Here is a 56,448-nt window from a genome sequence, read left to right as displayed (position 1 = left end):
TCCGCGCCCGCTTCTGCCTCGCCGGATGGCGCGCAGTGGCCACGGCCGGCACACGGGATGCGGAACACGTCCCCGACGTCGTGACGGCGGCATCCGCAGCCCTCGAGATCTTCCACGCCGCGGCCCTGGTGCACGACGACGTCATCGACCGCTCCGATACGCGGCGGGGCCGCCCAGCGGCCCATCGCGCGTGGGAGGCGACCCATCGCGGCGGCCGCTGGGCGGGCGACGCCGCGGACTTCGGCACGTCGGCCGCGATCCTCCTGGGCGACCTGCTCGTGGCGTGGAGCGACGACCTGCTCGAAGAGGGCCTCTTCGCCGCGGACCCGACGGCCGCCGCCCGCGCGCGCGCCGAGTTCGGTCGCATGCGCCGAGAAGTCACCGTCGGCCAGTTCCTCGACATCGCGGAGGAATCCGTCTACGTGATCGCGCCGGTGGACACGCACCCCGACCGTGCGCTGCGCGTGGCCTCCCTCAAGTCAGCGCGCTACAGCGTGCAGCATCCGTTGCAACTGGGCGCGGTGCTCGCTGGCGCCGACGACGACCAGTACGCCGCCCTCGCCGCGTTCGGTCATCCGGTCGGTCTCGCCTTCCAGCTGCGTGACGACGTTCTCGGTGTGTTCGGCGACACGGCCGTGACCGGCAAGCCCGTCGGCGACGACCTGCGCGAGGGAAAGCGGACGCTCCTCATCGCCTACGCGCGCGCCGCCTTGCCCCCGGGAGCCCTCACCGTCTTCGACGAACTCATCGGGGACAGGGAGCTCACGTCGGATCAGGTCGCGCACCTGCAGCAGACGATCGTCGAGACGGGCGCGCTCGCACGCGTCGAGGAGCGGATCACCGCGTGGGCGACCGAAGCGGACCGCGCCCTCCGCGGCGCGCGCCTGGGTCACGCGGCGGTCAGCGAGCTCCGCGACCTCGCGCGGGCCGCGACGGTGCGCGCCGCCTGAGAGCCCGACGCAGCGGCGCTCAGGCCAGCGACTGGGCGACGCGGCGCACTTCGCTCTTCCGGCCCTGCCGGAGAGCTTCGATCGGCGCGAGACCGATGGACTCCTCAGGGGCGAGCAGCCAGTCGATCGCTTCGTCGTCGGAGAAGCCGGCATCCTGCAGGACGATGATCGTCCCCCGCAGGGAGGAGATCGGCGCGCCGTCGACGAGGAAGACGGAGGGGACCCGGGGCGCGCCGAAGCGGCGCGACGCCACGAGCTGGTGCTCGTCGAGCATCCGGCGCACGCGCCCGAGGGGCTCACCGGTCAGGTCGACCAGCTCAGGGAGGCTCAGCCAGTCAGTGGACACGGACGCATCTGTAGTCACCTCTCCACTATCGCATCCGGGGTCCGGGCGACGTGAATCACAACAGTCACATGCGCCACATGCATTGACACCAGCAACATCGGCGTGACACGGTTCTGCGGGGGAATCGACGAGCTGGGACCGAACGAAGGAACACCTGTGCGCCGCTACGACGTCCTCACCGCTGCCCTGCGCGACAACCGCACTCCCGCCGTGATCGGCTCGATCGCCCTGTCCATGTCCCTGGTGCCCCTCGATGCCGCGCAGGCCGAGGACCGCCACCGGACCGCGCCGGAACCGGTGGCCGTGCGGGCTCACGCGGAGTCGGCGTCGTCGACGCGAGTCGTCGGCACCCCGGCTGCACAGACGGCGGTGAGGACCCATGTCGTCACGCGCGGCGACACCGTCAGCGCGATCGCCGCAGCCAACGGTGTCCGTACCGCCGACGTCCTGGCGTGGAACGGGCTGGGCTGGACGTCGATCATCCGGCCCGGTGATGTCCTGCAGCTGGGACCGAAGAAGGCGGATGCCCGCGCACCGCGCACCGCGACGCCGACCACGCCGGCATCCACCTACACGGTTCGATCCGGCGACACGCTGTGGGCGATCGCCGCGCGGCACGGCATGAGCGTCGCCGCCCTCTCCCGCGCGAATGACCTCGGGTCGTCCACCATGATCCACCCGGGTCAGAAGCTGCGCGTGGGAGCTCTCACGGCCGCACCCGCCGCCGCGTCCCGCACGTCCGCGCCGCAGCCGGAAGCGACCGGTCCCGTGCACGAGGTCGCGACGGGCGAGACACTCTGGGCGATCGCGAAGCGCAGCGGGGTCAGTCTGTCTCGACTGCTGACGGTGAACGGGCTCGACGAGCGCTCGATCATCTATCCCGGTCAGAAGCTCCGGATTCCGGTCGCCGCTGCGGCCGTGGCCGCGCCCACTTCTGCGGCCGACGTCAGGCTGGATGCGGAGCAGATCGAGAACGTGAAGACGATCATCGCGGTGGGTCGCGAGCGCGGGGTCTCACGCGACGGCATCGCGATCGCGTTGGCGACCGCCATGGTCGAGTCCTGGATCCGCAACCTCGACGGCGGCGACCGCGACTCGGTGGGACTGTTCCAGCAGCGCCCGAGCGCGGGCTGGGGGTCGATCGCGCAGATCCGCGACCCGCGCCGGTCCGCCGCCGCGTTCTTCGGTGGGCCGGGCGACCCCAACGGTGATCGCACGCGCGGACTCCTCGACATCGACGGCTGGGAGGGCATGGCCTTCGGCGATGCCGCGCAGGCCGTGCAGATCTCCGCATATCCCGAGCGCTACGGCCCGTGGGAGGAACAGGCGTACCGCTGGCTCGACACATACGGGTGAAACCCCGCGTCGCAGCCGCCTTGGGGGTGAGCCGTTACGCGGGCTCGCAGGGTCGGCTCCGTAGACTTCTGACGTGAACGCCACCCCGCAGACCGACCCGCTGATCGGCCGCCTGGTCGACAGTCGGTACCGGGTTCGCGGGCGCATCGCGCGCGGCGGCATGGCCACCGTCTATGTCGCGACGGACCTGCGCCTCGAGCGTCGTGTCGCGCTCAAGGTGATGCACGGACACCTGTCGGACGACACCGTCTTCCAGAACCGCTTCATCCAGGAGGCGAGGTCGGCCGCGCGCCTGGCCGACCCCCACGTGGTCAACGTGTTCGACCAGGGCCAGGACGGCGAGATGGCCTATCTCGTCATGGAGTACCTGCCGGGCATCACCCTGCGCGAACTGCTCCGGGAACAGAAGCGTCTGACGCTGCCACAGACGATCACGATCATGGACGCGATCCTGTCGGGCCTCTCCGCCGCACACCGGGCGGGCATCGTCCACCGTGACGTCAAACCCGAGAACGTGCTGCTGGCCGAGGACGGTCGCATCAAGATCGGGGACTTCGGGCTCGCCCGCGCGACCAGCGCGAACACGGCCACCGGCCAGATGCTGCTCGGGACGATCGCCTACCTGGCGCCCGAGCTCGTCACTCGCGGGACCGCGGACGCGCGCAGCGACATCTACGCCCTCGGCATCATGCTGTACGAGATGCTCGCCGGCGAACAGCCCTACAAGGGCGAGCAGCCGATGCAGATCGCGTACCAGCACGCGACCCATTCGGTCCCCCGCCCGAGCGTCAAGAACCCCGGCGTTCCGGAGCAGCTCGACGAGCTCGTCCTGTGGGCCACGGAGCGATCCCCCGAGGATCGACCCAGCGACGCCCGGGAGATGCTGGAGCGCCTGCGCGAGATCGAGAAGCAGTTGGGGGTGTTCCCTCAGGTCGTGCGCTCCACGCCCACCGGAACGAAGGTCGTCGTCGACGATTCGCTCGATTCGGACGAGATGACGCGCGTGATGCCGGGGACCTTCACGGCCCCGAGCGTCACCACGGAAGTCGACAACGCGACGCGCCTGCGCCGTCGGACGCATCGCAACGCGGTGAAAGGGGGCTGGCTGCTCGCCGTCGTCCTCGTGCTCACGGCCGGGGCGGCAGCGGCGGGATGGTGGTTCGGCAGCGGACCGGGGTCGCTCGTCAGCGTGCCGGCCGTCTCGGGGATGAGCTTCGAGGAGGCCGAGGATCTCCTCGTCGACAATGCGCTGGTGGCGCGCCGCAGCGAGGTCCACAGTCTCGACGTCCCGACCGGTGACGCTATCGGGACGGATCCCGGCACCGGCGTCTGGGTGGACCGCGACTCGACGGTCACCGTGAACATCTCCGCAGGACCGGCCACCGCCGAACTCCCGACGCTGCAGGATCGGGCGACGTCGGAGGTCGAGGCACTCCTGCAGGACAACGAGATCACGGTCGCCACGACCAAGAAATACTTCACGAGCTTCGCTCCGGACCGGGTCGTACGCGTCTACGTCACGCAAGCGGGCTCGGCCGACCCGATCGAATGCACCGACGGGTGCTCGGTCCTCGAGGGCTCGACTGCCGAACTGCGGGTCTCCCTCGGCCCGCTCCCCGATGTCGTCGGGGAACCGGCCGCCGAGGCGGCGCAGACGCTCGAGGATGCGGGCATGAAGGTCGAGGAGACACGCGAGTACAGCAGCGACGTCGCCGATGACCTCGTCATCCGTGTCGCCGACCGTCCCGGCGGCGGATCCTGGCAGCAGGGCGAGACGCTGACGCTCGTCGTCTCCGACGGCCCCCGACCGGTGGAGGTTCCCAACGTCGTCGGCGAGACCGTGCGAACGGCAGTCGAACGCCTCCAGTCCGCCGGGTTCACGGTCAACCCCAACATCGAGGACGCGGAGATCCCCCTCGGCGGCCGCTACTGGGATGTCTACCGCGTACGTTCCATGACACCCGAGGGCGGGACCATGCAGCGCCCGGGCACCACCGTCAGCCTCACGCCGCAGTTCCAGCCGTTCGGCTGACCTGTCACAACGCGACGTACGACGAAGGCCCGGCGTCGCCGCCGGGCCTTCGTCGTACGTGCGTCAGCGGTTGCCGAGCTCCTCGGCGACGAGGAAGGCGAGCTCGAGCGACTGCATGTGGTTCAGCCGCGGGTCGCACAGCGATTCGTACCGCGTCGCGAGCGTGGCTTCATCGATCATCTCGGAACCGCCGAGGCACTCCGTCACGTCGTCGCCGGTGAGTTCGACGTGGATGCCGCCGGGGAAGGTGCCGACGGCGCGGTGCGCCTCGAAGAAGCCGCGGACCTCGTCGACGACGTCGTCGAAGCGACGCGTCTTGTACCCCGTGGGCGTCGTGATCCCGTTGCCGTGCATCGGGTCCGTGACCCAGAGCGGGGTGGCCCCGGCATCCTTCACCGCCTCCAACAGCGGCGGGAGCGCGTCGCGGATCTTGCCCGCGCCCATCCGGGTGATGAAGGTGAGGCGTCCGGGCTCGCGCTCGGGGTCGAGCTTGTCGATGAGCGCCAGCGCCGTCTCGGGGCTCGTGGTGGGGCCGAGCTTCACGCCGATGGGGTTTCGGATCTTCGAGAAGTAGTCGACATGGGCACCGTCGAGCTCGCGGGTGCGCTCCCCGATCCACAGGAAGTGGGCCGAGGTGTTGTACGGCGTGTCCGTGCGGGAGTCGATACGCGTCATGGGGTGCTCGTAGTCCATGAGCAGCCCCTCATGGCCGGTGTAGAACTCGACGCCGCGCAGCTCGTCGAAGTTCGCGCCGGCGGCCTCCATGAACTTGATGGCGCGGTCGATCTCACCCGCGAGGCGCTCGTACCGCTGGTTGGCAGGGTTCTTGGCGAAGCCCCGATTCCAGCTGTGCACCTCGCGCAGGTCGGCGAAGCCACCCTGCGTGAAGGCCCGGATGAGGTTCAGGGTGGACGCCGCCGTGTGGTACCCCTTCAGGAGCCGCTGCGGGTCGGCGGTGCGCGAGGCCTCGGTGAAGTCGTAGCCGTTGACGATGTCGCCGCGGTAGGCCGGCAGCGTGACGTCGCCGCGCGTCTCGGTGTCGCTCGACCGGGGCTTGGCGAACTGGCCGGCCATGCGTCCCATCTTCACGACCGGCATCGATGCGCCATAGGTCAGCACGACAGCCATCTGCAGGACCGTCTTGATGCGGTCGCGGATCTGCTGCGCCGTGGCACCCGCGAAAGTCTCGGCGCAGTCGCCTCCCTGCAGCAGGAAGGCCTGGCCGGCCGCGGCGTTCGCCAGCCGGGCGCGGAGGTTGTCGACCTCGCCGGCGAAGACGAGGGGCGGAAGGGTCGCGATCTCGGCGGATACGGCCGCGACCGCATCCGCGTCGGGCCACAACGGCTGCTGCTTGATCGGGAGCGAGCGCCAGTGGTCGAGAGGAGTGGGCATCCGCCAATTCTAGCCGCGGCAGACACCGGCTCCGGTCGTGTGACGGGCGCCCGGGATGCGCTGAGGCGCGGTCAGGAGGCGGATGCCGGGCGCCGGTGCTTCACGGTGGATGCGTACACGTCCTCGTACTCCTGCTCCCCCATGCGCTGCAGCGCGACCATGATCTCGTCGGTCACCGAACGCAGGACGAACCGGTCGGACTCCATGCCGTGGAAGCGGCTGAAGTCGAGCGGCTCCCCGATGACCATCCCGACTCGACCGACCCGCGGGATGGACCGCCCGATGGGCATCACGTCATCCGTCCCGATCATCACCACCGGGATGACGGGGACCCGAGCCGTCAGGGCCATGCGAGCGAGTCCGGTGCGACCGCGGTAGAGCTTGCCGTCGGGGCTGCGCGTGCCTTCGGGATAGATGCCCAGGAGATCGCCGCGCCCGAGAACCTGCAGTCCGGTGTTGAGCGACGCCTCGGAGGCCTTGCCTCCGGTTCGGTCGATCGGGATCTGGCCGGTTCCCTGCATGAAGACGCGCGTGGCCCAGCCCTTCAGCCCCCTGCCGGTGAAGTAGTCGCTCTTGGCGAGGAAGGACATGGGCCGATCGATCATGAGCGGCAGGAAGATCGAGTCGCTGACCGACAGGTGGTTGCTGGCGATGATGGCGGCCCCGCTGGTCGGGATGTTGCTCCGACCCACGATCCACGGACGGAAGATCGCCTTCACGATCGGCCCGATGATCAGGTACTTGAGGACCCAGTAGACCATCTCAGACCCGGCCCCCGGCGAGGTCGGCCACGCCGATGAGGCCGGCATCGTTGCCGAGGGTGGCGATCGCGAACGAGGCGATCGGTCGCTCGCCGTATCCGGGGAGCGCCGTCGCGTAGGCCTCGCGCACCGGGTGCAGCAGCCGCTCGCCCAGGTCGGCGACACCGCCGCCGATGACGAAGAGCGCCGGGTCGAGAACCGCCTGGAACCCACCGCATGCCTCGCCGAGGGCGGTGGCGACCCGGTGGACCGCCTCGAGGGCGCCGGCGTCGCCGTCTGCGATGAGTCGCTCCATGGCCGCGGCCGGCACGATCCCGTCGGCGGTCCGCGCCGCGGCGAGGCCCGCACCGAGGGCGCCGGATGCCGCGATGTCCGCCGCCTCGCGCTGCAGGGCGCGGCCCGAGGCGTACTGCTCGAGGCACCCGTTCTGGCCGCAGCCGCACGTCCGGCCGCCGCGTTCGAAGCGGATGTGGCCGAGCTCGCCGCCGATGCCGTTCCCGCCCACGAGCAGTTCGCCGTCGATGATCGCGGCTCCGCCCACTCCCGTGCCGAGCGTGATCATGACCATGTCGCGGACGTCGCGACCGGCGCCGAAGCGGAACTCGCCCCATCCGGCCGCGTTGGCGTCGTTCTCCAGAGTCACGGGGCGTCCGATGCGACGTTCCAGTTCGTCACGAAGCGGCTCGTCGGTCCAGTCGATGTTGGGGGCGTGCAGGATGACAGACCGGGTCGCATCGATGAAGCCCGCCGCCGCCACACCGACGGCGTGCACCACACGGTCGGTGACGAGGTCATCCACCATGGCGGCGACGGCGTCCGCCAGCGCGTGGGGGTCAGCCGGGGTGGGGACTCGGCGGCGGTCGACGATCGTGCCGTCGGGGTCGACGACGCCTCCGGCGATCTTGGTCCCACCGATGTCGATGCCGACGTTGAGCACACCACTCCCCTCCGCGCGTGCGGGCGCACGGCATCCGTGAGTCTAATGCGGCCGCGCGGGCGGCCGCGGCCGTGGGATCGAGGATCACGATGGCCTAGACTCGGTCGCACCTGACGCCACCCGGTACCGAAGGAGTTGCCGCCCATGAGCGCCGTACAATTCGACGTCCCCGCCGTCGTGCCCGCCGACCCGACCGCGAACACCTCGGACATCCTCGTCGAGCGGGTGAAGGCCACGCCGTCGCTCGCCCTGTTCGCCGTCCCGGACGGGGACGGATGGCGAGACGTCACCGCAGCGGAGTTCCATCGCGAGGTGATCGCACTCGCGAAGGGATTCGCGGCCAGCGGCATCCAGCCGGGCGACAAGGTCGCCTTCCTCGCGCGGACGACCTACGACTGGACCCTCGTCGACTTCGCGCTCTTCTTCGCGGGCGCCGTCATGGTGCCGGTCTACGAGACCAGCTCCGCGTCGCAGATCAACTGGATCCTCACCGACTCGGGTGCCGTGGCGATGGTGGTCGAAAGCGCGACCCACGCGGAGCGCGTCGCCGAGATCCGCTCGGAGGTCCCGCTCGTCCGCGAGGTGTGGACGATGGGCACAGGTGATCTCGACAGCCTCCGCGCACGGGGCTCCGAGATCACCGACGAGGAGATCGAGCGTCGCCGCTCGCTCGCGAACGCGGACGACATCGCGACTCTCATCTACACGTCGGGGTCGACCGGGCGACCGAAGGGCTGCGTGCTCACGCACAAGAACTTCGTCGAACTCTCGCGCAACTCCGCCAAGGCGCTCCACGAGGTGGTCGAGCAGCCCGGCGCAGCGACCCTGCTCTTCCTCCCCCTGGCGCACGTCTTCGCGCGTTTCATCTCGATCCTCAACATCCACGCGGGCGTGAAGACGGGCCACGAACCCGACACCACGAAGCTGCTGGCGGGCCTCGGCTCGTTCAAGCCGACGTACCTGCTGGCGGTGCCGCGCGTGTTCGAGAAGGTCTACAACTCGGCCGAGCAGAAGGCGGAGGCCGGCGGCAAAGGCAAGATCTTCCGCGCTGCCGCCGCCGTCGCCGTCGAGCACTCGCGCCGGCTGCAGGACGGCGAGTCGATCCCCCTGGGGATGAAGATCAAGTTCGCTCTGTTCGACCGCCTCGTCTACAGCAAGCTGCGCACGGCCATGGGCGGGCGGGTGACGCACGCCGTCTCGGGATCCGCGCCGCTCGGCCCGCGCCTCGGTCACTTCTTCCACAGCCTCGGCGTGCAGATCCTCGAGGGCTACGGGCTCACTGAGACCACCGCGCCGGCGACCGTGAACCTCGCCACGAAGTCCAAGATCGGGACGGTGGGCCCCGCTCTCCCCGGGGTCGGCGTCCGGCTGAGCGAGGACGGCGAGATCGAGGTCCGGGGCATCAACGTGTTCAAGGAGTACTGGCGCAACCCCGAGGCGACTGCGGAGGCCTTCCACGACGGCTGGTTCCGCACCGGGGATCTGGGTTCGTTCGACGGAGAGGGCTACCTCACGATCACGGGCCGAAAGAAGGAGATCATCGTCACCGCGGGCGGAAAGAACGTCGCGCCCGCCGTCCTCGAGGACCCCATCCGCGCCAACCCGATCGTCGGTCAGGTGGTCGTCGTGGGTGACCAGAAGCCGTTCATCGGCGCTCTCATCACGCTCGACCGCGAGATGCTGCCGACGTGGATGTCGAACAACGGACTCGCCGCCGACATGCCCATGTCTCAGGTGATCACCCACCCCAAGGTGACCGCCGAGGTGCAGTCCGCCGTCGACCGGGCCAACAAGGCGGTCTCGCGCGCGGAGTCGATCAGGAAGTTCGTGATCCTCGACACGGAGTGGACGGAGGCATCCGGTCACCTCACCCCGAAGATGAGCATCAAGCGGAACGTGATCCTGTCGGACTTCGCGGCCGACATCGACGAGCTCTACCAGGCCAACGTCTCGACGACGAACATCTCGCTCGGACACTGAACCCACGCACACCGAACAAGAGGAAGGGCCCCGGGAAACCGGGGCCCTTCCTCTTGCGATCAGAACCAGTCGGACTCGCGCACCTCGCGCATCGCCTGCCGTCGGACATCCTTCGGCAGACGGTCGAGGTAGAGCATCCCGTCCAGGTGGTCGCACTCGTGCTGCAACGCCTGGGCGAGGAGTCCCTCGCCCTCGATGACGAGCTCCTCCCCCGTCAGATCGATACCCGTGACCCGCGCCCACGGGTGGCGGATCGCCTCATGCCAGAGTCCGGGCACGGAGAGGCATCCCTCCCCCGTCGGAACGGGGTCCCCGGCGACCTCGAGCGTCGGGTTCAGGATGTATCCGATGACGCCGTCGACGTTGTAGCTGAACGCACGAAGGCCGACACCGATCTGCGGAGCGGCGACGCCGGCCCGACCCGGTTCGGCGACGGAGTCGACGAGGTCGGTGACGAGGGCGATGACACCCTCGTCGATGTCGTCGATGGGTGCGCTCACGCTCCGGAGGACCGGGTCGCCGAAGAGGCGGATCGGACGGACGGCCATCAGCGCCCCGACCCGGGGGTGCGCAGGCCCTCCACCACGACTGCGGCGAGCTCGCGCGCGGCGAGACGCGTGGCGCCCGCGAGGTCACGGAACGAGATCGGGCCGCCGGTGGCGATGTGCGCGTCGTAAGGGATCGTCACCACGGCACGCACGCGTGTGCGGAAGTGGGACTCGAGCTCACTCGGCTTGATGAGGCTCGCGCCGGGCCGGGACGTGTTGAGGACGACGACGGCGTTGCGGGCGAGCTCGCTGTAGCCGTTCGTCTCGAGCCAGGAGAGGGTCTCGGAGGCGAGCTTCGCCTCGTCGACACTCCGTCCGGCGACGATGAGCAGCTGATCGGCCAGCTCGAGGGTCGCGTCCATGACGGAGTGCACGATGCCGGTGCCGCTGTCGGTGAGGACGATCGAGTAGTAGTGAGCAGCGATCGCGGCGACATCGTGGTAGTCGCGATCGCTGAAGGCCTCCGACAGGTGAGGATCGGCATCCGATGCCAGGATGTCGAGGCGTGTCTCGTCGCGTGCGACGATCGCGGAGAGGTCGTTGAACCCGGTCACCTCCGCGCGCGCCCGGACGAGGTCGCGGACGGTCTTTCCGCTGCGGCGCTCGATGCGCTCCGCGAGCGTGCCGCGGTCGGGATTGGCGTCGACGGCGATGATGCGGTCCTCGCGCGCGTCGGCGAGAGCCATCCCGAGCAACGTGGTGACACTCGTCTTGCCGACGCCGCCCTTGCGGGAGAGAACCGGCACGAACTTCGCTCCCCCCGTGAGCGGTGCGGAGATGCGCCGGTCGAGCTCTTTGCGCGCGCGGACCCGCGGACTGTCCTCGAGGATGACGCGACGGAGGGTCGCGCCATAGACGAAGCGCTGCCACACCCCCTCGGGTTCAGGAGCGGCGACGCGGGACCGGTCGATGAGACGATCGGCGGTGAGCAGCTCCGGTGTCTCGCGGTCCGCTGCCAGTTGGTCCAGACGGCGCGACTGCAGCGGTTCCTCCTCGACCCGGACACCGCGCACGCGCTCGAGGGCGTGCTTGTCGGGGCCCGCGGGGTGGTGGATCGCGCGCCGCGTCACACCGGTCGGCGTCGCACCCGTCGGGGTGGACACCACCTCAGCGTCGACGATGTCGTCCGGCGCCTCCGCCTCGGACTCCGGCGCCGTGTGCTCCTCGGCCGCGTCGGCCGACGCCGGCTCGCCGTCGTGCACCACGGGCGGCAGGTCGTCCTCGTCGACATAGTCGTCGTCATCGTCTGCGAGAACGGGGAGGTTCAGGTCGATCTGGGCCGTCGTCCCGTCGACGATGCCGATGCCGGTCGTCTCGAGGTTGTCGGTGCGCTCGAGCACACCGTTGTCGACATCCTGGGACGTCTCGTTGTCGCGCTCACGCATCACGGGGGTCACTCCTGGTGGTTCCGGGGCCTCGAAAAGCCCGACGCACCAGGTTAGTCCGCGGGACGGACCACGAGCAAAAGGTCGCCCGCCTCCACCTGCGCCGTGGACGCGATCGCGATGCGCTCCACGACGCCGTCCACCGGCGCGGTGATCGCCGCCTCCATCTTCATCGCCTCGATCGAAGCCACGGGCTCGCCCGCGCGGACCTTCGCGCCCTCGTCGGCCTTGACGGTGACGACGCCGGAGAACGGCGCGGCCACCTGGCCCGGCTTGGAGGTGTCCGCCTTCTCGGCCTGACGGGCTTCCACGGCCACGGAGCGGTCGCGGACCGTGACCGGTCGGAGCTGGCCGTTGAGGGTCGCCATGACCGTCCGCATCCCCTTGTCGTCGACCTCACCGATCGCTTCGAGGCCGACGTACAGCTGCACACCACGCTCGATCTCGACGACGTGCTCCTGTCCGGGCTTCATTCCGTAGAGGTAGTCGATGGTGTCGAGGACGCTGAGGTCGCCGAACGTGTCGCGGACCTCGTGGAACGCCTTCGTCGGTGCCGGGAAGAGCAGTCTGTTGAGCTTCTCGCGACGCGTCGCGGAGTCCGCGTCGAGGGCCTCCGAGTCCTCCGGTGAGATCTCGGTGACGGCGATCTTCACGGAGCGGCCCGCAAGGACCTTCGACCGGAAGGGCTCCGGCCACCCGCCGGGAAGGTCGCCGAGTTCGCCGGCCATGAAGCCGACGACCGAGTCGGGCACGTCGTACTTCTCAGGGTTCGCTTCGAAATCCGCCGGGTCGGCCTTCACCGCCGCCAGATGCAGGGCGAGGTCGCCGACGACCTTCGACGACGGCGTCACCTTCGGCACACGGCCGAGGATGCGGTTGGCGGCCGCGTACGTGTCCTCGATCAGCTCGAAGTCCTCCGCGAGACCGAGCGCGATCGCCTGCTGGCGGAGGTTCGAGAGCTGCCCGCCGGGGATCTCGTGGTGGTAGACGCGACCGGTGGGACCGGGCAGGCCGGATTCGAACGGTGCGTAGAGGTTGCGGACCGCCTCCCAGTACGGCTCGAGGTCCGAAACCGCCTGCAGATCGAGACCTGTGTCCCGCTCAGTGTCCGCGAGTGCCGCGACCAGCGCCGAGAGGGACGGCTGGCTCGTCGTACCCGACATCGGCGCGGCGGCGGCGTCGACGGCATCCGCCCCGGCTGCGCTGGCCGCGAGGAGCGTCGCCAGCTGACCGCCCGCGGTGTCGTGCGTGTGCACGTGGACGGGAAGGTCGAACCGCTCCCGGAGGGCCGACACGAGACGTCCCGCCGCGGCAGGACGCAGGAGTCCTGCCATGTCCTTGATGGCGAGGACGTGAGCGCCGGCGTCGACGACCTGCTCGGCGAGGCGCAGGTAGTAGTCGAGCGTGTACAGGTCCTCAGCGGGGTCGAGGAGATTGCCCGTGTAGCAGATCGCCGCCTCTGCGACGGCCGTGTCGGTGGCCAGAACGGCTTCGATGGCGGGCCGCATCTGGGTGACGTCGTTGAGGGCGTCGAAGATGCGGAAGATGTCGACACCGGATGCCGCGGCCTCTGCGACGAACGCATCGGTGACCTTCGTGGGGTACGGGGTGTAGCCCACGGTGTTGCGCCCGCGCAGGAGCATCTGAATCGCGACGTTCGGGAGCGCCGCGCGGAGCGCGTCGAGACGCTCCCACGGGTCCTCGCCCAGGAACCGGAGGGCGACGTCGTACGTCGCACCGCCCCATGCCTCGACCGACAGCAGCTGCGGAGTCAGACGGGCGACGTGCGGCGCGACACGCACGAGGTCCTTCGTCCGCACCCGTGTCGCGAGGAGCGACTGGTGCGCGTCGCGGAACGTCGTCTCTGTGACGGCGAGCCCGCTCTGAGCGCGGAGTGCTTCGGCGAAACGCTTCGGGCCCAGCTCGAGCAGGCGCTGCCTCGACCCGGGAGCCGGCTCCGCGCGCAGGTCGACGTCGGGGAGCTTCGCCGCCGGGTCGGTGTGGACCGGGCTGTCTCCGTTCGGTCGGTTCACGGTGACGTCCGCGAGCCAGGACACGATCTTCGACCCGCGGTCCTTGGACTCCCGCCCCTGGACCAGTCCGGGACGCTCGTCGATGAAGGCCGTGCTCAGGTCGCCGGAGGCGAAAGCGGGGTCGTCGAGCACCCGCTGCAGGAACGGGATGTTCGTGGACACCCCGCGGATGCGGAACTCCGCCAGCGCGCGGCGGGAGCGGACGACCGCCGCCTCGAAATCGCGACCGCGGCAGGTGAGCTTGGCGAGCATGGAATCGAAGTGCGGGCTGATCTGCGAACCCGCCGCCGTGGTGCCGCCGTCGAGGCGGATGCCGGCCCCGCCGGGCGAGCGGTACGTCGTGATCTTGCCGGTGTCGGGGCGGAAGCCGTGCGCCGGGTCCTCCGTCGTGATGCGGCACTGCAGGGCGGCACCGCGCAGATGGATCTGCTCTTGGCGCAGACCCAGGTCGTCGAGTGTCGCACCGGCGGCGATACGCATCTGCGACTGGACGAGGTCGACATCGGTCACTTCCTCGGTGACGGTGTGCTCCACCTGGATACGAGGGTTCATCTCGATGAAGACGACCTCGCCCGTGCGCGGGCCGGCGGTCTCGAGCAGGAACTCGACCGTCCCGGCGTTCTCGTACGAGATGGACTCGGCGAAGGCGACGGCGTAGGCGTGCAGGTCGCGGCGGATCTCGTCGGCCAGGTTGGGCGCCGGGGCGATCTCGACCACCTTCTGGTGCCGGCGCTGCACCGAGCAGTCGCGCTCGAAGAGGTGGACCGTGTTCCCGGCTTTGTCGGCGAGGATCTGCACTTCGACGTGGCGAGGACGCTGAACGGCCTGCTCGAGGAAGACGCGAGGGTCGCCGAAGGCGCTCCCGGCTTCGCGCATGGCCTCCGACAGCGCCGGCGGCAGTGCATCCGGGTGCTCGACACGACGCATCCCGCGCCCGCCGCCTCCGGCGACGGCCTTGACGAAGATCGGGAAGCCGATCTCCGGCGCCTGCGCCACGAGGGCGTCGATGTCGTCCGACGCCTCGGTCGATCGCAGGACGGGCACCCCGGCCGCGATCGCGTGCTGCTTCGCGGTGACCTTGTTGCCCGCCATCTCGAGCACGGTCGAGGACGGACCGATGAACGCGATGCCGTGAGCCGCCGCCTTCGCCGACAGCTCCGGATTCTCGGAGAGGAATCCATAGCCCGGGTAGATCGCGTCAGCGCCGCTCTCGAGGGCGACGCGGATGATCTCGTCCACATCGAGGTACGCGCGCACCGGGTGACCGACCTCGCCGATCTGGTAGGCCTCGTCGGCCTTCAGGCGGTGGAGCGAGTAGCGGTCCTCGTACGGGAAGACGGCGACCGTACGGGCTCCGAGCTCATACGCGGCACGGAATGCGCGGATGGCGATCTCTCCGCGATTGGCGACCAGAATCTTGCGAAACATGCTCTTCACCTCTACTGGGTGCGGGGCCACTCCGTCGGGGCCGCCGAGGTACGGGCTGAGTACCCTCACAGCCTAGGGGACGGTAACGTGGTCGCTTGTGCACGTACTCTCCGTCAGCTCCCTCAAAGGTGGCGTCGGCAAGACGACCGTGACCCTGGGCCTCGCCTCCGCGGCGTTCGCGCGCGGGGTGCGGACCCTTGTCGTCGACCTGGACCCGCAGTCCGACGTGTCGACGGGGATGGACATCCAGGTGGCCGGTCGGCTGAACGTCGCCGATGTCCTCGCCAACCCCAAGGAGAAGGTGGTCCGTCAGGCCATCACCTCGAGCGGCTGGGCGAAGGTGCACCCGGGCACGATCGACGTCATGATCGGCAGCCCGTCCGCCATCAACTTCGACGGCCCGCATCCGAGCGTGCGCGACGTCTGGAAGCTCGAAGAGGCGCTGGCGACGATCGAGGCGGACTACGACCTCGTCCTCATCGACTGCGCCCCCTCCTTGAACGCCCTCACGCGCACCGCATGGGCGGCATCCGACCGCGTCGTCGTCGTGACCGAGCCCGGCCTGTTCTCCGTGGCCGCCGCCGACCGCGCGCTGCGCGCCATCGAAGAGATCCGCCGCGGTCTGTCGCCCCGACTGCAGCCGCTCGGCATCGTCGTTAACCGAGTGCGCCCGCAATCCATCGAGCACCAGTTCCGCATCAAGGAGCTTCGTGACATGTTCGGGCCCCTGGTCCTGACCCCCCAGCTCCCCGAGCGGACCTCGCTCCAGCAGGCACAGGGCGCCGCCAAACCCCTGCACATCTGGCCCGGCGACTCCGCCCAGGAGCTGGCCGGCGACTTCGATTCGCTGCTGGACCGGATCGTCCGCACGGGTCGGATCCCCGTCGCAGGAACCGCCTCGCCCGCCTGAACAGCGCGTCGGGGAACGCGATCCGCGCGGGTGGAGTGGAACTCAGGCGGAGCGTGCAGCGCGCCGAGCGGCGAGCTCGTCGACCTGCTCGGGCTGCTGAGCCTCGAAGTCGACCAGCGTGGTCTCGACCTCGCGCAGGACCTTGCCGACGGCGATGCCGAAGACACCCTGACCGCGGCTGACGAGGTCGATGACCTCGTCGTTCGACGTGCAGAGATAGACGGACGCCCCGTCGCTCATGAGCGTCGTTCCCGCGAGATCGCGGATGCCGGCCGCGCGCAGCTGATCGACGGCGATCCGGATCTGCTGCAGTGAGATGCCGGTGTCGAGCAGCCGCTTCACGAGCTTCAGGACGAGGATGTCGCGGAATCCGTACAGTCGCTGCGATCCGGAGCCGCTCGCGCCCCGGACGGTCGGTTCGACCAGCTCGGTCCGCGCCCAGTAGTCGAGCTGCCGGTACGTGATGCCAGCAGCACGCGCCGCCTGGGCTCCGCGGTAGCCGACTTCGTCATCCATCTCGGGGAGGCCGTCGGTGAACAGGAGTTCGGTCGAGAACTTCTGCTCGCCCAGCGCATCGTGCGCGGTCATCGGGGCCTCCTGCGGGTAATAGGTAGTTCCACGCTAGAGGAGGGAATGGCCTCCGGCAACGACATCCGACTCGTCGGGCCCGGCGTGTCGCGGGTCGTCACGGCGTGAGACGGTCGAGAGCCGCCGCGACGAAGACCTGGCGGATCTCCTCGAGGCGGCGAGCCAGTTCCGGCGCGATCTCATTCGCTTTCGCACGCGACCCGGCGTCCGCCCGACGCAGCAGCGGGGCGATCGCGCTCTCGATGAGCGACACCTCGCGCTCCGCGCTCTGCCGGATGCTGCGGATGTGGCGAGGCTGGATCCCGTGCGCGTCGAGCGCGACGAGGGAGCGCAGCACGCCCAGGGCCCGTTCGTCGAACGAGTCGGCGGGAGTGATGAGGCCGGCCGAGACCGCCTCGTTCAGCAGCGTGGCCGAGGCACCCGCAGTGCTGAGCAGCTCGTCGCGGCGGTAGCGCCGCGACGTCTGCACGATGGACGCCGGGGGTACCGGCGCGATCTCGTCGCCGTGCTCCTCGAGATACTCACGGATCCGCGCCAACGGGATGCCGAAGTCGCGCTGCATGCTCAAGGCCGTCCGCAGTCGCTCCACATCCGCCGCGGAGAACTTCCGATAGCCGGACTCCGTGCGAACGGGCGTGACGATGCCCTGTACCTCGAGGAAGCGGAGCTTGCTCGCCGTGAGGGCGGGGAACTCCGGGCTCAACCGGGCGAGGACCTGACCGATGCTCAAAGACCCCGAGGACGCCGCTCGTCCCCGGGTGGCGGCGGCCGAGCTCACGCGCCGATCGCCCGCTCTGCCGGAGCGATGAAGAAGTTCAGACGGAATTTGCCGACACGCACCTCGGCGCCGTCGGTGAGCGTCGCACGGTCGACACGCTCGCCGTTGACATACGTCCCGTTGAGCGAGCGCTGGTCGATGAGCTCGAACGTCGCTCCAGTGCGGGTGATCTCGGCATGACGGCGCGAGACGGTGACGTCATCGAAGAAGATGTCGGCCTCGGGATGACGGCCCACGGTCGTCACGTCGGTGTCCAAGAGGTATCGTGCGCCCGCGGTCGGGCCGGACCGAACGATCAGGAGCGCGGCGCGGGCAGGAAGAGCGTTGATCGCCTCGACCTCGGCCGCCGTCAGCTCTGCGCCGAAGGGGACGAAGGACAGGTCCGAGTCGTGCCCGAACGTCTGCGTCGAATCCACGAGACGCGGGTGCGCCGACGTCTCGGCACCCCGATGGATGTCGCCGCCCGGTCGCTGATTCTGCTCCACGATGTCCTCCTTCTCCCACAGTAACCGATCGGTCCCGCTCACGGTGGCCGGGTCCGCCGCGAGGCGACATGGTAGCGGCCGACTCCTTCGCACGACAGGGCCGGAGGGCGGCGACTTCCGCACACTAACGTCGCCCTCATGTCCCTCACCAGTCGCCCCCGCGCGCGGCGTCGGAGTGCCGCGATCGCGGCCACGGTCCTCACCGCGCTTGTGTTCCTCGCCCCCGCCTCGCCCGCCGCGGCCCACGACGAGCTGCTCGGTTCGGACCCCGCCGCCGACGAGATCCTCGGCACCACCCCCGACGAGATCACCCTGACCTTCAGCGCTCCACCTTCGACCGAAGCGGGCGCCGCGGTGCTCGCCGTCTACGACGAAGCGTGCCGATCGATCGCGGAGGGTGACCCCGAGGTGACCGACAACACCGTCACCCAGGCCATCAGCGGGCCGGTCGAGGGTGCGGTGCTCGTCCAGTGGCGGGTCGTCTCAAGCGACGGTCACCCCATCTCCGACCAGTTCACCTTCTCCGTGGGTGAGGACGGCAAGACGGCGGCGGTCGAGGAATGCGGGGAGTCGGCGTCCGAGCAGTCGGAAGGATCCTCCGAGGGCTTCAACGCGGTGCCGTACGCCGTGGGCGGCGGCATCATCTTCCTCGCCGTCGGCGTGGTGATCGCCGTCGCGATCGTGCGCGGTCGACAGGGCGAGACGAAGGAGTGACGCCACCGGCGGCGGACTAGGCTGGAGGCATGCCTCACTACGACGTCGTCATCCTCGGTGCCGGCCCCGGCGGCTATGTCGCGGCCGTCCGCTCGGCACAGCTCGGACTGTCCACCGCCATCATCGAAGAGAAGTACTGGGGCGGTGTCTGCCTCAACGTCGGCTGCATCCCCTCCAAGGCGCTCCTGAAGAACGCGGACCTCGCGCACACCTTCACCCATAAGGCCGACCTCTTCGGCATCAGCGGTGACGTCTCCTTCGACTTCGGCACCGCGTGGGACCGCAGCCGGAAGGTCGCGGAGACCCACGTCAAGGGCATCCACTTCCTCATGAAGAAGAACAAGGTGACCGAGTACCAGGGTCGCGGGTCCTTCATCGACGCGAAGTCCATCGAGGTCACGAAGGAGGACGGCTCGAAGGAGACCGTCACGGCTGACAACGTCATCATCTCGACGGGTTCCACGGTCCGCCTTCTGCCGGGCGTCACCCTGAGCGAGAACGTCGTCACCTACGAGGAGCAGATCCTCACCCGTGAGCTCCCGAACTCGATCGTCATCGTCGGCGCCGGCGCCATCGGCATGGAGTTCGCGTTCGTGCTGAGCAACTACGGCGTCAAGGTCACCATCATCGAGTTCCTCGACCGCGCCCTCCCGAACGAGGACGTCGAGGTCTCGAAGGAGATCCAGCGTCAGTACAAGAAGTACGGCATCGACATCCTCACCTCGACCAAGGTCGAGTCGGTCGTCGACTCCGGCGACAAGGTCACCGTGTCGTACTCGGCGAACGCCGACGGTGCGAAGGGCCAGGTCGAGGCGGACAAGGTCCTCATGTCGATCGGCTTCGCACCGCGCGTCGAGGGCTTCGGACTCGAGAACACCGGCGTCAAGCTCACCGACCGCGGCGCCATCGAGATCGACGACTACATGCGCACGAACGTCGACGGTGTCTACGCGATCGGCGACGTCACCGCGAAGCTGCAGCTCGCGCACGTTGCGGAGGCACAGGGTGTCGTGGCGGCCGAGACGATCGGCAAGGCCGAGACCCAGACGCTCGGCGACTACCGCAACATGCCGCGCGCAACGTTCTGCTCGCCGCAGGTCGCCTCATTCGGCCTCACCGAGCAGCAGGCCCGCGACGCCGGCTACGACGTCAAGGTCGCGAAGTTCCCGTTCTCCGCCAACGGCAAGGCCAACGGCCTCGGAGAGCCCGTCGGCTTCGTGAAGCTGATCGCCGATGCCGAGCACCTCGAGCTGCTCGGTGGCCACCTCATCGGCCCCGACGTGTCGGAGCTCCTGCCCGAGCTGACCCTCGCGCAGAAGTGGGACCTCACCGCCCTCGAGGCGGCTCGCAACGTCCACACGCACCCCACGCTGTCCGAGGGCCTGCAGGAGGCGTTCCACGGCCTCGCGGGACACATGATCAACCTGTGACGCCTGCGCAAGACCTATCGGAACGCATGGGTCTTCAGTAACCTGTCGAAACGACTGACGCCGCCCCAACCGAAGCCGGGGGCGGCGTCAGTGCGTTAACGGGCGCCGGAGATCACAGCCCGAGGGCCCGCTCGAGCTTCGAGCCCGATCCGGAGACCTTTCCCCCGACGCCCCGGACGAGCTCGTCGGCCGCGGCGAACAGCGCGTCGCGGGCCGCGGCATCCGTCGGCGCTGCGGGGCCGAGCTCGAGCTCCCACTCGCGCCACGACGTCTCGACGCCCCGACGGACGTCGGTGGCGGTGACCCGGTCGTCGACGAACTCGGCGAGCAGATCGCCCGCCGCGTCGAGGAGTGCGTAGGCCGTGCGCGCGTTGCGGATCCGCGCGAGCGGCGCGAACGGCGGCGCGGCGAGAGGGGCCAGGGCCGCCTCGATCGCCTCGGGCACCACGATCTGCTCAGGGCCGCTGTCGTCGAGCGGCCAGCGGGACTCCGCTTTGCCCTCGGCCGTCACGCGCTTGATGTGCCAGCCCTCGTCGGGCCCGCCGCTGCGGCGACGCAGCGCGACCCGAGCGCGTCCGAGCGCCCCGTCCGCGGTGTCGAGGTAGTGCGCGTCGAGGTCGCGCGGCTCCGGGCTGCCGACGGCGGCGACGCCGGGAAGCCTGGCCCAATCGGGCAGTGGCGTCCCGGCGTCGACGTCGTACGTGCGCTCGATCTCGAGCGAGTGTTCCGGCTCAGTCGTCAAGAGTCGAACGGTCGTCGCGCTCGTCGGCGGACGGGTCGATGTCGTCCTGCGAGGCGACGAAGCGGAAGTCGGCGGACGTGGGTCCGTCGCCCTCCCCCGTGCTCTCATCGGCGCCTGCGCGCTCATAGGTGATCTGCGTCTCGCTGTAGGGCAGGATCAGTCGATCCGTGTCCTCCTCGAGCGGGATGACCTGGCCGTCGAGCGGGCCGCCGTGAAGTCGTGCGATTGCCATGATGTACCTCCGACACCGACTCTAACCCGGCACCCCACCGGCTCCGTCGCGCCTTGTCAGCCCGCCGGCGCGGTGATATCCGCGCCCGTCAGACGAGCGGCGGCGTGTGCCAGATGCGGTCGATGTAATCACGCATGGACCGGTCGGACGAGAAGAACCCGCATCGCGCGACGTTGAGGATCGCGGCCCGCGTCCAGGCATCCTGGTCTGCGTAGAGGGCGTCGACCCGCTTCTGCGCCGCGACGTAGTCGGTGTAGTCCGCCAGGGCCATGAACGGGTCATGGTGGATCAGGTTGGACACGACCGGTTCGAACACCGATGCGTCTCCCCCCGAGAACGCCCCCGACGAGATGAGGTCGAGCGCCCGCGACAGGTTCTCGTCGGCGCGGACGAAGTCGATCGGATGGTAGCCGCGCGCCTGCAGGTCGGCGACCTCGGGCTCGGACATGCCGAACAGGAAGAAGTTCTCGTCACCGACGAGCTCGCGGATCTCGACGTTCGCGCCGTCGTCCGTCCCGATCGTGAGTGCGCCGTTGAGGGCGAACTTCATGTTCCCCGTGCCGGACGCCTCCTTGCCCGCGAGGGAGATCTGCTCCGAGAGGTCGGCCGCCGGGACGACCCGCTCCGCGAGCGTCACGTTGTAGTTCGGCGGGAAGAGGACGGCGAGACGGCCCTCCACACGCGGGTCGGAGTTGACGACCGAGCCCACGGCGTTGATGAGGTGGATGATTCGCTTGGCCATCGCGTAGCCGGGGGCCGCCTTCGCCCCGAACACGAAGGTGCGCGGCGTCACCTGGTCGGGGGTGACCCGACCCGAGGCGATCGCGTCGTACTCGGTGATGATGTGGAGGAGCTTGAGCGTCTGGCGCTTGTACTCGTGGAGCCGCTTGACCATGACGTCGAGCAGGTGGTCGTCGGCCACGGTGAACCCATCACGCTCGGCCAGGGTCTTGGCGAGCACCCGCTTGTTGGACGCCTTCACGGCGCGGAAGGCGGAACGGAAACCCGTGTCGTCGGCGTAGTCCTCGAGTTCGCGGAGGCGGTCGAGGTCGGTGAGCCAGCCGGGACCGATCGTGTCGGTGATGAGACGCGAGAGGCCGGGGTTCGCGAGTCGGATGAAGCGGCGCGGGGTGACCCCGTTCGTGACGTTCGTGAACTTGCCCGGGTAGAACTCGTCGAAGTCGGGCAGCACCTTCTCGCGCAGCAGCTGCGAGTGCAGCTCCGCGACGCCGTTGACCTTGGACCCGGCGACCGTGGCCAGGAAGGCCATCCGCACGGAGCCGTCGGGCGCGATGATGGACATCCGCCGGATCCGGTCGTCGTCGTCGCCGAAGCGCTCGCGAACCTCTTCGAGGAACTCGTCGTTGATGCGGTAGATGATCTCGAGGTGCCGAGGCAGCAGGCGGCCCAGCAGGTCGGCCGGCCAGACCTCGAGCGCTTCGGGCAACAGCGTGTGGCAGGTGTAGGCGAAGCACTGCTGCGTGATCTGCCAGGCGACATCCCAGTCGAGCTTGCGCTCGTCGACGAGCACCCGCATCAGCTCGGGGACGCCGATGACGGGATGGGTGTCGTTGAGCTGGAAGATGACCCGCTCGGGGAGCTTCTCGAGGTCGAAGTCCTTCGGCAGGATGAGGTTCACGAAGTCGCTGATGGATGCCGCGACGAAGAAGTACTGCTGCTGCAGCCGCAGCTCCTTGCCCTGCGGCGTGGAGTCCTCGGGGTAGAGCACCTTCGAGATGTTCTCGGCGTAGGTCTGGGCGCGCACGGCCTCCTGGTAGTCGCCCGCATTGAAGACGCGGAGGTCGAAGCCCTGCGTCGCCTGCGCGCTCCACAGACGCAGCGTGTTGACGCGCCCGTTGTGGTACCCCGGGACCATGTAGTTGTACGGGACCGCCAGGACGTTCCAGGCCGGCACCCATCGCGTGCGCGCGACGCCCTCGTCGTCGTACGTCTCGGTGTGGCCGGCGAACGAGATGGTCTGCGCCGCCTCGGGGTGCGGGAACTCCCACGGCGAGCCGAGGGCGAGCCACGAGTCGGCCTGCTCGACCTGCTGACCGTCGACGAAGGTCTGCCGGAAGATGCCGTACTCGTAGCGGATGCCGTACCCGATGCTCGGCACGCCGAGCGTCGCGAGCGAATCGATGAAGCAGGCCGCGAGCCGGCCGAGACCGCCGTTGCCGAGACCGGGCTCGACCTCGAGCGCGCGGACGTCCTCCAGGTCGAGGCCGCACGCGACGAGGGCCTCTGCTGCGATGTCGTTGAGCCCGGTGGCGAGCAGGTTGTTGTCGAGCTGCCGGCCGAGGAGGTACTCCGCGGAGAGGTAGGCGACACCCTTGGCCTGGGTCGAGCGTTGCCGACGGACGTCCTCCAGCCAGCGGGCCATCAGGTAGTCACGGACGGTCGCGGCGAGGGCGAAGTACCGGTCGTTGGCCGTCGAGGTCGACAGCGCCACGCCGCGTCCGTTGTTGAGGTTGCGGAGGTACTGCGTCACGAAGCCGTCGACGGTCGGCTCCGGTGACTGCACCGGCGCGAGGGCGATCGGGTGGCTCGGCTGAAGTCGCGGGTTCTTCACGGTACGACGGTACACACCAGGGCCGTGCCGCATCGAGTCGATGCGGCAGAGTTCACACAGCGGTGACGAGGCGGTGACGAAGGAGCGGGCGTGTCAGTCCTTCGCCCGTTCGGCGGTGAGGGCGTCCCGGGCCGCCTGCAGCTCGTCAGCGGCCGCCTGCATCTGGTCTTCGGCGGTCTGCACGCGGCGCTCGACGAGCGTCGTCGCCCCGTGCACGCGGCGCAAGCGGTCCTCGCTCTCGAGCGTCGCCGCGACGATGTAGGCCGACGCGATGAGGATCACCTGGCACGAGAGGTTGATCCACAGCAGAAGGGCGATGAGGGCGGCGAAGGTCGCGAGCAGCGGGTTGGAGCCCGCGCCGCCGACGAACAGGCTCGAGAGCTGCTGCAGGACGGTCAAGCCGAAACCGCCGATCAGCGCTCCGGTCCACAGCGCCCGCGCGGGAGGACGGATGCCGGAGAGCGCGCGGAACAGGAGCGCGACCATGGCCGTGTCGAGCAGGAACGTCACGAGGATGCCGACCGCGGCGCTCACGGCGACGGTCACGGGGCTGTCTGCGGACACGCCCACGACATCGGCGACCAGGCCGACGCCGGCGGTGCCGACGATCGTCGCGACCGCCGCGGCGGCCAGCCCCGCGCCGATGACGATGGCGAGGAGGAGGTTGCGGGCGAGGACGATGAAGAAGAGCGTGTCGTCGTGGACCTTGTCGGCGATGATCCGCAGCGAGGTGCGCAGCGACCCGATGGCACCGATCGCCGCCATCACGAGGCCGATGAGGGAGAACACGCCGGTCAGCGAGAACGCGATCGGCTGACCGAGATCCTTGGTGTCGATGACGCCGCCCTCGCCCACGAGTCCGGGGATGACCCCGTCCACCGCGTCGATGAGGCCCTGCCACGCCTGCGGGTTGCCGGCGAGCCAGAGGGCGGCGACCGAGAAGCCGAGCAGGACGCCCGCGAACACGCTGAACAGCGTGCGGTAGGTCACGCTGTCGGCCAGGAGCGGCCCCCGGTGCTCGCTGTACCGGAGGTAGGCCCGGACGATCCGCCACGACAGCGCACGGGCGATCAGGCGCGGGACGAGCGGGGTCTTGGTGCTGTCGGCCATTCCCCTACGCTAGCGACGGGGTGACCTCGACCCTGGTCCCCTTGCGCCGGGCCCGCGGATCTGGCATCGACCGCGTCAGAGCCCGAGCCCGGTTGCCGTCTCCGCACCGAAGACGATGCCGGTCCACGCGCCCAGCAGCATCCACGGTCCGAACGCGACCGCGGTACGACGATGAGCACGTCGCGTCGCGAGGAGGATGGTGCCGTAGAGGCCGCCGAATACGAAACCCGCGAGCGCCCCCACGGCGAGCGCGGGCCACCCCGTCCATCCGAGCGCCATTCCGAGGACGCCGGCGAGCTTGACGTCTCCTCCGCCCATCCCGCCACCGGCCGCGCGGAGGACGGCATAGAACACGAAGAGCACGACCCCTCCGATCGCCGCGCGCACGAGCGATGTCCAGGGTGCGCCGGCCAGGCACGCGACGAGAAGCAGTCCGCTGAGGACCGGATAACCGGGAAGGACCCAGGCGTTCGGCAGACGGTGCGTGCGAGCGTCGATGACGGCGAGCGTCGTCGAGGCGACGGCGAGCCACGCGAAGGCGAGCGCGACGGCCGTGATCGCGACCGGGCCCGTCACCCCGGCGAAGGGCGCCAGCACGGACTCAGCCGTCCAGCACGTCGAGCCGCGCCTTCACGGTGTCCCCCTCGGAGATCCCCTCGCGCTCCCGCACCGACCTTTTGAGGGGCAGCACGTACACGCCCCGGGCCGCGTCGGGGAAGATCGACGTCCGCCACGAGGACGAGCCGACCGTCACCTGCACGGGGACCGATCCGAAACCTCGACCGGGTCTCGGCACGTCGCGGATGTCCTCGCTCGCCTCCGAGGAGAGTGGCACGAAGTACCAGTCGTCTCTCCGTGCTTCCCAGCGGAAGAGCACCCCGGCGGTCTCGACGATCATGCCCTCACGGTAGCGATGTCGCCCGCACGGCGGCGCGCGGCATCCCCACCCCGGTCACCACTGGGGGTGGATGTCCTCCCGCAGCCGACGGTCGTACACGTCGACGACGGCGGCTGCGAAGGTCTCGAGCACGGCGGGGTCGATCGATCCGGCCTCGGCGTTGCTTCGAGCCTGCGCCGTCGTGCGGGCGCCGGGGATGACGGAGGTGACACCGGGGCACGACGCGATCCAGGCGAGGGATGCCGCGGGCAGCGACACGCCGTCGGGCAGAGCCGCGCTCAGCTCCTCCGCCGCGACGAGCCCGGTCGCGAAGTCGACACCCGAGAAGGTCTCCCCTCGATCGAACGCCTCGCCGTGACGGTTGAACGTGCGGTGGTCGTTCGCGGCGAAGGACGTGGAGGCCGTGTACCGCCCGCTGAGCAGTCCCGACGCGAGGGGCACGCGGGCGAAGATCGCGACACCGGCTGCCTCCGCGGCCGGAAGGACCTCGTCGAGGGGCTTCAGACGGAAGGGGTTGAAGATGATCTGCACGTTGCTCACCCCGGGCCGCGCGATCGCCGAGAGCGCCTGTGCGCAGGTCTCGACGGAGACGCCGTACGCCGCGATCGCGCCGCTGTCGACGAGGGCGTCGAGCGCGTCGTACGTCTCATCTGCGTCGATGACAGCGGACGGCGGACAGTGCAGCTGCACCAGGTCGAGCGTGTCGACTCCGAGATTCTCCCGCGAGCGATCCGTCCACGCGCGGAAGTGGTCGGGCGTGTAGTTCTCGGGCTCCTGCGGAACACGCCGACCCATCTTCGTGGCGACGGTCACACCGTGTCCCGGGTGCGCCGCCAGGAAGCGGCCGATGAGGCTCTCGCTCCGACCGTCGCCGTAGACGTCGGCGGTGTCGAAGAGCGTCACGCCCGCCTCGACGGAGGCGGCGAGGACATCGAGCGCCTGGGATTCGGAGACGTCCCCCCAGTCGGCGCCGAGCTGCCAAGTCCCGAGGCCGATGCTGGAGACGGAACGGCCGGTGGCGGCGAGGGGGCGCTGGTGCATGGGGCTCACACTACTTCGCCCGCGCGGCCGCGGGGTCCGCATCCGTCATCTCTCTGACGGTGTCCGCGAGGTGCCGGAGGACGGTGGCGACGGCGGGCACCCGGGCGGCCCCTCGCGCGGACACGGCGTGGAGCTCGCGCCGGTCCCCCGACGACAGCGGACGGGTGATCACCCCCGCCACGAGGGGGAAGGAGGCGACCGCGAGACGCGGCAGCGTCGCGACCCCCACTCCCTGCGCGACGAGCTGTTCGACGGCGGCGACGTTGTCGGTCTCGAAGCGGATGCGGGGGACGAATCCCGCCCGCGAGCACGAATCCAGCAGGTGACTGCGGCACCGCGGGCAGCCGGCGATCCACTCGTCGTCGGCGAGAGCGCTGAGGTCGACGACGTCTTCGGCGCTGCGCGTGTGTCCGTCCGGCAGCACGAGGAGCAGGTCCTCCGCACCGATGCGTCGGGCCTCCAGCCCGCGGATGCTGTCGCCGTGCGCGTCGGTGCCGTCGCCGGGGTGGCTGAAGGTGAGGGCGATGTCGGCACGGTCGGCGCGGACGGCCGAGACCGCCTCGGGCGGCTCCGCCTCGACGTACGTGAGCGAGAGGCCCGGATCGGTGTCGGCGAGGCGACGCATGAGGCGCGGCAGGACGGTCGGCGAGGCGGAGGGGAAGCCGACCAGGCGGACGGTGCCGATCCTTCCTCCGCCGAGGTCGGCGAGCTCGCCGGCCACCGCGCCGAGCGCCGTCGTGATCGACGTGGCATGACGGGCGAGGATGCGGCCCGCCTCGGTGAGCCGCATCCGTCGCCCCACCCGCTCGACGACCGCCATCCCCAACCGGCTCTCGAGCCGGCGGATCTGCTGGCTGACGGCGGGTTGACTGTAGCCGAGTGCGGTCGCTGCGGCGGTCACGGATCCCGTGTCACCGACGGCCTTGACGATGCGCAACTCGGCGACGGAGAGGTCCGGAACGGGCTGTGGCATGTCGATATATAACGCGATGTCATGCGTTCGATGCAATACCTGCCGTGGTGCACTCAATCATCCGCCAGGACCATGGAGTCATGGCCCTCTCCCCCGCGACCGTCCGCTCGGCGTTCCCCGACTCCCGCGGATACGTCGCGGCCTGCACCGCCGGCATCCCTCCCTTCGCGACGCGGGACGCCGTTCGGGCGGATCTCGAGGCATGGCCGGATCCGATCCGCTACGCGACGAGCGCCGAGCGCTGCCGCTCATCGTTCGCGCGACTGGTCGGGGTCGACCCCGCCGCCGTCGCCCTCGGCGCGCAGACCTCGGCGATGGTGAGCCTCATCGCGGCGTCGCTCCCCGACGGCGCGGTCGTGCTGTGCCCGGACGGCGAGTTCTCCTCCCTCGTCCTCCCCTTCGTCCACGCCGGTCGCGGCATCACGGTGCGCACCGCACCCCTCGATGGGCTCGCCGACGCGGTGGACGACGAGACGACGCTCGTGGCGTTCTCGATCGTGCAGTCCGCGACGGGTGCGGTCGCGGATGCGGACGCGATCGTCGCTGCGGCCCGCCGCCGGAATGCGCGCACCCTCTGCGACGCGACGCAGGCGATCGGATGGATGCCGGTGTCCGCCGGCGCCTTCGATGCGCTGGTGTGCCACGCCTACAAATGGCTGTGCGCGCCTCGCGGGGTCGCTTTCCTCGCGATCCGCGAGGACTTCGCCGGCTCGATCGGCCCGCGTCAGGCGGGGTGGTACGCGGGCGCAGATCCGTGGGCGTCGTGCTACGGCACGGACGCGACGCTGGCGGCATCCGCCCGACGGTTCGACGTCTCGCCGGCCTGGCAGGCGTTCGTCGGCGCGGAGCCCGCGCTCGCTCTGTTCGCGGACGCCGATCCGCGGGCACTGCACGACGAGGTGACCGGGCTCGCCGAAGCCCTCCGACGCCGTCTCGATCTACCCGCTCCGTCGCGGGCGACACCCATCGTCACCTGGCGCGACGAAGGCGGCGACGATATCGCCCGACTGCGCGCCGAGGGGATCGTCGCGTCGAGCAGGGCAGGCAATGCCCGCGTCGCCCTGCACGTGTTCAACGACGAACGGGACGTGGAGGACATCGCGCGGACCCTCGGGCGCTGACGGCGTCAGATGCGACCGGTGCGCAGTTCGATCGCGATCTGCGCGGCGTCGACCACGGCGAGTTCGTGCGCGAGCACGTCGGCGTCGAAGGTCCCCGTGTCGCGCGCATCGAGGAGAGCGCGTCGCTGCGCGTCGATGACCGCGAGGCGATGCGCGCTCTCGATCTCGAAGATGCGCGCCCGATCGGCATCCGCGGGACGCTCGGGCGCGGGGACGGAGGCCGCGCTCTCACGCAGAAGCTCGAGGATGTGCCGACGCTCCTCCCCTTCGCGCTCGCGCGTCTCGTCCGCGGACGCGGCCGGCGTGAGCGCAGCCACGAGCGGTGCGACCGACGCGCCCTGTCCGACGAGGGAGACGACGGCGACGGCGAAGGCGATGAGGATGAGGACGGACCGCAGCGGGGTGTCCTCGGGAAGCGTCTGCGCCGCAGCCAGGGTGATCGCTCCGCGCATACCCGCCCAGACCACGAGCGCGCCCTCCCGCCAGCCGAGCGGCGCCTCCTGGAAGTAGCGGATGTCGGCGAGGCCCCGGGTCACGCGCGGTCCGAATCTGCGGACGGTGCCCCGCGAGACCCGACGCCCACGGCGGGCGAACGCGTCGACGAGCTGCGCCTCGCCCTCCTCACTCTCGAGGCGTTGCGCGATCGTCTCGAGCCGCGGTTGCAGACGGCGCATGCGGCGGGCGCTCATCGAGAGCAGCGCGAGCAGCGGCGCGACGTACGCCGCGCGCGCGACCACCGTCAGGAGCCAGGCTCCGGCGGCGATCAACAGGGCGGGGGCGATGCCCTCATGCGCCCTCTCGACGTCCGAGAGGATCGAGGTCAGCTGCAGCCCCATGAACAGGAAGACGAACCCCTCGAGGATCAGCTCGACCGTCCGCCAGTTCTGCGCGTCCGAGAGCCGATTGCGCGCCGAGAACACGCGAGGACCGCCGACCCCCGTGATGATGCCCGCGACGACGGCGGCGACGAGACCCGAGGCACCGAGCAGCTCCGCAGGGATCGCCGCGAGGAACGGCACCGTGAACGAGAGCACGGTGTTGACCGTCGGATCGGTGGCCCGCCGACGGACCGTCAGGTTCAGCCACCCGAGTGCGGCGCCGATGAGGACGGCGACGATGACCGAGTAGGCGAAGGTCCCCACCGCGCCCCAGAAGGAGAAGGATGCCGCCGCGGCGGCGACGGCGGTGCGCAGCAGCACGAGCGCGGTGGCGTCGTTGAGCAGACTCTCGCCCTCCAGGATCGCGATCACCCGCTTGGACACGGGCGTGCGTTTGATGATCGCCGTCGCGACGGCGTCTGTCGGGCTCACGATCGCGCCGAGCGCGACGCCCCAGGCAAACCCCAGATCCGGGATCACGAGCATGAAGAACAGGCCGAGCACGAGCGCGGTGCCGATGACGAGGAAGACCGAGAGTCCGGCGATCGCGCCGAACTCGCGCCGGAAGTGCATCGCCGGCATCGAGACCGCTGCGGAGTAGAGCAGCGGCGGGAGGATGCCGAGAAGGATCCACTCCGGGTCGAGGACGAAGTCGTCGAACATGGGGAGGAAGCTGCCGCCGACACCGACGGCGACCATCAGGATCGGCGCGGCGATGCCCGCCCAGCGGCCGACGACAGTGGTCAGCGCGACCACGAGGAGAGCGACCACCAGGCCGACAAGCGTCTCGATCACACCGAAAGCCTCTCAGAGGCAGCCCGGTGGCGGCGATCAGCGGGCGGAGCGTCCGCTGCGCGACGCGAAGGATCGCATCGCCTCGGCCGTCGGAAGATCGACCCGCAGCCTGGTCGTGCCCGGGCGAGGCCCGGCACCGTTGACGATTGCCGCGCCGCCGAGGCGGGCGAGCGGTTCGGCGAGCATCGCTGCCGAGCCCTTCGAGAGGAAGCCGATGACGCGGCCATGGGAATGGACGGCGACGTCGTGGGCGCGGCTGCCGTGTCCGCGTCCGACGCGGAGGACGTAGAGCCGGTCGTCGCGGGACCGGCGTTCCGGGTCGTCGACGACATAGTAGGTGCGAGCGACATCCTCGCGGGATGTGGAGAGCACTCGGAGGTCGGGAAGATCGTCGTGCGATCGCGTCCGGCCGATGAGCGAATGGCAGAGGTGTTCGAGCCAGGTGGGCACGAGGCCCCCTTTCCTGCACGCGGCACGAAGCTCATACCGCTCCCCCGACTCTGTCACATCCCGCCTGGCAATCCCCCGGTCCGGAATGCTCAGCCGGAGGAGGCGGTTGGGCTCGGTATGAAGGCGATCGTCTACAGCTCCCCGGGCGCATCCGACGTCCTGTCCCTCGTCGACCGTGAGGTCGCGACCCCCGGCCCCGGCGAGGTGCGTGTGCGCATCGCCGTCTCGGGCGTGAACCCGACCGACTGGAAGTCCCGGTCCGGCGGTACGACGCGCGGATCCTTCGCCGAGACGGTCCCGAACCAGGACGGAGCCGGCATCGTCGACGCCCTCGGCGACGGGGTCGACGACCTGGCCGTCGGCGACAGGGTATGGGTGCATCTCGCGCAGCACCAGCGCCCGACGGGGACCGCTCAGGAGTACACGGTGGTGCCGGCATCCCGCGCCATCCGCCTACCCGACGGCGTCGACTTCGCGACCGCGGCCAGCCTCGGCGTTCCCGCCGTCACCGCACACCGCGCGCTCACCGTGCACCAGGACGGGCCTGCGCGTCTGGCGCCGGGCGCTCTCGTCGGGCGCACCGTGCTCGTCGCGGGTGGTGCCGGCGCCGTCGGCCACGCCGCGATCCAACTCGCCCGATGGGCCGGCGCCACGGTGATCACGACCGTGAGCTCGGACGCCAAGGCGGAGCTCGCCCGCGCCGCCGGCGCGCACCACACCATCGACTACACGCAGGGCGACGTCGCGGCCAAGGTGCGGGAGGTCGCCCCCGACGGCGTGGATCAGATCGTCGAGGTGTCGCTGGCCACCAACGCCGCCCTCGACGCAGAGGTCGCGGCCGGCCACGCCGTCATCGCGTTCTACGCCGATGACAACGGCGACACCTTCAGCATGCCCATCCGCCCGACGTTCGCGAAGAACATCCGGGTGCAGGGCGTCCTCCTCTACACCGTCGTGGAGCCCGCTCTGGACGCTGCGGTCGCCGACATCACGCGTGCACTCGAGGACGGTGCGCTGCCGGTGGGCGAGGAGCACGGCCTGCCGTTGACATGGTTCCCGCTCGAGCAGACCGCGGCCGCCCACGACGCCGTCGAGGCGGCGACCGTCGGCAAGGTCCTCATCCGCGTCGCCGACCTCTGATCGCCCGGATGCCGCGGGCCACGCGATCGCTTAGCCCGCGGCATCCGTCTCGTCGTCGATCCGCGCTGCCGCGATGTGACTGATCGGTCGCCACACGAGCGCCAGGGTGACCGCGGCCCCCACGAACGCGAACCACCATGGGGCGGTCAGTCCCCCGATCTGGGCGATGACGCCGCCGAGCGCTTGGCCGATCACGAGCCCGCCGAAGACGCCCACCATGTTCACTGATGCGATCCGACCCTGGAGTTCGTGCGGGACGAGACGCTGTCGGACGGTGGTGGAGATCGTGCCCCACACGAAGGCATAAGCGCCGAAGGCGATCATGATGACGAAGGCGACCGCACCCGACGTCGTCAGCGCGAAGGCGAGATGCATCGCCACCTCGGCGCTGAGGCAGACGCGCATGAGGGTCGCGAAGGAGAACCGTCTCTCGAGCCACCCGAACGAGAACGTGGCGAGCAGTCCGCCCACGGCGGACGCCGTCGTGAGCGCACCGTACCCGACGGGACCCATGCCGAGGTGATCCGTGGCGTAGAGGACGAGGACGCCCCACGGCGCCGCCCAGGTGACGTTGAAAGTGAGGATGATGAGGACGAGGGTCCGCACGGGCGGGTTGCGCCACAGCCAGCGGATGCCGACGGCGATGTCGGTGTGGACGGGTGTCCGCGGAGAATCGGTCGCCGTCTTCGGCGCCGGTGTCGCGGTGATCCGCGAGATGAGGACGACGGCGAGCGCGACGCACACCGCCTGGACGGCGAACGGCCAGAAGGACCCCACCGCGAAGAGGAACGCACCGAGCGGTGGGCCGCCGAACTGGTTCGCCACCAGGAAGCCCGCCTGCAGGCGGGCGTTCCCGACGCCGAGGTCCGACTTCCGGACCATCATCGGCAGGAGGGTGCTGCTGGTGGTGTCGACGAACACCTCCGCGCACCCGTAGAGGAACGCGACGGTCAATACGAGCCAGATGCTCGCGACACCCGTCAGGAGGAAGCCGCACAGCGCCACGAGGACGAGCGCCCGCACGCCGTTGGCGATCATGATCAGCAGCCGCCGGTCGAGCCGGTCGGCGATCGCGCCCGCATGCAACCCGAAGAGCAGCCACGGGAGGAACTGCAGGACCGCCCCGGCCGCGACCAGGATGGGCGAGTCCGTCATCGACGCGATCAGAAGGGGTGCTGCAGCGAGCGCGATGCCGTCGCCGACGTTGCTCGTCCACGACGACGCGAGCAGCCAGCGGAAGTCCCGCCCCAGCCGCCGCGGCGCGACCCACTCACCGATGCCCACCGGAAGAGCCTAGAGGTCGTCGTCCCCGCGGGGTGGCGTGAGGGAGGGCATTGCATCCGCGCCGGCGACAGCGCGAGGATGTGGCCATGACGGAGAGCTCTCCCACCCCCGGAGCGGTCGGCCCCCTCGGCCAGATCTCGCGTCGGGTGACTGACATCGAGACGGCGGTCAGATGGTACCGCGACGTCCTCGGCCTGCCGCACCTCTACACCTACGGTGATCTGGCGTTCTTCGACGCCGGCGGCATCCGTCTCTTCCTGACGGCGACGGATGAGGGGGCGGGACCGTCGGGCGAATCGGTCCTCTACTTCCGCGTCGACGACATCCGCGACACACATCGTGCGCTGACGACGCGCGGGGTCGCCTTCACGGACGAGCCGCACCTGATCCACCGGCACGAAGACGGGCTCGAGGAGTGGATGGTGTTCTTCGCGGATCCGGAGGGCCGGCCACTGGCACTCATGTCGCAGGTCCGGCCGGTGGGCTGAGGCGGGACGCAAGGCGAGACGACTCACGATCCCGCGGTGAGGAGTCCCGATTCGTAGGCGAGGATGACGAGCTGCGCCCGGTCGTGCGCGTGAACCTTGGCCATGATGCGGTTCACATGAGTCTTGGCCGTGTGCGGCGAGATGAAGAGGTCGGCGGCGATCTCCTGGTTCGACCGGCCGCGCGCCACCATCAACAGCACCTCGCGCTCGCGTTCGGTGAGCTGCTCGAGGCTCACCGAGGGCGTCAGCTTCAGCTGCGGGGTCGCGACGAACCGGTCGATCAACGCCCGCGTCGCGACCGGCGACAGGAGCGCGTCGCCGGCATGGACGGCGCGGACGGCGCGGACGATCTCCTGCGGCTCCGCGCCCTTCCCGACGAAACCGCTGGCCCCGGCGCGAAGCGCGGCGACGAGGTACTCGTCCTCTTCGAAGGTCGTGAGGATGAGCACTCGGGTGGCCGACAGCTCCGCAACGGCGCAGATCGCCGCGGTCGCCGCGATCCCGTCGAGCACCGGCATCCGGATGTCCATGACGACGACGTCGGGACGATCCCGGGTCGCGGCGCGGAGCGCTTCCCGCCCGTCGGCGGCGGAGCCGATCACCTCGATGTCGTCCGCTGCCGCCAGGATGTCCGTGACCGCTTGACGGACGAGGGGCTGGTCGTCGACGACGAGCACGGTCGTCATGCGTCCTCCTTCAGGAGCGGCAATCGCGCGCTGAGCCGCCAGCCGCCCGGTACCGGCCCCGCCGACACCGATCCGCGAACCGCGGCGACCCGTTCCCGCAACCCGACCAGTCCGAGTCCGGATCCGCCGATCCCGTCCTGCGCCGACGACTCGTGCCTCGGGTTGGTGACGGTGACGACGAGGGCGTCCTCCCCGACCTCGACGAGAACGTGCGCGCGGTTTCCCGCACCGTGCTTGTGCGCGTTGGTGAGCCCCTCCTGCGCGAGGCGATAGGCGACGAGGTCGACCGCGCCGGTCACCCGGGCGGGGTCTCCGTCGATCCGGGTGGTGACATCGAGACCGGATGCCGCGAACTGCGCCGCGAGCTCGTCGAGCCGATCGAGCCCTGCCGGGGGCGCCGGTGTCGCGTCATCAGCGTCCTCGGATCGCAGCATCGACAGCAGGTCGCCGATCTCGCTGAGCACTGTCCGCGACGCCTCGCGGATGGTGACCAGGGACTGCTTGGCCTTCTCGGGATGCGCGTCGATCGCGGACGACGCGACGCCCGCGTGCAGGCTGATGACCGCGATCTGGTGCGCCACGGTGTCGTGGAGGTCGCGGGCTATGCGGAGGCGCTCCTCGCTCACCCGGCGCCGCGCCTCGGCTTCGCGGGTGCGCTCCGCTCGCTCTGCTCGATCGGTGATCGCAGTGATGTACGCGTGTCGTGCGCGAGCGCCGCTGCCGGCCGCCGTCGCGAAGGCGACGATGAGCCCGAACTGGAATATCCGGGGGTCGATCACGCCCGCCACGGCCGCCGGCAATGCCAGGACCATGATCAGCACCGCGACGCACGCACCGATGAGGAACACCTTCGAGCGCTGATAGCGATAGGACACCTGGAACATCGCGACGCCGACCGCGACCGCGACGCCGATCGACAGCGTCCCCGCGACGGAGACCGCGCCGAACAGGACGAGGACGACGACCAGGGCCGGGATGGGACGCCGGTGCCGCCACGGCAGGACGACGATCGGCGCGATCATCAGCGCCGTCGCGGCGGGTCCGGACGACTGGAACTCGGGAATCGGCGGCTGCGCGAACGCGAGCCCTGCGATGACGACCGCGATGAGAGTCTCCCGCACCCACCGCGGCACGCGAGGGCGCGGATCCGCAGGGGCGCCGGGGAGATCCAGAAGGGTCACGTGACAAGTGTGCCCGCGCTCGGCGCGCGCGGCATCCGTTCGGCGCGTTAGCGGCGGGTACCGCGGATGCGGTACGCGATCGACCCGGCGGCGGGATGCGTCCGCCGCTGGGGCCGCAGAGGGTGGAGGAGACCGCACACGAACGGAGATTCCGCATGAACACCCCCATCCTCGAGGCCCGGGACGTCCGCAAGTCCTACGGCCGCGGGCCGAACAGATTCGATGCGCTGAAGGGCGTGTCCTTCCGTATCCATGAGGGCGATTCGGTGGCGATCGTCGGAAAGAGCGGCTCGGGCAAGTCGACTCTCATGCACCTACTGGCGCTGCTGGACGCCGCGGATTCGGGCACGATCCTCCTCGCCGGGGACGACACCGCCCATCTCCGCGGATCCCGCCTGAACAAGACGCGGAACCAGACCTTCGGCTTCGTCTTCCAGCAGTTCTTCCTGACCGGCACCACGACCGTCCTCGACAACGTCATGCTGCCCCTGAAGATCGCCGGCGTCCGACGCGGCGAGCGCCGGCGTCGCGCCATGGCGGCGCTCGAGCAGCTCGATCTCGCCGACAAGGCCCACAACAAGGCTGCGAACCTGTCCGGTGGCCAGAAGCAGCGGGTCGTCATCGCCAGGGCCCTCGTCAACGACCCGCGCCTGATCTTCGCGGACGAGCCCACCGGCAACCTCGACACGCAGACCGGAGCTGTGGTCGAGGACATCCTCTTCACCCTCAACCGCGAGCACGGCATCACGCTCATCGTGGTGACCCACGACGAGGATCTCGCGGCCCGCTGCGACCGCCGGATCGTCATCCGCGATGGGCTCATCATCGAGGACTCGGCGCAGGAGGCGGCGGCATGAGGACCACGGACATCGTCACCTCTGCGGTCGCCAACACGTTCCGTTCCAAGACCCGGACGATCCTCACCATCCTGGCGATCTTCGTCGGCGCGTTCACCCTGACGCTGACGAGCGGCCTCGGGACAGGGATAAACGCCTACATCGACGACACCGTGTCGGGCGTCGGCGCATCCGACGCCATGACGGTGACGAAGAACGCCGAGTCGGAAGGAGGCCTCCCCGGCCAGGCCTCGGACGGCCCGCAGGAGTACGACCCGAACACGGTGTCCGGCGGCATCCCCGGGACGACCGTCTCCGCCCTCACGCCCGACGACATCGACACGATCGGAGACGTCGACGGCGTGCTGCGCGTCGATCCGGTGCGGACGATCTCGCCCGACTACATCGTGGTCGGCGACGGGACGAAGTACGAGGCATCTGTCGGCAGCCTGATCCCCGGCCAGACCGTCGTGCTCGCCAGCGGCGCGGAACCGGACCCGGACGCGACCGAGTACGAGGTGACGATCCCCGTGACCTACGTGGAGCCGCTCGGTTTCGCCGACGCCGAGGCCGCCATCGGCGAGACGGTCACCGTGTCGGTGACGGACGCCGAGCGCACGCCGCACACGATCGACGCGACGGTCACAGGCGTCGCCGAGGAGGCGATCGCGAGCCCGACAGGCAGCGGTCTGCTCGTGAACACCGCGTTCGAGGACGCGCTGTTCGCGGCGCAGAGCACGGGGCTCACTGCCGAGCAGGCCAACCGCTACGCGTCGGCGACGGTCTGGTTCGACCCCGAGGCGACGGATGCCGAGATCACGGCGCTCAAGGACCGCCTGGCGGACGAGGGCTACACAGGCACGACGATCGCCGACCAGCTCGGAACGGTGAAGACGATCATCGACGGCATCGTGCTCGTGCTCAACGCGTTCGCCGTCATCGCCCTGCTCGCGGCGGCGTTCGGCATCGTGAACACCCTGTACATGTCGGTGCAGGAGCGCACCCGGGAGATCGGCCTGATGAAAGCGATGGGCATGGGCTCGGGCCGCGTGTTCTCGCTCTTCAGCCTCGAGGCGGCCTTCCTGGGCTTTCTCGGCAGTGCGGTCGGAGCGATCATCGCGATGGCGGCCGGCAGCGCCATCAGCACGGCGCTCGCCGGAGGACTGCTCGCCGACCTGCCCGGCCTGACGCTCATCGCCTTCGATCCGGTGTCGATCGCCACGGTGATCGTACTGGTCATGGCGATCGCGTTCCTCGCGGGAACACTCCCCGCCGCCCGTGCCGCGCGGGCCGATCCGGTGGAGTCGCTGCGGTACGAGTGAGGTGGACGCCGCACTCTCGCGCAGCGACGACGAAGGGCCCGCCAGATGGCGGGCCCTTCGTGGTACCGGTCGGGATGACAGGATTTGAACCTGCGACCCCTTGACCCCCAGTCAAGTGCGCTACCAAGCTGCGCCACATCCCGGTCCGTCGCCCTTGCGGACAACTCCCCTATCCTAGCCGGTCCCGGCGCCTCCCGCGAACCGCCACGGGGTTCCGCGTGTCCGTGCGCGGGACTACTCTGCCCGGATGACCGAGATGAACCGCGTCACCGTCGTCAGGGGCGACATCACTCAGCAGCAGGTCGACGCCGTCGTCAACGCGGCCAACCGCGCGATGCGCGGTGGCGGGGGCGTCGACGGCGCCATCCACCGCGCGGGCGGCCCGCAGATCCTCGCCGACTGCATCGAGCGGTTCCCTCACGGCCTGGCCACGGGGGATGCCGGGTGGACGACCGCCGGCGACCTGCCCGCCCGCTGGGTGATCCACGTCGTCGGACCGAACCACACCGCCGGCGAACGCGACCGCGCCCTCCTGACCTCCTGCTACCGCAGAGCCCTCGAGGTCGCCGACGAGCTCGGCGCGACCTCCGTCGCGTTCCCGCTCGTGAGCGCCGGGATCTACGGATGGCCGCTCGACGACGCGGTGGACGCCGCCGTCACGACGCTGCAGGACACGCCGTCGCAGGTCGCCGAAGCGCGCATCATCGCCTTCGACCAGGCCATGTTCGACCGGGTGGAGCGGCGGCTCGCGGCATCCTGACCTGCCTACGATGGGTTCACCGTACGGGAGGAGGGTGACATGGCGGATGCCGTGCGCGTCGACTCCTGGCTCTGGGCCGTCCGCGTCTACAAGACCCGCTCCGCGGCGACCACGGCATGTCGAGCCGGGCACGTCCGCGTCAACGGCGAGAAGGCGAAGGCCGCCCAGCAGGTGCGACCCGGCGACGAGTTGCGCGTGCGGATCGCCGGATTCGACCGCATCCTCGTCGTCCGTCAGACGATCACCAAGCGTGTCGGCGCACCGCTGGCCGCCGTCGCCGCGGAGGACCGGACGCCCGAACGGGAACCCGTCGCGCAGATCGCGGTGCGCGACCGCGGCGCGGGCCGACCGACCAAACGCGAGCGGCGCGACATCGAGAAGCTACGCGGCCGCTGACACCCCTCGGCGGTCGATCGCGCGGCGCGTGCCGGCATCCACCCCTCCCACGGCGGCCGCGGTGACGGCGTAGACGACCAGGTCCCTCGGGTCGAAGACCGTGCCGAAAACGAGCACGATCGGAGGCCACTCCCCCGCCCATCGCAGCGGCAAGCCGGTCAGCTGGAACAGCTCCACCGCGACACTCCAGCCGAGGACGACCGCGGCGGTCATCCACGACCGCCATCCCGGGAAGAGGAGGACGAGCCCACCCCAGACGGCGATCACGTAGAGCGCATCTGCGGCGATGTCGGATGCCGCCCCGTCCGGCGCCGACAGGTGCACCGCGAGCCCGACGGCCACGGCCAGGACAGCGGCGCAGAGTCCGGCGAGTCGTCTCACGAGGTGAGCAGCCCGCGGAGCCACGACACCGGCTGCGTGGTCGCTCCCGCCTCACGGACGCGCTCGGTGAGGCCTCGATCGCTCGTCACCACGAGGGTGCGATCTCCCCGGTGCACCGACTCGACGGCGGACGCCACGATCTGGTCGTCGCCTTCGCCCGCGGCGCGCACCACCTCGATCTCGCCCGCATCGGAAGCGGCGCGGGCAGCTCCCTCGAGGACCGCGACCACGCGGGGGAACCAGCGGTCCCCGCCGAGTCCCAGCGCCTCGGCGGGCACGCCGCCACGCGAGAGGTCGGACAAGCCCGAGAGCAACCGCTCGGTGGCGCCTGCGCGGTCCTTCCACCACCCGTCCGGCGTCGAGCCCACGACGTTGGCCGCGTCGACGATGACCGTCACCCGCGTCGATAGGGCCTCGCGCAGCGCGGGCCACGAGCCCGCGAAACCGGGATGCAGCGGCATGCCGTCGACGCGGTCGACCGGCACCCACTCCAGCGCGTAGCTCTCGGGGTCGGCGATGACCGGTTCGAACGGACGCTCCACTGTCGCGACGAGCGTCGTGTAGGTCCACACGTCTCGGTCCAACACACTCGTGAACAGCGGCCGCAGGGCGTCGCCGGGCACACCGGCCTCCTCCTGCGACTCGCGGATCGCGGCATCCGTCGCACTCTCGCCCTCGTGGCGAGCTCCCCCGGGAATTCCCCACGTCCCGCCGAAGTGACTCCACGACACCCGGTGCTGCAGCAGGATGCCGCGGGCCGGGTCGTGCGCGAGCAGTCCCGCAGCCCCGAACCGTCCCCAATACTTCTCGCCGCTGTCGGCGAGCACCCACGCGTCACCGGGGTCGCGCGGTCCGAGCGGACGACGCGGCTCACCGGGGTCGGGCGGGCGGATGATCACCCGACCAGCCTCTCACGCAGCGCGTGGCAGGGCGCGGCATCCGTCACCGGACGACGCGCAGGCGACCGAGGCTCAGCGCTGCCGGCGCTCGCGCACCCGCATGTTCGTGACGATGGGCGTGCCCTCGAACCCGAAGATCTCGCGCAGGCGCCGCTGGATGAACCGGCGGTAGCCCGGGTCGAGGAACCCGGTCGTGAAGAGCACGAATGTCGGCGGCCGCGTCGAGGCCTGCGTCCCGAACAGGATGCGGGGCTGCTTGCCGCCGCGGAGCGGGTGCGGGTGCTCGGCGATGAGCTCGGCGAGGAACGCGTTGAACTTGCCCGTGGGGATGCGCTGATCCCACGACTCGAGCGCCGTCTCGAGCGCCGGGACGAGCTTGTCGAGGTGACGTCCGGTGCGGGCCGAGAGGTTGACGCGCGGCGCCCACGTGACGTGCGCGAGGTCCTGCTCGATCTCGCGCTCGAGGTACCGACGACGGTCGGCGTTGTCCATGTCGTCGTCGTTCAGGCGATCCCACTTGTTGAACGCGAGGACGAGGGCACGACCGGACTCGAGCACCAGGTCGATGATGTTGAGGTCCTGCACGCTGATCGACTCGGTGACATCGAGGACGACGACGGCGACCTCGGCCTTCTCGAGAGCCGCACTGGTGCGCAGCGACGCGTAGAAGTCGGCGCCCTGCTGCAGGTGCACACGACGACGGATGCCGGCGGTGTCGACCAGACGCCACAGCTTGCCGCCGAGCTCCACGACCTCGTCCACGGGGTCGCGAGTGGTGCCCGCGAGGTCGTTGACGACGACGCGCTCCTCCCCCGCGGCCTTGTTCAGCAGCGACGACTTGCCCACGTTCGGTCGTCCCAGGATCGCGACGCGGCGGGGGCCGCCGAGCTCGTTCTTCGCGACGGCCGAGACCTCGGGCAGCACCTTCATGACCTCGTCCAAGAGATCTGCGACGCCGCGGCCGTGGATGGCGGACACAGGGTGCGGCTCGCCGAGGCCGAGGTTCCAGAGGGCGGCGGCCTCGGGCTCCTGGCGCGCATCGTCGATCTTGTTGGCGACGAGGAAGACCGGCTTGTCGGTCTTGCGCAGCATCCGAACCACCTGCTCGTCGGTCGCGGTCGCGCCGACCATCGCGTCGACGACGAACATGACGACGTCGCACAGCTCGATCGCGATCTCGGCCTGTGCGGCGACGGAGCGGTCGATCCCCTTCGCGTCGTGCTCCCAACCACCGGTGTCGACGAGCGTGAACCGGCGATCCATCCACTCGGCCTTGTAGCTCACTCGGTCACGCGTGACGCCGGGGGTGTCCTCCACGACGGCTTCGCGACGACCGAGGATGCGGTTGACGAGCGCGGACTTGCCGACGTTCGGCCGTCCGACGATCGCCACGACGGGCAGCGCCGGCAGCATCTCGACGACCTCGCCTCCGGCGGTGAAGCCGGCCAGCAGATCGTCGTCGTCCTCGTCGAGCTCGTAGTCGGCAAGCGAGGCACGGAGGGCCGCAGCGCGCTGCTCGGCGAGTTCCTCGTCGAGGTTGGCGAGCTTCTCCTCGAGCTGATCGGGGCCGCCTTCGTATTCGTAGTCGTCTTCGGCGCTCATCGCGAGCCTTCCGTTCCCGACCGCACGACGCCCAGGACGGCGTCGACGGTCTGTGCGAAGTCCAGGTCGGTCGAGTCGACGACCGTCACGCCGGGGGCGGCGGTGAGGAAGTCGACGACCTGGGAGTCGGATGCGTCGCGCTTATGCAGCGCGGCGGCGACGGCCGCGGCATCCTCCGTGGTCAGTTCGGCGCTGCGCCGAGCGGCACGCACCTCGGGTGCGGCGGTCAGCAGGATGCGCACGGGTGCGTCGGGGGCGACGACGGTCGTGATGTCGCGGCCTTCGACGATGACACCGGGGCGGCCCGACTCCGACACGAGGCGCCGGAACAGGACGTTGACCTGCTCGCGGATGACGGGCACCCGCGCGACGCCGCTCACGGCGGAGCTGACCCGCGGCTCACGGATCGCCTCCGTGACCGAGGTCGCGCCCACCCGCACCCAGTAGTCGTCGGGGTCGAGCGAGATGGCGTAGTCGAAGTCGCCCGCGGCGTCCACGACGGCGGCCGCGTCGGAGGTGTCCGCGCCATGCTCGAGGACATGCCAGGCCAGCGCCCGGTAGGCGGCGCCGGTGTCGAGGTAGCCGTAGCCGAGGCGGCGCGCCGCCTCCTTGGACACACTCGACTTGCCGCTGCCGGCAGGGCCGTCGATGGCGACGGTGATGGGATCAGTCATTGAGGCTCGCAATCTTCCACCCGCGCGCGGCGAGGCCGTCGGTGGCGACGGTCACCGCGGACGGGACGACACTGATCTCGCCGAGACCGAACTGGGCTCCGGGCGAGTGCTCGAGACGGAAGTCCTCGACGTTGACGTCGAGCTCGCCGAGGTCGCCGAACAGGCGCCCCAGCTGGCCGGGGGTGTCGTCCACCATGACGACGACCGTCTCGAAACGGCGGTTCTGACCGTGCTTGCCCGGAAGCCTCTCGACCCCCTCGTTGCCCCGACGGATCGTGTCGGCCACGGTGCGGCGCGCGCCCGGCGCATCGGGATCGCGGAGCGCGCGGGCGACGCTCGTCAGGTCCGACGCGAGCGCATCGAGCACCTCGACGACCGGGTCGGCGTTGGCACCGAGGATCTGCACCCAGAGCTCAGGGGCGGATGCGGCGATGCGGGTCGTGTCTCGCACGCCCTGTCCCGCGAGGCGGAGGGAGGCTTCCTCGGCACCGACGAAGCGTCCGGCAAGGAGGGATGCCACGAGCTGCGGCACGTGCGAGACGAGAGCTACCGAGCGATCATGCTCTTCCGGACTCATCTCGACCAGGCTGGCACCGAGGTCGAGCGCGAGTCCTTCGACGACGGCGAGGTCGCGGGCGGACGTCTCTCCGTCCCGGCAGATGACCCACGGCCGTCCGAAGAAGATGTCGGCGCGGGCGGAGATCGCACCGCCCCGTTCGCGTCCGGCCATGGGATGGCTTCCGATGTAGCGCGACAGGTCCACCCCACGCGCGCGCAGCACGAGCAGTGGCTCGAGCTTGACGCTTGCGACGTCGGTGACGACCGCGTCGGGGAAGGCGGTGAGCTCGCGCTCGATGACGTCGGCCGTCACATCCGGCGGCACCGCCACGACGACGAGGTTCGGTCGGTCGTCCTCACGCGGCAGGCGACCCGCGCCGTAATCGACGGCCAGCCGCAGCTGAGCGGGCGACGCATCGGCGAGGACGACGTCGACACCGAGCGCGGTCAGAGCGTGACCGATGCTCGAACCGAGCAGCCCCGCGCCGACGATGCGGACGAGACCGCTCGTGCGGACCGCGCGAGGGCGCGCGTCGATGGCGTCGGTCACAACTGCTCCTGAGTGGGATCCCCGGGCGGGGTCTCCGCCTGGCGCGCGAGAGTCAGCAGCGCACCACGCTCCACTGTAGTCAACTCGCGCGTCCGCCCCGCTGGGAGCGTGCCCAGGTGCAGGGGGCCGAACTGCCGCCGCACGAGCTCCTGCACCGGGTGTCCCACGGCCGCCATCATGCGTCGGACGATGCGGTTGCGTCCCGAGTGCAGTGTCAGCTCGACGAGGCTCGTGTCGCCGTTGGCGTCGAGGAGGCGAGCCTTGTCGGCGGCGATCGGGCCGTCCTCGAGGTCGAGCCCCTTGGTCAGCTGCGCGATCGTCTGAGCGAGAACACGACCCGACACCTTCGCGATGTAGACCTTGGTGACGCCGAAGGACGGGTGCGCGAGGACGTGCGCGAGCTCGCCGTCGTTCGTGAGGACCAGAAGGCCGCTCGTCTCGGCATCCAGTCGGCCGACGTTGTAGAGGCGCTCGGGCCAGTCCTTCGTGAAGCGGCGGAGGTCGGGACGGCCCTGGTCGTCCTTCATCGACGAGACGACTCCGGTGGGCTTGTTGAGGATGACGTAGCGCTTGCTCGTGTCGAGCTGGATCGCGGTGCCGTCGACGTCGACCCTGTCGTGCTCGGGGTCGATGCGGGAGCCCAGCTCGGTCACGACGACCCCGTTCACCCGGACGCGACCCTCGACGATGTACTGCTCGCAGACGCGGCGCGAGGCGACACCGGCGTTGGCGAGGACCTTCTGCAGCCGGACCCGGTTCTCGTCGGACTGATCGTTCATCGGATGGTCTCTCCTTCGAAGCCCGCGGAGCCGTCATCCAGCAGCGGGGAGATGGGGGGCAGCTCGTCGAGGGAGTTGATCCCCAGGTGACCGAGCAGCGCGTCGGTGGTGCGGTAGTTGATGGCCCCGGTCTCGGGGTCGGTGAAGGCCTCGGTGATGAGCCCACGGGCCAGGAGCGTCCGGACGACGGAGTCGACGTTCACGGCGCGGATCGAGGCGACCTGGCTGCGCGAGACCGGCTGCTTGTAGGCGATGACGGCGAGCGTCTCGAGGGCGGCCTGCGACAGCCGGGAGGGCGCCTGGCCGTTGACGAACTCGGCGACGAGGTCGTCGTGCTCCTCGCGCACGTAGAAGCGCCAGCCGCCGCCGACCTCGCGCAGCTCGAAGCCGCGGCGCGGTCCGCTCCGTTCGCCGTCGTAGTCCGCGACGAGCTCCTCGACCGCCTGGCGGACGGCGGGCACGGGCGCCCCGACGGCGGCAGCGAGCGAGACGAGGCTCTGCGGCTCGTCGATGATCATGAGAATGGCCTCGAGTCGCCGCGCGACGTCGGCAGGCTCCTGCGAGCGGGGCGGGGCCTCGATCTCGGTGGCGTCATCGGTCATAGTCGGCTCCCAGAGTGGCGAGGTTCTCTTCGGACCACCGTTCGGCGGTCCATCGCAGGGTCAGCTCCCCGAGCGGCTCGAGCTGCTCGAACGAGAGCGCTGCGTGCCGATACAGCTCCAACACCGCGATGAACCGCGCCACGACGACCCCCGTCTGGGTCACGCCGGCAACCATTTCGCGGAAGTTCAGCTGTCCGGCGTCGCGCAGCAGGGTCACGACGACGGCCGCCTGCTCCCGGATCGAGACGAGCGGCGCATGCAGGTGGTCGAGTCCGACGTGCGGGATCTCCTTCGGCGCGAAGGCGAGCATCGCGATCGCGGCGAAGTCCTCCGGCGACAGTGTCCAGACCAGCTCCGGCACCGCGCGCCGATGCTTCTCGTCGAGCCGCACCGCTCGGGTGTGCCGCTTGCCCTCGCGGTCCAGGCAGCGGGCGAACCAGGCCGACACCTCCTTGAACGCGCGGTACTGCAGCAGTCGTGCGAACAACAGGTCGCGCGCCTCGAGGAGGGCGACCGACTCGGCATCCACCAACTCGCCCTGCGGGAGCAGCCCCGCGACCTTCATGTCGAGCAGCGTCGCGGCGACGACGAGGAACTCGGACGCCTGGTCGAGATCGGCGTCGTCGTCGAGCCCTTTCAGATAGGAGATGAACTCGTCGGTGACCTTGCTGAGCGAGACCTCGGTGATGTCGAGCTCGTGCTTCGAGATGAGGGTCAGCAGCAGGTCGAAGGGACCGTCGAAGTTGCCGAGCGAGACACGGAACCGGTCGCCCGCAGCCTCGGTCGGTTCTGCCCCGGAGGGCGCGGCGTCGGCGTCGGCGACGTCTTCAGGCGACGGCGCCACGGGCGACCAGCTCCCGCGCGAGGCGCAGGTACGCCTGGGCGGCGGAGTGTTCGGGGGCGAACTTCGTGATGGGAATCCCGGCCACCGAGGCGTCCGGGAACTTCACCGTGCGCCCGATGACCGTCTCGAGCACATCGTCGCCGAAGGCGTCGACGACCCGCTCGAGGACTTCGCGCGAGTGCAGGGTGCGCGGGTCGTACATCGTCGCGAGCACGCCGTCGAGCTGGATCGCGGGGTTCAGGCGATCGCGGACCTTGTCGATCGTCTCGATGAGGAGGGCCACGCCACGCAGGGCGAAGAACTCGCACTCGAGCGGGATGAGCACGCCGTGGCTCGCGGTCAGCGCATTGACGGTGAGGAGCCCCAAGGACGGCTGGCAGTCGATGAGGATGACGTCGTAGTCGCCCGCGACCTTGCGCAGGACGCGCGCGAGGATCGTCTCGCGAGCGACCTCGTTCACGAGGTGGACTTCGGCCGCCGACAGGTCGATGTTGGCGGGCAGGATGTCGAGGCCTTCGACCGACGTCGAGACGATGACCTCGTTCGGGTCGCGCTTCGGGTCGAGGAGCAGGTCGTAGATCGTGGCTGTCTCGTGCGTCTGCACTCCGAGACCAGCGGACAGCGCGCCCTGCGGGTCGAAGTCGACCGCGAGCACGCGACGTCCGTACGAGGCGAGACCCGCAGCCAGGTTGATCGTCGTCGTCGTCTTGCCGACGCCGCCCTTCTGGTTGCAGAGCGAGATGATGCGCGCCGGGCCGTGACCGTCGAGCTTCGGCGGGGTCGGGAAGCCGTGGTACGGACGTCCCGTCGGCCCCATCGGGGTGTCGGTCGCCGAATCCGCCGCCGATGCGCCGGTGGCCTCCGCCGTGCTCCGCTTGCTCGCCACTGATCTCCTGCCTTCGCCGTGCTCACCCGAGTCTAGTCATCGCCGGGCCCCGGGCGAGGGAGCGACTCCCCCGCAGTGCCCTGGTCATCTCGCCCGCGGATGCGACGTGAGGTAGACGTCGCGCAGCGCGTCGACGGTGACGTGCGTGTAGATCTGCGTCGTCGCGACGGAGGCGTGGCCGAGCATCTCCTGCACGACGCGGACGTCGGCGCCACCCTGCAGCAGGTGAGTTGCGAAGGAGTGCCGCAGCGTGTGCGGCGAGACGTGGGCCGTGATCCCCGCACGCTGTGCGGCCTGCTGGATGACGAGCCAGGCGCTCTGCCGCGACAGCGGTGCTCCGCGGGCGCCGAGGAAGGCTCGCGGCGTCGCACGGCCACGCCGCGAGAGTTCGGGTCGAGCGCGCGTCAGGTACGCGTCGACCGACGCACGGGCGTACGACCCGACGGGAACGATCCGTTCCTTCGACCCCTTGCCCCGCACCCGCAGCACCTCGCCGTGCATGAGGTCGTCGACATCGAGGTCCACGATCTCCGAGACGCGGGCGCCGGTGGCGTAGAGCAGCTCGAGCAGGGCACGGTCGCGCAATCCGATCAGCTCGCCCGGCGCCGCATCGGCGGGTGCGGGGCCGGCGGCATCCAGCAGCCGGATGACGTCGTCCACGGGCAGCGCCTTCGGCAGACGCAGAGGCGCCTTCGGTGGGCGGAGCCGGACCGTCGGGTCGTCGGTCGCGATGCCCTCCCGCGCGAGGAAACGGTGGAAACTGCGTACCGCGGACTGCAGCCGGGCGAGCGAGGTCGACGCGGGAGGCGGATCGGATGCCGCCCGCTCCGCCGCGAACCTCGTGACGAGCTCGGTCGTCACGACCTCGGTGTCCTCGGCGCCATGCTGCGCGAGCCAGTCGAGGTAGCCGGCGAGGTCGCGTCGGTACGCGGACACCGTGTGCGCGGACAGACCGCGCTCGATCGTGATGTGCCGGAGGAACGCGTCGACGGCGCGCGCGAGCCTCACGGGTTCTCAGGCCTGCGGTCGGTCCGCGCCCACGGGGCGCGATCGCCCCGGCCACGGCGCATCCGGCTCACCGAGCGTCGACCAGTCGCGGGCGCGGCCCGCGGCGGCGGCGAGGGCGGCGACCACGAGCGACGGGTTCTGCAGCGAGCGGGCGAGGACGGCGTCCACGACGTCGTCGAGGGGCACCCAGCGCACCTCGATGTCGGCCTCCTCGTCCGTGCGGGCGAACACCTCGGGCGCGTCGGCGAGGCCTCGCGCGAGGTAGATCCGGATCGCCTCATCGCTCCCGCCGGGGCTCGTGAAGAAGTCCGACAGGACGTGCCAGCGCTCGGCGGTCAGGTCCGCCTCCTCGGCGAGCTCGCGCTGGGCCGCCGCGAGCGGGTCCTCCCCCGGGACGTCGAGCAGACCGGCCGGGATCTCCCAGTCGCGGAAGCCGACCGGATGCCGGTACTGCCGGATGACGAGCACCCGCCCGTCGTCGTCGAGCGCGAGGATCGCCACCGCACCGGTGTGGTCGACGTACTCCCGCACGATCGACCCGTCCCCATAGGTGAACTCGTCCCGGCGCAGATTCCAGACCCGGCCCTCGTAGACCGTGTCACTGCGTGTGACGTCGACGGCGACGGCCTCGTCCTGCAGCGGAGCGGCATCCGTCATCGCTCAGTCCTCGTTCTCGACGTCGAACAGTTCGCTCGCACGGTGGCGATCGAGCGCGGCGGCGATGAGGCCTCGGAAGAGCGGGTTCGCCTCGGTCGGACGCGACCGCAGCTCGGGGTGCGCCTGCGTGGCGATGTAGTACGGGTGGACGTCGCGCGGCAGCTCCACGTATTCGACGAGGTCGAGGTCGGGGTTCAGGCCCGAGAACACGAGACCCGCGTCGGCGATCTGCTGGCGGTAGGAGTTGTTGACCTCGTAGCGGTGGCGGTGACGCTCGGTCGCACGGTCGGAGCCGTACAGCTCGGCGGCGAGCGAGCCTTCGGCCAGCGCCGCCTCGTACAGACCGAGACGCATCGTCCCGCCCATGTCGCCCCTGTCGAGGATGTCGACCTGCTCGGCCATCGTGGCGATGACCGGGTGCGGGGTCTCGGGGTCGAACTCGCTCGAGGACGCGTGCTCGATGCCCGCGACGTGGCGCGCGTACTCGATCACCATGCACTGCAGACCGAGGCAGATGCCGAGCGTCGGCAGCCCCTGCTCGCGGGCGAACTTGAGCGCGCCGAGCTTGCCCTCGATGCCGCGGATGCCGAAGCCGCCGGGGATCACGATGCCGTCCACGGCCGACAGCGCCTTCGCGGCACCCTCCGGCGTCTCGCACAGGTCCGAGGGGATCCAGGTGATCTGGACCTTCGTCTCCTGCGCGAAGCCGCCGGCCTTGAGGGCTTCCGTGACCGAGAGGTAGGCGTCGGGGAGGTCGATGTACTTGCCGACGAGACCCACCGTGACCTCGTGCTTCGGGTTGTGCACGGCGTTGAGGACCTTGTTCCAGCGGGTCCAATCGATGTCGCCGGCCTTAGCGTCCAGCCCCAGGCGGCGGACGATGTAGGCGTCGAGGCCCTGATCGCTGAGCGTGGAGGGGATGTCGTAGATGCTCGGCAAGTCGACGGTGTTGATGACCGCGTCCTCGTCGACGTCGCACATGAGCGCGATCTTGCGCTTGTTGGACTCGGTGACGGGCCGGTCGCTGCGCAGGACGAGAGCGTCGGGCTGGATGCCGATGGAGCGCAGCATCGCGACCGAGTGCTGCGTGGGCTTGGTCTTCTGCTCGCCCGAGGCGCCCATGAACGGCACGAGCGACACGTGCACGAAGAAGACGTTGTCGCGGCCGAGCTCGTGGCGGATCTGCCGAGCAGACTCGATGAACGGCTGCGACTCGATGTCGCCGACGGTGCCGCCCACCTCGGTGATGATGACGTCGGGACGGGGCTCCTCGGTGGCCTGCAGCCGCATCCTGCGCTTGATCTCGTCGGAGATGTGCGGGATGACCTGGACGGTGTCGCCGAGGTACTCGCCGCGACGCTCCTTCGCGATGACCTCGGAGTAGATCTGACCCGTGGTCACGTTCGCGGCCTGGCTCAGCTCGATGTCGAGAAAGCGCTCGTAGTGGCCGATGTCGAGGTCGGTCTCGGCGCCGTCGTCGGTGACGAAGACCTCGCCGTGCTGGAACGGGTTCATCGTCCCCGGGTCGACGTTCAGGTACGGGTCGAGCTTCTGCATGACGACGCGCAGGCCGCGCGCGGTGAGCAGATTGCCGAGGCTGGCGGCGGTCAGACCCTTGCCGAGAGACGAAACGACACCACCCGTCACGAAGATGTGCTTGGTGATGTCGTTGTTTTTGCGTCCCGCGCCCGAAGAGTCCGTCACGGGCTTTCACTCTATCAGCCCCGCCGACCGCCCAGCCCGGTGACCGCCCGGGTGTCGTTCAGCGGGCGCGCCCGAGCGCCAGCAGTTCGCGGGCGTGATCCAGGGCTGCGTCCGAGTCGGACATGCCCGACAGCAGCCGCGCCATCTCGGCTGCACGCTCCTCGCCCTCGAGGTGCCGCACGCTCGACGCGGTCACCGATCCGTCGCTGGCCTTGACGACGGACAGGTGGTTGCCCGCGAACGCCGCGACCTGGGCGAGGTGGGTGACCGCGATCACCTGGCTGGTCTCCGCGAGCTTCGCGAGCCGCCGGCCGACCTCGATCGCCGCGGCCCCGCCGATACCGGCATCCACCTCGTCGAATACGAAGGTCGGAACGGGATCGGTCGCGGCGATCACGACCTCGATCGCCAGCATGACGCGGCTGAGCTCACCCCCAGACGCGCCTCGGGCGACAGGACGGGGCGACGCGCCCGGGTGGGGTGCGAGCTGGATCGTGACGACATCGCGACCGTGGGACGCCTCCGGCCCCGGCTCCACGGCCACCGTCACCGTCGCGTCGGGAAGCGCGAGATGACGCAGTTCGGCGGTGACCGATTCCCCGAGGCGGGATGCCGCCGCGCGCCGCGCATCAGTCAGCCCCGCCGCCCGCGCCTCGACCTCATCGCGCAACCGGTCGCGCTCGGCCGTGAGTCGCTCGATACGGTCCCCGTCGTCGTCGAGTTCGACGAGTCGTGCGGAGCCGGAGGCCAGCAGCTCGAGGGCAGCGTCGAGGGACCCGTGCGCGCGGATGAGGCCATTGACGGCGGCCCGACGCTCTTCGACGGCCGCGAGCTCGTGGGGCCCGCCCTCGTCCAGGTCGGCGAGGTAGCCGCTCAGTTCGCCGGCGACGTCGGCGACGCGGTACCCGAGCTCCTCGATCACTGCGGCGTGTCGGCGCAGCGCCTCATCCGAGCCGCCAGCGCGTTCGAGCGCGCGACGCGCCTCGGCGAGCAGCGCCTGCACGTCGGGGAGGTCGTCCTCGTTCGACAGCGCGGCGTGCGCAGTCGCCGCGGCCAAGCGCAGCTCCTCCGCGTTGGCGAGCCGGTCGGCACGCTGCGCGAGGTCCGCGTCCTCCCCCGGCTGCGGGTCGACCGCCTCGATGTCCGCGATGGCCGCGCGCAGCTCCGCTGCCTCGCGGGCGCGGGCGTCCTGTTCGGTCGTCAGCGTCTCGAGCTCGGCTGCTGCGGTGCGCCACGCGTCCCACGCTGCGCGGTAGCGCTCCAGCGCCTCGGCGACGGGAACGCCGCCGAACCGGTCGAGCGCCTCCCGCTGCGCAGCGGCGGAGGTGAGCCGCAACTGATCGGACTGGCCGTGGACGACTACGAGCTGATCCGCGAGGTCCGCCAGCACTCCCGCCGGAGCGGTGCGGCCGCCGACGGTCGCCCGGCTCCGTCCCTCGCTCGACAGGGTGCGACCGAGGTAGAGCTCCGCACGCCCGTCACCGAGGGGTTCGACGTCGCCCCCGGCATCCCGCACCCGTTCGACGACGGGACCGTTCTCCGGGACGATCCACACACCGTCGACGGCGGCCTGCTCGGCGCCCGCTCGCACCGCGCCGGAGTCGGCGCGCTGACCGAGGAGCAGGCCGAGGCCGGTCACGACCATGGTCTTTCCCGCGCCGGTCTCGCCCGTGATGGCGGTGAAGCCCGGACCGATCGGCAGGGTCGCACCCGCGATGACCCCGAGGTCGCGGAGGCGGATCTGCTCGATCACGGTGTGGCCTCCGTGGCGCCCCGCCACCCCGCGACGGGCAGCTGGAACTTGCGGACGAGCCGGTCGGTGAAGACGGACGGATGCAGCCGTGCGAGGCGGACCGGCCGGGTCGACCGCCGCACGACGACGCGGGCGCCCGGCGGGAGGTCGTGCGATCGGCGACCGTCGCTCCACAGCACCGCGCGCCCCTGGTTGCGTTCCAGAACGTCGATCGAGACCGACGTCTCGGGCCCCAGGACGACGGGACGGGCGAACAGGGCATGGGCCGACAACGGCACGAGGCACAGCGCCTGCACCGACGGCCATACGACCGGTCCGCCGGCGGAGAAGTTGTAGGCGGTCGACCCGGTGGGCGTCGCGACGACGACACCGTCGCAGCCGAACGACGACAGCGGACGACCGTCGATCTCGATCATCACCTCGAGCATCCGCTCACGGGACGCCTTCTCGACGGTCGCCTCGTTGAGGGCCCACGTCCGGTACACGACCTCGTCGTGGGCGTCTCGGACCTCGACCGACAGCGTCATCCGCTCGTGGATCTCGTAGTCCCGCGCGAGGGCGCGGCCGATGGCCTCGTCGATGTCATCGGCCTCGATCTCGGCGAGGAAGCCCACATGGCCCATGTTCACCCCGAGGATCGGGACGGATGCCGCTCGCACCAGCTCGGCCGCGCGCAGGATCGTGCCGTCGCCGCCGAGGACGATGGCGACCTCGATGTCCGCCACGTCGACCCCGTCCTCGCCGAGGATCGCGGTGTCGAGGTCGCCCAGCACCGCTGCCAGCTCCGGATCGTCTCCGGGCACGACGGGCTGCAGACCAGCTGCATGAACCGCCGCGACGACGCGCCGTGCCCCCTCGACGGTGTTCTCGCGCAGCGCGTGCGCCACCACGAGGATGTTGCGCGTCGCGTCGGTCATGCGGCTCCCGCCAGTCGGTTCACGGTGTCCAACCATTGTGTCGGATTCACGTCGTCGCTCGTCCCGGGACGCAGGTGGATGAGGAACTCCCGGTTGCCGTGTGTTCCCGCAATCGGCGACGCGATGACGCCGTGCGTGCCGAGCCCCGCGTCCCACGCCGCCCAGAGGACGGTCGCGACGGCGTCGGCTCGGCGCCCGGCATCCGTCACGAGACCTTCGCGGACCCCGGTGCGCCCGACCTCGAACTGCGGCTTCACCAGCAGCACCAGGTCGGCGTCCCGAGCGCAGACCGCGGCCGCCGCGGGAAGGACGTGCGTGAGCGAGATGAAGGAGAGGTCGCCGGTGATCACCGACGGGGTGTCGGCGACACGGGAGGCGTCGGCCAGTGACGCCGCCGTCATGTGACGGACGTTGAAGCCTTCGACGGAGACGACCTTCGGGAGCTCTGCGATCTGAGCGGCGAGCTGCCCGTGACCGACGTCGACGGCGAGCACGCGCGCCGCTCCCCGCTCGATGAGAACCTGCGTGAAGCCGCCGGTCGAGGCTCCCATGTCCACCGCGACGCGCCCCTGCGGATCGACCCCGAAGGCGTCGAGCGCAGCGATGAGCTTGTGCGCTGCCCGGCTGACGTAGTGATCGGATGCCGCGACCTCGATGACCTGATCGTCACCGACTTTCGCGGATGCCTTCACGGCGGGGTGCCCGTCGACGCTCACGAGTCCGGCGTCGATGAGCTGGGCCGCGTGCGTGCGCGAGCGTGCGAGTCCGCGCGCCGCGACGGCCGCGTCGAGACGTGTCGTCATGCGTTGGCGTCGCGCGGGCCCGACTCGAGGCGCTTGGCCAGCTCGTCGTGCAGCAGCGCGTAGGCGGCGGCGCGCTCGGCGAGCGGCTGGTCCTCGATCACCTCGAGCGTCGAGAGCAGGTCTTCGCGGCGGGCCTCACCCTCGGCGGCATCCATCGACATGGATCCCACCCTACGCGTCGCGAGGGACGCCGCGGGCGGGCGCGCTCAGCGTCGGTGGAACGGGTCCGCGTAGAGCTGCTCCGGCACGCGGAACCCGTAGATCGCGCGACCCGTGCTCCAGATGGCGGCCGCACCCGCACGGACGAGGTCGATGGGACGATCCCCTGCGGAGAGGATGCGGACGTCGGGGCCGTCGATGCGGACCGAGGCCCCGCCGACGGTCGTCACGTCGCCCTTGACGATCGTCTCGGGGTAGGGCTCGTGCAGTTCTCGCAGGTCGCCGAGGATGTATGTCGGCCGTGAGACGGTCGGTGCAGCGAGCACGTGCTTGGGCCGGTCGATTCCGGTGAGCACAAGGACGGAGTCGATCCCCGCGGCCTGCGCACCGGCGATATCGGTGTCGAGCCGATCGCCGATGAAGAGCGGATGCCGCGCCCCGAACCGCGCGACCGCCTCATCGAAGATCGGCCGCTCAGGTTTGCCGGCGACGGTCGCGAGGCGGCCGACGGCAGTGTGGACAGCCGACACGAGCGTGCCGTTCCCGGGTGCGATGCCGCGCGCCTGCGGGATGGTCCAGTCCGTGTTCGTCGCGATCCAGGGGATGCCGCCCTCGTCTTCGGGAAGGGCCAGCGCGTAGGCGGCTTCGGCGAGCTGAGCCCAGCCGACCTCCGGGGCGAAACCCTGCACGACGGCTGCAGGCTGGTCGTCCGCGCTGCGGGTGACGACGTAGCCCGCCTTCTCGAGTTCGAAGACGAGTCCATCCCCGCCGACGACGAGCACCGTCGCTCCCCCGGGGATCGTGTCGCGCAACAAGCGGACCGCCGCTTGAGGGCTCGTGACGACCTCCTGCGGCTGCGTCGGCAGTCCCAGCTCTGTGAGGTGCGCGGCGACAACGCTGTCGCGTCGCGATGCGTTGTTCGTGATGTACCCGAGCGCCCGCTCCTCTGCCGCACGAGTCAGGCTGTCGACCGCATGGGGGATGGGGCCGTTCCCTGCGTAGACGACTCCGTCCAGGTCGGCGAGGATCAGGTCCACGCCCTCGAGCGGAGTGGGCCGGGATCGGGAGAACAGTCCCATCAGGCGCGCTCCTCCGCGCCGTCCTCCGGCACGGATTCCTCGTCGTCGGTGCTGTCGGCAGTCCCGTCGTCCGCGGGATCGTCGATCTCGATCTCGTCGATCTCATCGACCTCGATGGTCTCAGCATCGGCATCGATCTCGCCGAGCGCTGCGGCGGCCACGTCTGCACGGTGCTGCCACTGCGCCGCCTCGTCGGTCCGACCGAGCTCTTCGAGCACGGCTGACCTGGCCGCGAACAGCCCCGGGCTCCACGGGTACGCCGTGTCGGGGTCGAGTTCCGGGATGTCGAGTTCCTGCAGCGCCCGCTCGGTCTCGCCCAGGTCGAGACGCGCACCCGACATGGCGATGGCGAGTTCGACGCGGACATCGGTCGGCAGGCTGGAGCGATCGACGGCACGACCGACTTCGAGCGCGCGATCGGGCCGTCCCACGCCGCGCTCGCTGTCGACCATGAGCGCGATCTGATCGTCGCGCCCCGAGATTCGACGGAACGTCCGCAGCTCTCGCAGCGCGAGAGCGAAGTCACCCACGGCGTAAGCCGTGATCGCAACAGTCTCGCGGACGACGGCGATGCGGCCTGCGCTGCGGGATGCCGCGAGTGCGTGTTCGTGCGCGAGCGCCGGATCTTCGTCGATCAGCCGCGCGGCCATCGCGAGGTGCCGGGCGACCTGTTCGGCATTGTCTTTGCTGAGTGTCTTCAACTCGTTGCGGGCAGCGCCGTTCAGATCCCGGGCGCTGATCTCGTCCGGCACGACGGGTCCAGCCGGAACGCTTCGTCGATCGGAACCCTGAGGCGGTCGGGAGTTGCGACGCTCACCGTCGCGCTTCTCGTAGGGGCGACGCTCCCCGTCACGCTTCGGGTACGAGGGGCGCTCACCGTCACGCTTCTCGTAGGGGCGACGCTCACCGTCACGCTTCTCGTACGGACGACGCTCCCCGTCACGCTTCGGGTAGGACGAACGCTCCCCGTCACGCTTCTCGTACGGACGACGCTCGCCATCTCGCTTGGGATACGACGAACGCTCCCCGTCACGCTTCTCGTACGGACGACGCTCGCCATCTCGCTTCGAGTACGACGAACGCTCACCATCTCGCTTCGGGTACGAAGAACGCTCACCATCACGCTTCGGATACGACGAACGCTCACCATCACGCTTCGGGTACGGACGACGCTCACCGTCACGCTTCGGATACGACGAACGCTCACCATCTCGCTTCGGATACGACGAACGCTCACCATCACGCTTCTCGTACGGACGACGCTCCCCGTCGCGCTGAGCTCCAGGTCGTCGCTCACCATCACGGTGCCCGAATGTGCGACGATCACGATCGGTCGACTCACCGCCGCTGCGCCGCGGCCGCTCGTCTCGCGATCGCGAGGAGGCAGGCGTGAACTTGCGCTTACCGCCCGATCGTCCAGGGCGCTCTTCGTCCGTCATCTTCTCTGTCCTCCCACGTGCGCGTTAACGAGAAATGGCCACCCAACTCTGGGTGGCCATTTCACGAAAGAAGTCCGGCGGTGTCCTACTCTCCCACAGGGTCCCCCCTGCAGTACCATCGGCGCTGTGAGGCTTAGCTTCCGGGTTCGGAATGTGACCGGGCGTTTCCCTCACGCTATGGCCGCCGAAACACTAT

55 protein-coding genes, 1 tRNA gene and 1 rRNA gene (1 of these 57 only partly in view) are annotated in these 56,448 nt (G+C 70.1%); 14 read left to right on the top strand and 43 right to left on the bottom strand.

Annotated elements, in window-relative coordinates; all coding sequences use genetic code 11:
* Positions 1 to 950: the 3' portion of a polyprenyl synthetase family protein gene (locus tag M3190_RS08165; protein ID WP_251580482.1), read on the top strand. 148 nt of this gene lie to the left of the window's left edge; the window shows 950 of its 1,098 coding nt (coding positions 149-1,098); its start codon lies beyond the left edge, outside the window; it ends in the stop codon at positions 948 to 950.
* A gap of 19 nt (positions 951 to 969) precedes the next feature.
* Here M3190_RS08165 and M3190_RS08160 read toward each other — a convergent pair whose 3' ends face one another.
* The gene (locus M3190_RS08160) at positions 970 to 1,296 is read right to left on the bottom strand and encodes an Rv2175c family DNA-binding protein (protein WP_251580481.1); all 327 of its coding nucleotides are present in this window, start codon (positions 1,294 to 1,296) and stop codon (positions 970 to 972) included.
* A gap of 210 nt (positions 1,297 to 1,506) precedes the next feature.
* Between M3190_RS08160 and M3190_RS08155 the strand changes: the two genes are divergently transcribed.
* Both M3190_RS08155 and pknB read left to right on the top strand, forming a co-directional pair.
* Positions 1,507 to 2,652, top strand: a complete 1,146-nt coding sequence (locus M3190_RS08155; protein ID WP_439958026.1) for a LysM peptidoglycan-binding domain-containing protein — start codon at positions 1,507 to 1,509, stop codon at positions 2,650 to 2,652.
* Between the two features lie 73 nt (positions 2,653 to 2,725).
* On the top strand, positions 2,726 to 4,684 hold the full coding sequence (gene pknB / locus M3190_RS08150) for a Stk1 family PASTA domain-containing Ser/Thr kinase (RefSeq protein WP_251580479.1): 1,959 nt from the start codon (positions 2,726 to 2,728) through the stop codon (positions 4,682 to 4,684).
* 63 nt (positions 4,685 to 4,747) lie between these two features.
* On the opposite strand, the gene M3190_RS08145 is transcribed toward pknB, so the two are convergent.
* The 3 genes from M3190_RS08145 to M3190_RS08135 all read right to left on the bottom strand — a co-directional run bounded on the left by M3190_RS08145 (position 4,748) and on the right by M3190_RS08135 (position 7,774).
* Positions 4,748 to 6,076: a class II 3-deoxy-7-phosphoheptulonate synthase gene (locus M3190_RS08145; RefSeq protein WP_251580478.1), complete on the bottom strand. Its 1,329-nt coding sequence runs from the start codon at positions 6,074 to 6,076 to the stop codon at positions 4,748 to 4,750.
* A gap of 71 nt (positions 6,077 to 6,147) precedes the next feature.
* The gene (locus M3190_RS08140; RefSeq protein ID WP_251581241.1) at positions 6,148 to 6,837 is read right to left on the bottom strand and encodes a lysophospholipid acyltransferase family protein; all 690 of its coding nucleotides are present in this window, start codon (positions 6,835 to 6,837) and stop codon (positions 6,148 to 6,150) included.
* A gap of 1 nt (position 6,838) precedes the next feature.
* Positions 6,839 to 7,774 (bottom strand): ROK family protein, encoded by a 936-nt coding sequence (locus M3190_RS08135; protein WP_251580477.1) that lies wholly within the window; start codon positions 7,772 to 7,774, stop codon positions 6,839 to 6,841.
* Positions 7,775 to 7,918: 144 nt separating this feature from the next.
* On the opposite strand from M3190_RS08135, the gene M3190_RS08130 reads away from it, so the two are divergent.
* Positions 7,919 to 9,754 carry an AMP-dependent synthetase/ligase gene (locus tag M3190_RS08130; RefSeq protein ID WP_251580476.1) on the top strand — a complete coding sequence of 612 codons (1,836 nt, stop codon included), beginning with the start codon at positions 7,919 to 7,921 and terminating at the stop codon, positions 9,752 to 9,754.
* A gap of 59 nt (positions 9,755 to 9,813) precedes the next feature.
* Here the strand turns inward: M3190_RS08130 and M3190_RS08125 are convergent, their stop codons facing one another.
* The 3 genes from M3190_RS08125 to M3190_RS08115 are packed head-to-tail and all read right to left on the bottom strand — an operon-like array spanning position 9,814 to position 15,148.
* On the bottom strand, positions 9,814 to 10,302 hold the full coding sequence (locus M3190_RS08125) for a peptide deformylase (protein ID WP_251580475.1): 489 nt from the start codon (positions 10,300 to 10,302) through the stop codon (positions 9,814 to 9,816).
* A complete protein-coding gene (locus M3190_RS08120) occupies positions 10,302 to 11,687 on the bottom strand; it encodes a MinD/ParA family ATP-binding protein (RefSeq protein WP_251581240.1) in 1,386 nt (461 codons plus the stop codon). The genes M3190_RS08125 and M3190_RS08120 overlap by 1 nt, the downstream gene beginning before the upstream one ends.
* 53 nt (positions 11,688 to 11,740) lie before the next feature.
* Positions 11,741 to 15,148: a pyruvate carboxylase gene (locus M3190_RS08115; protein WP_251580474.1), complete on the bottom strand. Its 3,408-nt coding sequence runs from the start codon at positions 15,146 to 15,148 to the stop codon at positions 11,741 to 11,743.
* A 97-nt stretch (positions 15,149 to 15,245) separates the two neighbouring features.
* Between M3190_RS08115 and M3190_RS08110 the strand changes: the two genes are divergently transcribed.
* Positions 15,246 to 16,058, top strand: coding sequence for a ParA family protein (locus M3190_RS08110; protein ID WP_251580473.1), 813 nt, complete (start codon positions 15,246 to 15,248; stop codon positions 16,056 to 16,058).
* Positions 16,059 to 16,100: 42 nt separating this feature from the next.
* Here M3190_RS08110 and M3190_RS08105 read toward each other — a convergent pair whose 3' ends face one another.
* The 3 genes from M3190_RS08105 to M3190_RS08095 all read right to left on the bottom strand — a co-directional run bounded on the left by M3190_RS08105 (position 16,101) and on the right by M3190_RS08095 (position 17,909).
* On the bottom strand, positions 16,101 to 16,646 hold the full coding sequence (locus tag M3190_RS08105; RefSeq protein WP_064002360.1) for a MerR family transcriptional regulator: 546 nt from the start codon (positions 16,644 to 16,646) through the stop codon (positions 16,101 to 16,103).
* Positions 16,647 to 16,743: 97 nt separating this feature from the next.
* On the bottom strand, positions 16,744 to 17,424 hold the full coding sequence (gene ftsR / locus M3190_RS08100; RefSeq protein ID WP_251580472.1) for a transcriptional regulator FtsR: 681 nt from the start codon (positions 17,422 to 17,424) through the stop codon (positions 16,744 to 16,746).
* Positions 17,421 to 17,909 (bottom strand): FHA domain-containing protein, encoded by a 489-nt coding sequence (locus M3190_RS08095; protein WP_251580471.1) that lies wholly within the window; start codon positions 17,907 to 17,909, stop codon positions 17,421 to 17,423. Before M3190_RS08095 ends, ftsR begins: the two co-directional genes overlap by 4 nt.
* Before the next feature lie 138 nt (positions 17,910 to 18,047).
* On the opposite strand from M3190_RS08095, the gene M3190_RS08090 reads away from it, so the two are divergent.
* A complete protein-coding gene (locus M3190_RS08090) occupies positions 18,048 to 18,623 on the top strand; it encodes a copper resistance CopC family protein (protein ID WP_251580470.1) in 576 nt (191 codons plus the stop codon).
* A gap of 29 nt (positions 18,624 to 18,652) precedes the next feature.
* Positions 18,653 to 20,053 carry a dihydrolipoyl dehydrogenase gene (gene lpdA, locus M3190_RS08085; RefSeq protein WP_251580469.1) on the top strand — a complete coding sequence of 467 codons (1,401 nt, stop codon included), beginning with the start codon at positions 18,653 to 18,655 and terminating at the stop codon, positions 20,051 to 20,053.
* A gap of 112 nt (positions 20,054 to 20,165) precedes the next feature.
* Here lpdA and M3190_RS08080 read toward each other — a convergent pair whose 3' ends face one another.
* The 8 genes from M3190_RS08080 to M3190_RS08045 form a co-directional block, all read right to left on the bottom strand.
* Positions 20,166 to 20,795 (bottom strand): CYTH domain-containing protein, encoded by a 630-nt coding sequence (locus M3190_RS08080; protein ID WP_251580468.1) that lies wholly within the window; start codon positions 20,793 to 20,795, stop codon positions 20,166 to 20,168.
* Positions 20,785 to 21,027: a response regulator gene (locus M3190_RS08075; RefSeq protein WP_251580467.1), complete on the bottom strand. Its 243-nt coding sequence runs from the start codon at positions 21,025 to 21,027 to the stop codon at positions 20,785 to 20,787. Before M3190_RS08075 ends, M3190_RS08080 begins: the two co-directional genes overlap by 11 nt.
* An 88-nt stretch (positions 21,028 to 21,115) precedes the next feature.
* A complete protein-coding gene (locus M3190_RS08070) occupies positions 21,116 to 23,632 on the bottom strand; it encodes a glycogen/starch/alpha-glucan phosphorylase (protein WP_251580466.1) in 2,517 nt (838 codons plus the stop codon).
* Positions 23,633 to 23,692: 60 nt separating this feature from the next.
* Complete coding sequence (locus M3190_RS08065; protein WP_251580465.1) at positions 23,693 to 24,709, bottom strand: YihY/virulence factor BrkB family protein; 1,017 nt, start codon at positions 24,707 to 24,709, stop codon at positions 23,693 to 23,695.
* A 75-nt stretch (positions 24,710 to 24,784) separates the two neighbouring features.
* Complete coding sequence (locus M3190_RS08060) at positions 24,785 to 25,306, bottom strand: prepilin peptidase (protein ID WP_251580464.1); 522 nt, start codon at positions 25,304 to 25,306, stop codon at positions 24,785 to 24,787.
* A gap of 4 nt (positions 25,307 to 25,310) precedes the next feature.
* Positions 25,311 to 25,607: a DUF1905 domain-containing protein gene (locus M3190_RS08055; protein ID WP_251580463.1), complete on the bottom strand. Its 297-nt coding sequence runs from the start codon at positions 25,605 to 25,607 to the stop codon at positions 25,311 to 25,313.
* A 54-nt stretch (positions 25,608 to 25,661) separates the two neighbouring features.
* A complete protein-coding gene (locus tag M3190_RS08050; RefSeq protein WP_251580462.1) occupies positions 25,662 to 26,648 on the bottom strand; it encodes an aldo/keto reductase in 987 nt (328 codons plus the stop codon).
* 10 nt (positions 26,649 to 26,658) lie between these two features.
* Entirely contained in the window at positions 26,659 to 27,621 is a 963-nt protein-coding gene (locus M3190_RS08045; RefSeq protein WP_251580461.1) for a LysR family transcriptional regulator, read from the bottom strand.
* Positions 27,622 to 27,701: 80 nt separating this feature from the next.
* Here M3190_RS08045 and M3190_RS08040 point away from each other — a divergent pair, with 80 nt between their 5' ends.
* Entirely contained in the window at positions 27,702 to 28,742 is a 1,041-nt protein-coding gene (locus M3190_RS08040) for an aminotransferase class V-fold PLP-dependent enzyme (protein WP_251580460.1), read from the top strand.
* Positions 28,743 to 28,747: 5 nt separating this feature from the next.
* Here M3190_RS08040 and M3190_RS08035 read toward each other — a convergent pair whose 3' ends face one another.
* Positions 28,748 to 30,415, bottom strand: a complete 1,668-nt coding sequence (locus M3190_RS08035; protein ID WP_251580459.1) for a cation:proton antiporter — start codon at positions 30,413 to 30,415, stop codon at positions 28,748 to 28,750.
* A gap of 36 nt (positions 30,416 to 30,451) precedes the next feature.
* Positions 30,452 to 30,865, bottom strand: a complete 414-nt coding sequence (locus M3190_RS08030; RefSeq protein ID WP_251580458.1) for a hypothetical protein — start codon at positions 30,863 to 30,865, stop codon at positions 30,452 to 30,454.
* Positions 30,866 to 30,982: 117 nt separating this feature from the next.
* Between M3190_RS08030 and M3190_RS08025 the strand changes: the two genes are divergently transcribed.
* Entirely contained in the window at positions 30,983 to 32,005 is a 1,023-nt protein-coding gene (locus tag M3190_RS08025) for an NADPH:quinone reductase (RefSeq protein ID WP_251580457.1), read from the top strand.
* Positions 32,006 to 32,035: 30 nt separating this feature from the next.
* On the opposite strand, the gene M3190_RS08020 is transcribed toward M3190_RS08025, so the two are convergent.
* Positions 32,036 to 33,289, bottom strand: a complete 1,254-nt coding sequence (locus M3190_RS08020) for an MFS transporter (RefSeq protein ID WP_251580456.1) — start codon at positions 33,287 to 33,289, stop codon at positions 32,036 to 32,038.
* Between the two features lie 86 nt (positions 33,290 to 33,375).
* On the opposite strand from M3190_RS08020, the gene M3190_RS08015 reads away from it, so the two are divergent.
* The gene (locus M3190_RS08015; protein ID WP_251580455.1) at positions 33,376 to 33,777 is read left to right on the top strand and encodes a VOC family protein; all 402 of its coding nucleotides are present in this window, start codon (positions 33,376 to 33,378) and stop codon (positions 33,775 to 33,777) included.
* Between the two features lie 23 nt (positions 33,778 to 33,800).
* Here the strand turns inward: M3190_RS08015 and M3190_RS08010 are convergent, their stop codons facing one another.
* Both M3190_RS08010 and M3190_RS08005 read right to left on the bottom strand, forming a co-directional pair.
* Positions 33,801 to 34,463 carry a response regulator transcription factor gene (locus tag M3190_RS08010; protein WP_251580454.1) on the bottom strand — a complete coding sequence of 221 codons (663 nt, stop codon included), beginning with the start codon at positions 34,461 to 34,463 and terminating at the stop codon, positions 33,801 to 33,803.
* The gene (locus M3190_RS08005) at positions 34,460 to 35,644 is read right to left on the bottom strand and encodes a sensor histidine kinase (RefSeq protein ID WP_251580453.1); all 1,185 of its coding nucleotides are present in this window, start codon (positions 35,642 to 35,644) and stop codon (positions 34,460 to 34,462) included. The genes M3190_RS08010 and M3190_RS08005 overlap by 4 nt, the downstream gene beginning before the upstream one ends.
* 155 nt (positions 35,645 to 35,799) lie before the next feature.
* Between M3190_RS08005 and M3190_RS08000 the strand changes: the two genes are divergently transcribed.
* Positions 35,800 to 36,501, top strand: a complete 702-nt coding sequence (locus M3190_RS08000) for an ABC transporter ATP-binding protein (RefSeq protein WP_251580452.1) — start codon at positions 35,800 to 35,802, stop codon at positions 36,499 to 36,501.
* The gene (locus M3190_RS07995) at positions 36,498 to 37,802 is read left to right on the top strand and encodes an ABC transporter permease (protein WP_251580451.1); all 1,305 of its coding nucleotides are present in this window, start codon (positions 36,498 to 36,500) and stop codon (positions 37,800 to 37,802) included. The genes M3190_RS08000 and M3190_RS07995 overlap by 4 nt, the downstream gene beginning before the upstream one ends.
* A 69-nt stretch (positions 37,803 to 37,871) precedes the next feature.
* Here the strand turns inward: M3190_RS07995 and M3190_RS07990 are convergent.
* A tRNA-Pro gene (locus tag M3190_RS07990) sits at positions 37,872 to 37,945 on the bottom strand.
* Between the two features lie 113 nt (positions 37,946 to 38,058).
* Between M3190_RS07990 and M3190_RS07985 the strand changes: the two genes are divergently transcribed.
* Together M3190_RS07985 and M3190_RS07980 are read left to right on the top strand one after the other, a co-directional pair.
* A complete protein-coding gene (locus M3190_RS07985; RefSeq protein ID WP_439958025.1) occupies positions 38,059 to 38,562 on the top strand; it encodes an O-acetyl-ADP-ribose deacetylase in 504 nt (167 codons plus the stop codon).
* Between the two features lie 39 nt (positions 38,563 to 38,601).
* Complete coding sequence (locus tag M3190_RS07980) at positions 38,602 to 38,958, top strand: RNA-binding S4 domain-containing protein (RefSeq protein WP_251580449.1); 357 nt, start codon at positions 38,602 to 38,604, stop codon at positions 38,956 to 38,958.
* Here M3190_RS07980 and M3190_RS07975 read toward each other — a convergent pair.
* From M3190_RS07975 to rrf, 19 genes are all read right to left on the bottom strand, one after another.
* Entirely contained in the window at positions 38,944 to 39,339 is a 396-nt protein-coding gene (locus M3190_RS07975) for a DUF2809 domain-containing protein (protein ID WP_251580448.1), read from the bottom strand. The genes M3190_RS07980 and M3190_RS07975 overlap by 15 nt on opposite strands.
* On the bottom strand, positions 39,336 to 40,238 hold the full coding sequence (locus M3190_RS07970; RefSeq protein WP_251580447.1) for an NUDIX domain-containing protein: 903 nt from the start codon (positions 40,236 to 40,238) through the stop codon (positions 39,336 to 39,338). Before M3190_RS07970 ends, M3190_RS07975 begins: the two co-directional genes overlap by 4 nt.
* A gap of 72 nt (positions 40,239 to 40,310) precedes the next feature.
* Entirely contained in the window at positions 40,311 to 41,840 is a 1,530-nt protein-coding gene (gene der, locus M3190_RS07965; RefSeq protein WP_251580446.1) for a ribosome biogenesis GTPase Der, read from the bottom strand.
* The gene (gene cmk / locus M3190_RS07960) at positions 41,837 to 42,514 is read right to left on the bottom strand and encodes a (d)CMP kinase (protein WP_251580445.1); all 678 of its coding nucleotides are present in this window, start codon (positions 42,512 to 42,514) and stop codon (positions 41,837 to 41,839) included. The genes der and cmk overlap by 4 nt, the downstream gene beginning before the upstream one ends.
* Entirely contained in the window at positions 42,507 to 43,622 is a 1,116-nt protein-coding gene (locus M3190_RS07955) for a prephenate dehydrogenase (protein WP_251580444.1), read from the bottom strand. Before M3190_RS07955 ends, cmk begins: the two co-directional genes overlap by 8 nt.
* Positions 43,619 to 44,401: a pseudouridine synthase gene (locus M3190_RS07950; RefSeq protein ID WP_251580443.1), complete on the bottom strand. Its 783-nt coding sequence runs from the start codon at positions 44,399 to 44,401 to the stop codon at positions 43,619 to 43,621. The genes M3190_RS07955 and M3190_RS07950 overlap by 4 nt, the downstream gene beginning before the upstream one ends.
* Positions 44,398 to 45,003 (bottom strand): SMC-Scp complex subunit ScpB, encoded by a 606-nt coding sequence (gene scpB / locus M3190_RS07945; protein WP_251580442.1) that lies wholly within the window; start codon positions 45,001 to 45,003, stop codon positions 44,398 to 44,400. Before scpB ends, M3190_RS07950 begins: the two co-directional genes overlap by 4 nt.
* Complete coding sequence (locus tag M3190_RS07940; RefSeq protein WP_251580441.1) at positions 44,993 to 45,847, bottom strand: segregation and condensation protein A; 855 nt, start codon at positions 45,845 to 45,847, stop codon at positions 44,993 to 44,995. The genes scpB and M3190_RS07940 overlap by 11 nt, the downstream gene beginning before the upstream one ends.
* Entirely contained in the window at positions 45,831 to 46,664 is an 834-nt protein-coding gene (locus M3190_RS07935) for a ParA family protein (protein WP_251581238.1), read from the bottom strand. Before M3190_RS07935 ends, M3190_RS07940 begins: the two co-directional genes overlap by 17 nt.
* Positions 46,665 to 46,817: 153 nt before the next feature.
* Positions 46,818 to 47,741 carry a site-specific tyrosine recombinase XerD gene (gene xerD / locus M3190_RS07930; RefSeq protein WP_251580440.1) on the bottom strand — a complete coding sequence of 308 codons (924 nt, stop codon included), beginning with the start codon at positions 47,739 to 47,741 and terminating at the stop codon, positions 46,818 to 46,820.
* A gap of 6 nt (positions 47,742 to 47,747) precedes the next feature.
* Positions 47,748 to 48,398: an NUDIX domain-containing protein gene (locus M3190_RS07925; protein ID WP_251580439.1), complete on the bottom strand. Its 651-nt coding sequence runs from the start codon at positions 48,396 to 48,398 to the stop codon at positions 47,748 to 47,750.
* Positions 48,399 to 48,401: 3 nt separating this feature from the next.
* Positions 48,402 to 50,102: a CTP synthase gene (locus M3190_RS07920; protein ID WP_251580438.1), complete on the bottom strand. Its 1,701-nt coding sequence runs from the start codon at positions 50,100 to 50,102 to the stop codon at positions 48,402 to 48,404.
* A gap of 58 nt (positions 50,103 to 50,160) precedes the next feature.
* The gene (gene recN / locus M3190_RS07915; RefSeq protein ID WP_251580437.1) at positions 50,161 to 51,855 is read right to left on the bottom strand and encodes a DNA repair protein RecN; all 1,695 of its coding nucleotides are present in this window, start codon (positions 51,853 to 51,855) and stop codon (positions 50,161 to 50,163) included.
* Positions 51,852 to 52,772 (bottom strand): NAD kinase, encoded by a 921-nt coding sequence (locus M3190_RS07910; protein WP_251580436.1) that lies wholly within the window; start codon positions 52,770 to 52,772, stop codon positions 51,852 to 51,854. Before M3190_RS07910 ends, recN begins: the two co-directional genes overlap by 4 nt.
* A complete protein-coding gene (locus M3190_RS07905) occupies positions 52,769 to 53,575 on the bottom strand; it encodes a TlyA family RNA methyltransferase (RefSeq protein ID WP_251580435.1) in 807 nt (268 codons plus the stop codon). The genes M3190_RS07910 and M3190_RS07905 overlap by 4 nt, the downstream gene beginning before the upstream one ends.
* On the bottom strand, positions 53,572 to 53,736 hold the full coding sequence (locus M3190_RS07900) for a hypothetical protein (RefSeq protein ID WP_251581276.1): 165 nt from the start codon (positions 53,734 to 53,736) through the stop codon (positions 53,572 to 53,574). Before M3190_RS07900 ends, M3190_RS07905 begins: the two co-directional genes overlap by 4 nt.
* Positions 53,737 to 53,781: 45 nt before the next feature.
* A complete protein-coding gene (locus M3190_RS07895) occupies positions 53,782 to 54,813 on the bottom strand; it encodes an HAD-IIA family hydrolase (RefSeq protein WP_251580434.1) in 1,032 nt (343 codons plus the stop codon).
* Complete coding sequence (locus M3190_RS07890) at positions 54,813 to 55,565, bottom strand: hypothetical protein (RefSeq protein ID WP_251580433.1); 753 nt, start codon at positions 55,563 to 55,565, stop codon at positions 54,813 to 54,815. The genes M3190_RS07895 and M3190_RS07890 overlap by 1 nt, the downstream gene beginning before the upstream one ends.
* A 759-nt stretch (positions 55,566 to 56,324) precedes the next feature.
* Positions 56,325 to 56,441: ribosomal RNA gene (gene rrf / locus M3190_RS07885) — 5S ribosomal RNA — on the bottom strand.
* Positions 56,442 to 56,448: the final 7 nt, after the last annotated feature.

Source organism: Microbacterium oleivorans, assembly GCF_023715745.1.
GTDB lineage: Bacteria > Actinomycetota > Actinomycetes > Actinomycetales > Microbacteriaceae > Microbacterium > Microbacterium oleivorans_D.
This window is presented reverse-complemented; position numbering and strand designations above follow the sequence as displayed.

What these genes read in the sequence shown, in the direction of transcription:
- M3190_RS08145 (WP_251580478.1), bottom strand. Translation starts at nt 6,076, where the DNA reads ATGCCCACTCCTCTCGACCACTGGCGCTCGCTCCCGATCAAGCAGCAG.
- M3190_RS08140 (WP_251581241.1), bottom strand. Translation starts at nt 6,837, where the DNA reads ATGGTCTACTGGGTCCTCAAGTACCTGATCATCGGGCCGATCGTGAAG.
- M3190_RS08130 (WP_251580476.1), top strand. Translation starts at nt 7,919, where the DNA reads ATGAGCGCCGTACAATTCGACGTCCCCGCCGTCGTGCCCGCCGACCCG.
- M3190_RS08125 (WP_251580475.1), bottom strand. Translation starts at nt 10,302, where the DNA reads ATGGCCGTCCGTCCGATCCGCCTCTTCGGCGACCCGGTCCTCCGGAGC.
- M3190_RS08120 (WP_251581240.1), bottom strand. Translation starts at nt 11,687, where the DNA reads ATGCGTGAGCGCGACAACGAGACGTCCCAGGATGTCGACAACGGTGTG.
- M3190_RS08115 (WP_251580474.1), bottom strand. Translation starts at nt 15,148, where the DNA reads ATGTTTCGCAAGATTCTGGTCGCCAATCGCGGAGAGATCGCCATCCGC.
- M3190_RS08105 (WP_064002360.1), bottom strand. Translation starts at nt 16,646, where the DNA reads ATGACCGCGCACGATGCGCTGGGCGAGCAGAAGTTCTCGACCGAACTC.
- M3190_RS08090 (WP_251580470.1), top strand. Translation starts at nt 18,048, where the DNA reads ATGTCCCTCACCAGTCGCCCCCGCGCGCGGCGTCGGAGTGCCGCGATC.
- lpdA (WP_251580469.1), top strand. Translation starts at nt 18,653, where the DNA reads ATGCCTCACTACGACGTCGTCATCCTCGGTGCCGGCCCCGGCGGCTAT.
- M3190_RS08075 (WP_251580467.1), bottom strand. Translation starts at nt 21,027, where the DNA reads ATGGCAATCGCACGACTTCACGGCGGCCCGCTCGACGGCCAGGTCATC.
- M3190_RS08070 (WP_251580466.1), bottom strand. Translation starts at nt 23,632, where the DNA reads ATGCGGCACGGCCCTGGTGTGTACCGTCGTACCGTGAAGAACCCGCGA.
- M3190_RS08065 (WP_251580465.1), bottom strand. Translation starts at nt 24,709, where the DNA reads ATGGCCGACAGCACCAAGACCCCGCTCGTCCCGCGCCTGATCGCCCGT.
- M3190_RS08055 (WP_251580463.1), bottom strand. Translation starts at nt 25,607, where the DNA reads ATGATCGTCGAGACCGCCGGGGTGCTCTTCCGCTGGGAAGCACGGAGA.
- M3190_RS08050 (WP_251580462.1), bottom strand. Translation starts at nt 26,648, where the DNA reads ATGCACCAGCGCCCCCTCGCCGCCACCGGCCGTTCCGTCTCCAGCATC.
- M3190_RS08045 (WP_251580461.1), bottom strand. Translation starts at nt 27,621, where the DNA reads ATGCCACAGCCCGTTCCGGACCTCTCCGTCGCCGAGTTGCGCATCGTC.
- M3190_RS08040 (WP_251580460.1), top strand. Translation starts at nt 27,702, where the DNA reads ATGGCCCTCTCCCCCGCGACCGTCCGCTCGGCGTTCCCCGACTCCCGC.
- M3190_RS08025 (WP_251580457.1), top strand. Translation starts at nt 30,983, where the DNA reads ATGAAGGCGATCGTCTACAGCTCCCCGGGCGCATCCGACGTCCTGTCC.
- M3190_RS08015 (WP_251580455.1), top strand. Translation starts at nt 33,376, where the DNA reads ATGACGGAGAGCTCTCCCACCCCCGGAGCGGTCGGCCCCCTCGGCCAG.
- M3190_RS08010 (WP_251580454.1), bottom strand. Translation starts at nt 34,463, where the DNA reads ATGACGACCGTGCTCGTCGTCGACGACCAGCCCCTCGTCCGTCAAGCG.
- M3190_RS08000 (WP_251580452.1), top strand. Translation starts at nt 35,800, where the DNA reads ATGAACACCCCCATCCTCGAGGCCCGGGACGTCCGCAAGTCCTACGGC.
- M3190_RS07995 (WP_251580451.1), top strand. Translation starts at nt 36,498, where the DNA reads ATGAGGACCACGGACATCGTCACCTCTGCGGTCGCCAACACGTTCCGT.
- M3190_RS07985 (WP_439958025.1), top strand. Translation starts at nt 38,059, where the DNA reads ATGAACCGCGTCACCGTCGTCAGGGGCGACATCACTCAGCAGCAGGTC.
- M3190_RS07980 (WP_251580449.1), top strand. Translation starts at nt 38,602, where the DNA reads ATGGCGGATGCCGTGCGCGTCGACTCCTGGCTCTGGGCCGTCCGCGTC.
- der (WP_251580446.1), bottom strand. Translation starts at nt 41,840, where the DNA reads ATGAGCGCCGAAGACGACTACGAATACGAAGGCGGCCCCGATCAGCTC.
- cmk (WP_251580445.1), bottom strand. Translation starts at nt 42,514, where the DNA reads ATGACTGATCCCATCACCGTCGCCATCGACGGCCCTGCCGGCAGCGGC.
- M3190_RS07950 (WP_251580443.1), bottom strand. Translation starts at nt 44,401, where the DNA reads ATGAACGATCAGTCCGACGAGAACCGGGTCCGGCTGCAGAAGGTCCTC.
- scpB (WP_251580442.1), bottom strand. Translation starts at nt 45,003, where the DNA reads ATGACCGATGACGCCACCGAGATCGAGGCCCCGCCCCGCTCGCAGGAG.
- M3190_RS07935 (WP_251581238.1), bottom strand. Translation starts at nt 46,664, where the DNA reads ATGGGGCCGACGGGACGTCCGTACCACGGCTTCCCGACCCCGCCGAAG.
- M3190_RS07925 (WP_251580439.1), bottom strand. Translation starts at nt 48,398, where the DNA reads ATGACGGATGCCGCTCCGCTGCAGGACGAGGCCGTCGCCGTCGACGTC.
- M3190_RS07910 (WP_251580436.1), bottom strand. Translation starts at nt 52,772, where the DNA reads ATGACCGACGCGACGCGCAACATCCTCGTGGTGGCGCACGCGCTGCGC.
- M3190_RS07905 (WP_251580435.1), bottom strand. Translation starts at nt 53,575, where the DNA reads ATGACGACACGTCTCGACGCGGCCGTCGCGGCGCGCGGACTCGCACGC.
- M3190_RS07900 (WP_251581276.1), bottom strand. Translation starts at nt 53,736, where the DNA reads ATGTCGATGGATGCCGCCGAGGGTGAGGCCCGCCGCGAAGACCTGCTC.
- M3190_RS07895 (WP_251580434.1), bottom strand. Translation starts at nt 54,813, where the DNA reads ATGGGACTGTTCTCCCGATCCCGGCCCACTCCGCTCGAGGGCGTGGAC.